38 protein-coding genes are annotated in these 41,260 nt (G+C 58.9%); 19 read left to right on the forward strand and 19 right to left on the reverse strand.

What is annotated here, in order from left to right; translation table 11 throughout:
• Window positions 1–50 precede the first annotated feature (50 nt).
• Both SMC7_RS01635 and SMC7_RS01640 read right to left on the reverse strand, forming a co-directional pair.
• Window positions 51–1,664: a DUF349 domain-containing protein gene (locus SMC7_RS01635; RefSeq protein WP_119088643.1), complete on the reverse strand. Its 1,614-nt coding sequence runs from the start codon at window positions 1,662–1,664 to the stop codon at window positions 51–53.
• Window positions 1,664–3,529, reverse strand: coding sequence for a molybdopterin-dependent oxidoreductase (locus SMC7_RS01640; RefSeq protein ID WP_119088644.1), 1,866 nt, complete (start codon window positions 3,527–3,529; stop codon window positions 1,664–1,666). The genes SMC7_RS01635 and SMC7_RS01640 overlap by 1 nt, the downstream gene beginning before the upstream one ends.
• 632 nt (window positions 3,530–4,161) lie before the next feature.
• On the opposite strand from SMC7_RS01640, the gene SMC7_RS01645 reads away from it, so the two are divergent.
• The 12 genes from SMC7_RS01645 to SMC7_RS01700 all read left to right on the forward strand — a co-directional run bounded on the left by SMC7_RS01645 (window position 4,162) and on the right by SMC7_RS01700 (window position 16,110).
• Entirely contained in the window at window positions 4,162–4,899 is a 738-nt protein-coding gene (locus SMC7_RS01645) for a transcriptional regulator (RefSeq protein WP_119088645.1), read from the forward strand.
• Window positions 4,900–4,976: 77 nt separating this feature from the next.
• Entirely contained in the window at window positions 4,977–5,369 is a 393-nt protein-coding gene (locus SMC7_RS01650; RefSeq protein ID WP_119088646.1) for a Rid family detoxifying hydrolase, read from the forward strand.
• A 169-nt stretch (window positions 5,370–5,538) separates the two neighbouring features.
• Complete coding sequence (locus SMC7_RS01655) at window positions 5,539–6,711, forward strand: ABC transporter substrate-binding protein (RefSeq protein WP_165845046.1); 1,173 nt, start codon at window positions 5,539–5,541, stop codon at window positions 6,709–6,711.
• Between the two features lie 75 nt (window positions 6,712–6,786).
• Window positions 6,787–7,659 (forward strand): branched-chain amino acid ABC transporter permease, encoded by an 873-nt coding sequence (locus SMC7_RS01660; protein WP_119088648.1) that lies wholly within the window; start codon window positions 6,787–6,789, stop codon window positions 7,657–7,659.
• 15 nt (window positions 7,660–7,674) lie between these two features.
• Window positions 7,675–8,562, forward strand: a complete 888-nt coding sequence (locus SMC7_RS01665) for a branched-chain amino acid ABC transporter permease (RefSeq protein ID WP_119088649.1) — start codon at window positions 7,675–7,677, stop codon at window positions 8,560–8,562.
• 8 nt (window positions 8,563–8,570) lie between these two features.
• Window positions 8,571–9,338: an ABC transporter ATP-binding protein gene (locus SMC7_RS01670; protein WP_207798685.1), complete on the forward strand. Its 768-nt coding sequence runs from the start codon at window positions 8,571–8,573 to the stop codon at window positions 9,336–9,338.
• A 1-nt stretch (window position 9,339) separates the two neighbouring features.
• Window positions 9,340–10,041, forward strand: a complete 702-nt coding sequence (locus SMC7_RS01675) for an ABC transporter ATP-binding protein (RefSeq protein WP_207798686.1) — start codon at window positions 9,340–9,342, stop codon at window positions 10,039–10,041.
• A gap of 95 nt (window positions 10,042–10,136) precedes the next feature.
• The gene (locus SMC7_RS01680) at window positions 10,137–11,987 is read left to right on the forward strand and encodes an aldehyde ferredoxin oxidoreductase family protein (protein ID WP_207798687.1); all 1,851 of its coding nucleotides are present in this window, start codon (window positions 10,137–10,139) and stop codon (window positions 11,985–11,987) included.
• A gap of 8 nt (window positions 11,988–11,995) precedes the next feature.
• Window positions 11,996–13,306, forward strand: coding sequence for a serine dehydratase subunit alpha family protein (locus tag SMC7_RS01685; RefSeq protein ID WP_119088651.1), 1,311 nt, complete (start codon window positions 11,996–11,998; stop codon window positions 13,304–13,306).
• A 61-nt stretch (window positions 13,307–13,367) separates the two neighbouring features.
• Window positions 13,368–14,561: an iron-containing alcohol dehydrogenase gene (locus SMC7_RS01690; RefSeq protein ID WP_119088652.1), complete on the forward strand. Its 1,194-nt coding sequence runs from the start codon at window positions 13,368–13,370 to the stop codon at window positions 14,559–14,561.
• Between the two features lie 5 nt (window positions 14,562–14,566).
• Entirely contained in the window at window positions 14,567–14,902 is a 336-nt protein-coding gene (locus SMC7_RS01695) for a UxaA family hydrolase (RefSeq protein ID WP_119088653.1), read from the forward strand.
• A gap of 5 nt (window positions 14,903–14,907) precedes the next feature.
• Entirely contained in the window at window positions 14,908–16,110 is a 1,203-nt protein-coding gene (locus SMC7_RS01700) for a UxaA family hydrolase (RefSeq protein ID WP_119088654.1), read from the forward strand.
• Window positions 16,111–16,230: 120 nt separating this feature from the next.
• On the opposite strand, the gene SMC7_RS01705 is transcribed toward SMC7_RS01700, so the two are convergent.
• The 5 genes from SMC7_RS01705 to SMC7_RS07515 form a co-directional block, all read right to left on the reverse strand.
• A complete protein-coding gene (locus SMC7_RS01705) occupies window positions 16,231–16,479 on the reverse strand; it encodes a hypothetical protein (RefSeq protein ID WP_119088655.1) in 249 nt (82 codons plus the stop codon).
• A gap of 528 nt (window positions 16,480–17,007) precedes the next feature.
• On the reverse strand, window positions 17,008–17,988 hold the full coding sequence (locus SMC7_RS01710) for a DUF4097 family beta strand repeat-containing protein (RefSeq protein WP_119088656.1): 981 nt from the start codon (window positions 17,986–17,988) through the stop codon (window positions 17,008–17,010).
• Entirely contained in the window at window positions 17,960–18,370 is a 411-nt protein-coding gene (locus SMC7_RS01715; RefSeq protein ID WP_119088657.1) for a DUF2089 domain-containing protein, read from the reverse strand. The genes SMC7_RS01710 and SMC7_RS01715 overlap by 29 nt, the downstream gene beginning before the upstream one ends.
• A gap of 7 nt (window positions 18,371–18,377) precedes the next feature.
• Window positions 18,378–18,773, reverse strand: a complete 396-nt coding sequence (locus tag SMC7_RS01720; RefSeq protein ID WP_119088658.1) for a hypothetical protein — start codon at window positions 18,771–18,773, stop codon at window positions 18,378–18,380.
• 27 nt (window positions 18,774–18,800) lie between these two features.
• Window positions 18,801–18,929: a hypothetical protein gene (locus tag SMC7_RS07515; protein ID WP_279386253.1), complete on the reverse strand. Its 129-nt coding sequence runs from the start codon at window positions 18,927–18,929 to the stop codon at window positions 18,801–18,803.
• A 623-nt stretch (window positions 18,930–19,552) separates the two neighbouring features.
• Here SMC7_RS07515 and SMC7_RS07420 point away from each other — a divergent pair.
• Both SMC7_RS07420 and SMC7_RS01730 read left to right on the forward strand, forming a co-directional pair.
• Complete coding sequence (locus SMC7_RS07420) at window positions 19,553–20,308, forward strand: biotin/lipoyl-containing protein (RefSeq protein ID WP_207798688.1); 756 nt, start codon at window positions 19,553–19,555, stop codon at window positions 20,306–20,308.
• A gap of 4 nt (window positions 20,309–20,312) precedes the next feature.
• Complete coding sequence (locus SMC7_RS01730; protein ID WP_119088659.1) at window positions 20,313–21,485, forward strand: sodium ion-translocating decarboxylase subunit beta; 1,173 nt, start codon at window positions 20,313–20,315, stop codon at window positions 21,483–21,485.
• 89 nt (window positions 21,486–21,574) lie between these two features.
• Here the strand turns inward: SMC7_RS01730 and SMC7_RS01735 are convergent, their stop codons facing one another.
• The 3 genes from SMC7_RS01735 to SMC7_RS01745 form a co-directional block, all read right to left on the reverse strand.
• The gene (locus SMC7_RS01735; RefSeq protein ID WP_126850699.1) at window positions 21,575–21,994 is read right to left on the reverse strand and encodes a flavodoxin family protein; all 420 of its coding nucleotides are present in this window, start codon (window positions 21,992–21,994) and stop codon (window positions 21,575–21,577) included.
• Window positions 21,995–22,103: 109 nt separating this feature from the next.
• On the reverse strand, window positions 22,104–22,499 hold the full coding sequence (locus tag SMC7_RS01740; protein ID WP_119088661.1) for an FMN-binding protein: 396 nt from the start codon (window positions 22,497–22,499) through the stop codon (window positions 22,104–22,106).
• 2 nt (window positions 22,500–22,501) lie between these two features.
• The gene (locus SMC7_RS01745; protein ID WP_119088662.1) at window positions 22,502–23,245 is read right to left on the reverse strand and encodes a flavodoxin family protein; all 744 of its coding nucleotides are present in this window, start codon (window positions 23,243–23,245) and stop codon (window positions 22,502–22,504) included.
• 92 nt (window positions 23,246–23,337) lie between these two features.
• On the opposite strand from SMC7_RS01745, the gene SMC7_RS01750 reads away from it, so the two are divergent.
• Window positions 23,338–24,444, forward strand: coding sequence for an aminotransferase class V-fold PLP-dependent enzyme (locus SMC7_RS01750; protein WP_119088663.1), 1,107 nt, complete (start codon window positions 23,338–23,340; stop codon window positions 24,442–24,444).
• A gap of 24 nt (window positions 24,445–24,468) precedes the next feature.
• Here SMC7_RS01750 and SMC7_RS01755 read toward each other — a convergent pair whose 3' ends face one another.
• The 3 genes from SMC7_RS01755 to SMC7_RS01760 are packed head-to-tail and all read right to left on the reverse strand — an operon-like array spanning window position 24,469 to window position 26,099.
• Complete coding sequence (locus tag SMC7_RS01755; protein WP_119088664.1) at window positions 24,469–25,323, reverse strand: 4Fe-4S binding protein; 855 nt, start codon at window positions 25,321–25,323, stop codon at window positions 24,469–24,471.
• A gap of 4 nt (window positions 25,324–25,327) precedes the next feature.
• Window positions 25,328–25,465: a CD1871A family CXXC motif-containing protein gene (locus SMC7_RS07330; RefSeq protein ID WP_165845047.1), complete on the reverse strand. Its 138-nt coding sequence runs from the start codon at window positions 25,463–25,465 to the stop codon at window positions 25,328–25,330.
• A gap of 10 nt (window positions 25,466–25,475) precedes the next feature.
• Entirely contained in the window at window positions 25,476–26,099 is a 624-nt protein-coding gene (locus SMC7_RS01760) for a TlpA family protein disulfide reductase (protein ID WP_165845048.1), read from the reverse strand.
• 254 nt (window positions 26,100–26,353) lie between these two features.
• On the opposite strand from SMC7_RS01760, the gene SMC7_RS01765 reads away from it, so the two are divergent.
• Window positions 26,354–26,794 (forward strand): hypothetical protein, encoded by a 441-nt coding sequence (locus SMC7_RS01765; protein ID WP_119088666.1) that lies wholly within the window; start codon window positions 26,354–26,356, stop codon window positions 26,792–26,794.
• An 88-nt stretch (window positions 26,795–26,882) separates the two neighbouring features.
• Window positions 26,883–27,449: a phage replication initiation protein, NGO0469 family gene (locus SMC7_RS01770; protein ID WP_119088667.1), complete on the forward strand. Its 567-nt coding sequence runs from the start codon at window positions 26,883–26,885 to the stop codon at window positions 27,447–27,449.
• Window positions 27,450–27,608: 159 nt separating this feature from the next.
• Here the strand turns inward: SMC7_RS01770 and SMC7_RS01775 are convergent, their stop codons facing one another.
• Window positions 27,609–28,178 (reverse strand): nitroreductase family protein, encoded by a 570-nt coding sequence (locus tag SMC7_RS01775; RefSeq protein ID WP_119088668.1) that lies wholly within the window; start codon window positions 28,176–28,178, stop codon window positions 27,609–27,611.
• A 299-nt stretch (window positions 28,179–28,477) separates the two neighbouring features.
• Between SMC7_RS01775 and SMC7_RS01780 the strand changes: the two genes are divergently transcribed.
• The gene (locus tag SMC7_RS01780; protein WP_119088669.1) at window positions 28,478–29,437 is read left to right on the forward strand and encodes a glycosyltransferase family 2 protein; all 960 of its coding nucleotides are present in this window, start codon (window positions 28,478–28,480) and stop codon (window positions 29,435–29,437) included.
• Window positions 29,416–29,733: a hypothetical protein gene (locus SMC7_RS01785; protein ID WP_119088670.1), complete on the forward strand. Its 318-nt coding sequence runs from the start codon at window positions 29,416–29,418 to the stop codon at window positions 29,731–29,733. The genes SMC7_RS01780 and SMC7_RS01785 overlap by 22 nt, the downstream gene beginning before the upstream one ends.
• Window positions 29,734–29,815: 82 nt before the next feature.
• Here the strand turns inward: SMC7_RS01785 and SMC7_RS01790 are convergent, their stop codons facing one another.
• The 5 genes from SMC7_RS01790 to SMC7_RS01810 all read right to left on the reverse strand — a co-directional run.
• Window positions 29,816–32,674, reverse strand: coding sequence for a PAS domain S-box protein (locus SMC7_RS01790; RefSeq protein ID WP_119088671.1), 2,859 nt, complete (start codon window positions 32,672–32,674; stop codon window positions 29,816–29,818).
• On the reverse strand, window positions 32,671–35,730 hold the full coding sequence (locus tag SMC7_RS01795; protein WP_119088672.1) for a chemotaxis protein CheB: 3,060 nt from the start codon (window positions 35,728–35,730) through the stop codon (window positions 32,671–32,673). Before SMC7_RS01795 ends, SMC7_RS01790 begins: the two co-directional genes overlap by 4 nt.
• A gap of 158 nt (window positions 35,731–35,888) precedes the next feature.
• Window positions 35,889–38,639, reverse strand: a complete 2,751-nt coding sequence (locus tag SMC7_RS01800; protein WP_119088673.1) for a PAS domain S-box protein — start codon at window positions 38,637–38,639, stop codon at window positions 35,889–35,891.
• Between the two features lie 14 nt (window positions 38,640–38,653).
• Window positions 38,654–39,097 (reverse strand): response regulator, encoded by a 444-nt coding sequence (locus tag SMC7_RS01805; protein ID WP_119088674.1) that lies wholly within the window; start codon window positions 39,095–39,097, stop codon window positions 38,654–38,656.
• Window positions 39,094–41,260 (reverse strand): PAS domain S-box protein (locus tag SMC7_RS01810; RefSeq protein ID WP_165845049.1); only part of this gene is annotated, 2,167 nt, incomplete at its 5' end. The genes SMC7_RS01805 and SMC7_RS01810, both read right to left, overlap by 4 nt.

The following is a 41,260-nucleotide window of genomic DNA, read 5'->3' on the forward strand; positions in this document are numbered from 1 at the left end:
CAATTGTGAATCCCCACAGTACCAGGTACTGTGGGGATTCACAATTGGGGTCAGGTGCGGTGGATGTCCTCCCACTCGGCGCGGGCCCGCTCGAAGACCTTGTCAACGGCTTCGCTGAACCGTGACCACAGCGCCTCGTTCTCTCTCGGAGGGACGGGTCCCGAGAACTTCCATCGCAGCTGGAGCTTCTTGGCTTTTTCCTTGGCCTCGAACGGGTCACGTTCGTCCAGCAGCGCTTCTGCCTCGGCGCACAGCTGCTCCGTGACCTCGACGTTGTCGCCGGTCCACGAGCGGTAGAGCTCGAAAAAGCAGTCACAGGCGGCCCGATATTCCTGCCACAGGGCTTCGCCCTCGGCGTGCGCGACGGGGCCGGCTCCCATGTACTGCTTCTGAAGGACCAGCACCTTGTCGCGGGCATCGCGCCATGCGACACCCTTGCCGGCCTTGTCGGTCAGCTCGTGGATGAGCCGGATGACGTCACCCCGTTTCTCCAAGCTGTTACCCCGCAGGGTTCCCAGCTTGCTGACGACAACCTGGCAGGCCACGCGGTATGCCTGCAGCAGGTCGGCTTCGCTGGCTGCGGCGACCGGACCGACATCAGCGTACGCCTGTTGCAGTTCCAGCAGGACGGCGCGTGTCGCCTTCCAGTTGTCTAGGGGTCGCCGGCCCAGCGCCTGGATACGGGTCACGATCTTCTCCTTCTGCTTCAGGGCCTCGTGTTCGGCTTCGCTCTGGCGGATGTGAAAGGCGGCGAGGGCGCGGTGGAGTTCACGTTCCATGATCTCATGCTGGTCATGGGGCAACTGCCCTGCTTCGTGCCAGTCGTGCCCCTCGATGTCCACCACTTCGCGTCGCGCTGCTTCCCATGCGAGTCCGCTCGCGGTATCCGTCAGGGTCTCGATGCGGTGCAGCAGCTTCTCCTTGCGCGCGTGGTTGGCGTCGCACCAGGCATCCCGATGTGCTTCGAAGGCATGCTCCGCGGCGGCAAAACGTGCCGACAGGGCCGTGTCTTCCTCGTGCCGCGCCGTCTTCTTCCACAGTTGGGCCAGCTGCTTCAGGCGCTCGCTCGAAGCGGCCCACATTGTGTCGTCTATCTCGTCCAGCAGCTGCTCGGCGCGCGTGCACAGGTACTCGCGATACTCGTGGATAGGGGCACCGCGCATGCGCTGTTCATCGAACCACTGTTCCTGCCTTCGTGTGAACGTCGCCACGGCGTCGTTGAACGCTTTGCGGAAGGGAGCCGTCGCTGCGTCGTCCGACCAGCCTGTCAGACGCCACTCGTGCATCAGCCGATCCAGTGTCGACCGTGCGTCCTTCCAGTCGGTGGACTGGGCCAGGGCCACAGCTGCGGACGAGAGCTGCTTCTTGCGCTCCAGGTGCTCGACCGCAAGGCGTGCGGCTTCCTTCTGCATCCGTGCAAGGTGCGTGAGTTGTTCTTCGGCTTCGTCCCGGTCTGCCAGGGCGGCGACACGGACGGAGGCAGCTATCAGCCGTGGCAACAGCTTCGCCTTGTCTCGTGCTTCGCCGTAGGCGTTCGCCAGGGCAGCGACGGCGTAGGAGATGACCTCCAGGGAAGGGTCGGCCCGTTCCTTGTGGGGAACGGCGCCCTCTGTGGCCGGCGTGGTGGTTACAGGATTCTGCAGTGGCTTGCCCTGCCGTTTCATCAAAGTGTGGGTTCGAGCAGGACCCAGCTGTCGTTGATACAGGAGTTGCCGTCCGGCGTGAGTCCCGGAGCGACGAGCAAATTGACGCCCTCCACCCCCTGTGGTAGCACGATGGTCTGCGCGGCGATGCTCTTGTCCAGGTGGATGCGCACATCCAGCGAACCCAGCGCGTTGTGCAGGGTTACCTTCTGGCCCTCGATCAGGCAGCGCTCGCGCGCAAGCTTCGTCGACACCGATGCCACGGGAGGCAGGACCCGAGCCCGCGCCTGGCCTGGGTCGATGCCGTTGATGTAGTCGCGCACGTGCACGGTGATGAGGCGCAGCATGCCCGATTCGGCGGGGACATCGGGCACGAGGGAGGGGAAGTGGAACGCGCCCTGGATGCGCGGTGCATCCTTGAGGCGCCACATGCCGGGACCCGCGGGCGTCAGCCGGGGGTCGTTCTCAACATCCACCAGCCGCGCCTTCTCTGCCGTGAACCGGTCGGGCAACCCAAGCCGGAGGGCAATGTCCCGGACAATGTCCACCTCGTCGCGGGCTCCCTCTGGTGGTTCAGCCGCCTTGTTCGTCTTCTGCAGCAGGTCATGGAAGTAGCTCATGACGTAGTCGTCACCGCGTTCCAGGAACACGGTCGTCGGCAGGACAAGCGTGCAGGCACGTGCGGTCACACTCATGTGCCAGTCCAGGCAGACCGAGAAGGGACACTGCTCCAGGAAGTTCAGCACCTTGCCAGCGTCCGGGCACTGCGACGCGGGGTTGCCCCTCACAAACATCGCAGCCTCGATAGATGGGTCGGCTTCCAGCAGAGATGCTCCTAGGTTTGGACGCGGCACGAAGCGGGTCTGAGCGCCGGGCACGGTCGCAAAGTCGTATGGCAACAACTCATCACTGCCCTGTTCGAACCAGACGCCGCCGCCGGGGATGCCATGATTGCCCATCAGGAAGCCCAGCGTGTCGATGGTGTGGATCAGGTTGGCTCCCCAGCGGGTCCGCTGAAGACCGACGCCAGTCCAGATACTGAGGGGCGGCTGGTCCGCCGTGAAGCTGACGAGTGCATGGAGGGCCTCGGCGGACAGCCCTGTGGCCTCCTGTGCATCCTCGGCGGAAACCAGCAGACATGCCTCCCTGAACGCGTCGTATCCCTGGTGCGCCGCCTGCGGTTCGCCAAGGAGGACAATGGCCTCGTGGCACAGATAGAGGGCGAGCATCAGGTCCGACCCCGGACGAACGATCCATGTGCAGTCACTGGCTGCGGTCGTGGGCGTGGCGCGGACGTCGATGGTCCCCAGGCGGGCACCCTGCCGGAGGGCGTCCTGCAGAATGGCGAGGAAGTGGACGCTGTTCTCGGCCGGGTTGCGCCCCCACAGAAGGATGGACTTGCTCTCTAGTGCTGCGAGCGGCTGATAGCGGCCGACCGTGCCATAGCTGCGAGCCAGGCCGATCTTGCCCTCAGCGCCGCACAGCGACCCTGTGGCCATCGTTCCACCCCCCAGCATCAAGGGAAGCAGGTGCTGGATCTCGTTGCCCATGAGCAGGTTGCCGGCACCCTCGTAGAAGAGGAAGGACTGGTGACCGTGATGCAGGACCGCTGACTGGATCGCCTGTGTCGTCATGTCCAGGGCCTCGTCCCAGCCGATTTGGATGAACTTCCCGTTCCGCCGTGCCAGAGGCGACGTCAGGCGGTCCTGTCCCCGTAGGTCACGGACCCAGCGCCGCCCCTTGTGGCAGATGAAGCCGCGGGTATATGGGTTGTCTTCCCGTCCCTCCAGCTTCACGAGCAGGCCGTCCTTGCAGGTTGCGACCATACCGCACGAGTCGGGACAGTCATACGCACAGACGCTCAGATAGTTGCCATCGGTCAGCATTGATTCCTCCACCGTTTAGGATACCGACAGTATATCTGAGAACAGGGCGGATAGGAGTGATGACGTTGCATCATCTCAATTCTACGTGATGAATTACAATACTTGGATAAGGATAAGGGAATCCTGCAGTTGTGGGTAACGCTCTTCTGCGTGCTTGCTAACTTATCGCAACCGTGTAGGCGGGTAGAAAGGCTCCAGAGAACTCATTGGATTATCTAAGAACATGGGGCTATGGGCAAAGCCACATAGTATTGTTAGTGCCGAATGCGCAGTCCTCACCGTGGATGGGCCGAGGCCATGGATCTTTCCCCACTCACACATTTCTGTGCACCGACTCGCCGAATATGCGTGAACAGTTCCAGAGGATCAGGAAGTAGATGGCGGCGTATCGAGTGGGAATGGAGTGGTGGACAGTAGGTATGGGTTCTTATTATTGCAGTAATATCACCAGATGGTCCAGGAATGGTCTTAGGAATATAGAAGATGTACGTGTTGTAGGAGGCCTGTTGGTCAGTCTGTGCTTACTGTCTTGGGGAGTAGTTGTTGCATTCTTTGTGCAGATGCTATTGCATTTTTGCTCTATATGTGTATAAATTGCATGAAGGACACCAAAACTGGTTGAGGAGACATGGATGGCGAGACCTTTGGACAAGAAGCATAGGACAACCAAGACCACCTCAATGCAGGCTAGTGCAAGTACGCTTGGTGATAGAGGCATTCTAGGGGCGCTGGAACCCGTCGTAGAGGGCTTAGCACACTACTTTGGAAAGCACTTTGAAGTTGTCCTTCACACGACCGAGGACTTGTCGCGTTCAGTTATCAAGATCGAGAATGGGAGCGTGACCGGAAGAACAGTTGGTGCACCTATGACGGACTATGGCATGGAGATCCTGAAGCGTGCGGCGACCAGCAATGATAGTGTTTTTGATAGCTATCTGACCATAACCAGCGATGGTCGAACGCTCAGGTCATTCTCTGTCGTCATCAGAAACGATCTGGGAAAGCCAATCGGCCTTCTGTGCTTCAACATGGATATGTCCGCACCGCTCATTGACTACCTGGAAATCACTTCTTCCAAGGATGCTCAATTACAGCCGCGTCTAGGTGAGACATTTCCCTCCAGTACCTCAGACCTTGTTCGCGCAAGCCTTAAGAGGGCTCTCAGTCGAGTGGAGGGACAGCACAACATATCCTCTACGAAGAGAAACAGGCTCATTGTGGCAGAACTGTACGGGATGGGAGTCTTTGACATTAAGGATGCCACTCATCTTGTCGCATACGAGATGGGGGTTTCTGTCTACACGGTTTACAACTACGTGCGGGAGGCTCGCTTTCTCAAAGGCCAAGAGGGTACGGCACACGTCGGTTGACATAAGACGGGTGTGGTTTGTCTCTGTTGCCTAGTGGGATCAGATCTGTTATGGAAAACGAATCGGGAGGATAGATTGTGAGAGAAGCAGTTGCAACTTTGAGTGCTCCGCAAGCAATTGGACCTTACTCACAGGGGATAAAGGTGGGGAACTTGGTCTTCATTTCGGGCCAGGTAGGCACAGACCCTGAGACGGGCGCCTTGGAAACGGGGGGTATCGAGATCCAAACTCGAAGGGCCTTGAAGAATCTTGAGGCCGTGGTCACAGGCGCTGGGCTTGAGTTGAAGGATGTCGTCAAAGTCAACGTCTACTTGACGGACATGGGAGACTTCGCAGCAATGAATGCAGTGTATCGGGAGTTCTTTGAGAGCCCCTTCCCTGCGCGCTGCTGCGTCCACGTGGGCGATCTCGCAGGTGACGCAGACGTTGAGATCGATGCTATGGCTGTTGGTAACCCCCAGCCAAAATGACCTGAGGAGAGTTGATTGCTCAGGGCAGTAGGGAAAAGCCGAGGTATTCCGAGCACAAGTTCAGTTTGTCAAGGGGGGTGATTGCTACACACAGGAAGAGCGTTTACATTTGGTCTCATCTGGGTTGAGAATGACAATCGTCAGATCTTCTACATGGGAGGAAAATAGAATGTGCAGAAAGGGAATCGTCTGTTTGTCTAGATTGACTTGTTTGCTGCTTATCGTGTGTCTTGTCGCAGTTTCTGTGTCGGGCTGCAAGAAGAGTGCGACCGTTGAGCCAATCAAAATTGGGTTCATCGGTGATTTGACTGGCGATACCGCAATATGGGGCCAGGCGGGCTCAAAAGCTGGCCAGATGACAACGGACGAGATCAACGCTGCGGGTGGAATCCTCGGCAGGCAGATCCAGTTCATTCCCATGGATGGCCGTGGGCAGGCTGTTGACTCCGTCAATGCCTTCAACAGTCTCGTTGATCAGGGAGTGCTCTGTGTGATAGGCACCAACTTCTCCAGCTGCAACAAGGCGATAGCCCCTATCGCTTGCCAGAAGAAAATTCCATTGTTGGGGACTACTTGCACGAATGACGCAGTGACCGTTGACCAGGCAACAGGCCTAGTCTATCCCTACTCATTCCGCATCGGCTATACCGACGAGTTTCAGGCTCAGGTCTTGGGGAAGTATGCTGCTACGGAGTTGAAGGCGAAGACATTTGCCTCGTTCCTCGACATGACTCAGGATTTCGCTCAAACAGAGACGACATGGTTCAATAAGGCGTTCGTGGCCAACGGGGGTAAGATGGTAGGGACCGTGAGTGGACGATCTGGTGACAATGATTTCCGCACACAACTCACGAAACTCGCCGCGATGAAGCCGGACGTCATCCTGCTTCCATGGTTCTACAAGGACGTAGCCCTTATTGCTAACCAGGCAAAGGAGCTGGGTATGAAGATTCCCTTCATGGGTCCGGACTCTTGGGATTCACCAGAACTGATGGGCTTGGCTGGTCCAGCTCTCGAGGGAAGCTACTACTGTTCTCAGCCAGCTTTTGCTCGGCCTGAAACCAAACCGTTCCATGACGCGTATGTCGCGAAGTGGGGGACCGAGCCGGAAGCTGAATCGCTGGCGGTTCACGATGGCCTGTACTGGGTCAAGGATGCATGTGAACGTGCCGGGAAAGTTGACCCTGTGGCGCTTCGGGACGCGCTTGAATCTACTGTTAACTTCCAGGGATTGATGGGACCGATAACGGTGGACATAAAGACACATAACCCAAGCAAAGAGGCCAGCCTATTCCATATCACGGGCTCGGAACGAGTCTTTGTTGGAGATTTCAAGCCCTGAGAGAAGAAGGGCTCTGAGTTGAGCGGAGGAAGCTCATTTCCTCCGCTCTTCATTCGATGCAAAGCGAGGCCGGTGATGTTCTTACAACAAGTCGTGAACGGTTTGTCTGTTGGAAGTGTCTATGCGCTTATTGCCAGTGGCTACTCCCTGATCTATAGCTTGCTCGGCTTCTCCAACTGGGCACATGGGGACATAGCAATGGTGGGAGCGTACATCGCGTTGATCGCGCAGACGTCGGGACACGTTCCGTTCTGGTTGGCAGTTGTGTTGGCGATTGCTGGCGCTGGGTGCGTTAGCATGCTGAGCGATATGGTAGCCTACCGTCGCATTAGGAACAACCATTCTCCCAAGATGTTCCTAATGATAGCTGCTATGGGGCTCTCCATTACCCTTCAGAACCTGATAATGGTTACAGTTGGTCCAAGGTTTCGCACATACGGAGATGTCATTCCAGTGCGGTCAATCCGACTTGGAGGTATCAGCCTGGGGGTTTTGGACCTGTTAACCATGGGGATCATAGTCGTGGCCTTGGTCGCGCTTGGGCTGCTCATCGGCAGAACCAAGTTCGGACTTGGAGTGCGAGCAGCTTCCTCGAACATGGTAACTGCGTCTGTCCTGGGAGTGGACGTCAACCTCTATATCAGGCTTGTGTTCCTGCTTGCTGGTGTTTTTGCCGGAATGGCTGGAGTTCTGTTGGGTCTCAAGTATAACATCTACCCCACAATGGGCAGCATTGCTCTGAAGGCTTTCATCGCCTGTGTTGTCGGCGGTCTGGGGAGTGTTCCGGGAGCCATACTCGGAGGTGTGACTATCGGAGTCATGGAAGCGCTTGTGGGCGGTTTTATCAGCAGTGGTTTGCGGGATGCTTTCACATTCGCGTTGCTGATCGCGATTCTTCTCGTCCGTCCGAGCGGCCTTCTTGGGAAGAACATCGTGGATAAGGCTTAGGACAGGGGCGGAGAAATGTTATCAAGCTATGCTCAGGGGCTGATTATACTTGTATGTATTAATGTCATTGCAGTGACTGGAGTTTCTCTACTCACTGGTTTCACGGGCCTGTTTTCTTTCGGGAATGCTGGTTTCATGGCCCTCGGGGCGTACGTATCGGCGATTGCCAGTGTCGAGCTACATGCGCCCTTCCTGGTGTCGTTGGTCGCCGGCGTACTGGTCGCCGCTATCATAGGGTTTGGATTAGGCCGGCTGACGCTGGGGCTCAGGGGAGACTACTTCCTTATTGCGACACTCGGGTTTGGTCAAGTCGTGCAAGTCTTGATCGAGTTCTTTGACAAGGTGACCGGTGGTGCACGTGGGTTTGCGAACATTCCTCCCAAGACAACGCTGTGGATTGCGGTAGTACTTGCTGTTGGTTCAGTGGCAGTGGCTGCTAACCTCATTCACTCGAAGTTTGGTCGCAACTTCACGGCTGTTCGTGAGCAAGAGGTGGCGGCCGAGGCCGTTGGTATAGACACCTTTCGCTTCAAGCAGATGGCTTTTGTGTTGAGCGCAATGTTTGCAGGGTTTGCTGGAGGGCTTTTCGCGCACTACTACATGTATATTGTTCCAAAGATGTTCGATATTAATGAGTCGGCGCTATTCACGATCACCGTTGTTGTTGGTGGCTTGGCAAGCTTGAGTGGTTCTGTTATTTCGTGCGTTGTCTTGACGCTCCTTCCTGAGCTGTTCAGGTCGCTTGCCAGCTACCGTATGCTCTTCTATGGAATGGCCGTTGTTGCCATCATCTTAATCAGACCTAGCGGACTCATGGGGTATCACGAGCTGTCTTTCGGCTGGATTCGGGAACGGATGCGCGCCAAACGCGGCAAGACTGCTAGCAAAGAGAGGAAGACATGAATAGCATCTTGTCCATAAAGGGTCTTGGTAAGAAGTTCGGTGGGGTATGTGCGGTGGATGAATTCTCACTGGAGCTCGAGCAGGGGACTATCCATGGTCTAATAGGCCCGAATGGCGCGGGGAAGACGACGATCTTCAACCTGATGACTGGGATATACCATCCTACAGCTGGGACGATGGCTCTGCGAGGCACGAATCTAGTTGGTCTTGGTTCGTACAGGATTGCACAGCTCGGTATAGGGCGCACCTTCCAGAACATACGATTGTTCACTCAGCTCTCCGTCATAGATAATGTGGTCATGGCTAGCGGAGTGGATGCCACCTATGGCATGGTGGACGCGATATTCAAGACCAGACGCTACCAGAGGGACGAGGCCAAGATCAGGAAGCGCGCGAGGGAGTTGCTTGATTTGTTGGGTCTGGGAGGTGTTTCTGATGAGAGGGCGGGGGCTCTTCCATATGGGAGCCAGCGGAAGCTGGAAATCGCCCGTGCGCTTGCGGCGAGACCGGTACTTCTTCTTCTTGATGAACCTGCAGCAGGCATGAATGAGGAGGAGTCAATGGAGCTGGTCGGGTTCATAAGGGACGTTCGGAAACGCTTTGACTTGACGGTGCTCTTGATCGAGCATCATATGAGTGTGGTCATGGAGATCTGTGATCGGATAACTGTACTCGATTTTGGCAAGACCATCTGCAATGGAATACCGAAGGAAGTGCAGGCCAATCGGTCCGTCATAGATGCCTACCTCGGAGAAACGACGGATAGGGAGAATTGACGTGCTAAGAGTTGAGAATCTGCATGCTTCATATGGTGGGATCAAGGCGTTGAGAGGCATCAGTTTGGAGGTTGGAGACCATGAGTTTGTCGCAGTGCTCGGGCCCAATGGTGCAGGGAAGTCGACTCTCTTGAAGTGCATCTCCGGACTACATCATCCCTCCGATGGAACTATCTCCTTCGATGGAAACAGGTTGTCCGGCGTTCCCCATAAGGTCGTCGAGAGTGGCATTGCACTAGTACCCGAGGGACGCCAGATATTGCCCGGTCTCACGGTGTTGGAGAATCTTCGTGTTGGTGCCTTCACGCGGAAAGACCGCCTGGGGGTCAAACAAGACCTCAACATGGTGTTTGAGCTCTTTCCTATTCTGGGGCAGCGTCAAACCCAGCTCGGCGGTCTGCTGAGCGGCGGTGAGCAGCAGATGCTTGCGGTAGCACGGGGGCTCATGTCAAGGCCTAAACTTATGCTGCTAGATGAGCCATCGCTCGGACTAGCCCCGATCATAGTTAATCAGGTTTTTGACATTCTCCAGAAGATCAACCATAGTGGCACTGCGATACTGATCGTCGAGCAAAATGTCTACAAAGCATTGTCAATGGCAGAGCGTGCCTATATATTGTCAACTGGAACCATTGAGAAGTCTGGTGCTTGCTCGGACCTGCGACACGATGACCAACTGGTACATGCCTATCTGGGAAAGTGATTGTTGATGCACGCATGAACGTTTGTTGCCAAGAAGAGAGCATCTTCGTGGTTCACGTGGCGAGACGCCACTAATCCCAAGAACTGGAGGTTGTCATGCTGAAAGGATTCATGGGACGGATCCTGCGCGTCGATCTGACGCTCAGTACGGTGATGGTCGAGGAGCCGCCGGAATCGATCTACAGGAAGTACATCGGGGGAATCGGCCTGGGTGGCTACTTTCTCAGAAAAGAGACGAGTGGGAGCACAGATCCTCTCGGACCAGAGAATCGACTGATCTTCATGACTGGCCCGTTCACTGGAACGGGTATCGTATCGAGCGGTCGCCATTCTGTTGTTGCCAAGAGTCCCTTGACGGGCATCTGGGGAGAAGCCGATGTCGGTGGGCACTGGGGACTTGCGCTCAAGGGCGCCGGCTACGATGGGATGATCGTTCAGGGGTCGTCCGCGCATCCTGTGTGCATCTACATCGATGCGGATTCCGTCAAGATAGAGGAAGCAGCGGATTGTTGGGGAAAGGACACGTATGAAACGGAGGAGATACTCAAGGCAAGATATGGAACCGATGTCCAAGTTCAGACTATCGGGCAGGCAGGAGAACGCCAGATAGGGCTTGCGGGAATATTCACTGATGGCCGTGATGCACGTGCAGCAGCACGGTGCGGACTTGGGGCGGTCATGGGCTCCAAGAAATTGAAGGCGGTTGTTGTCAAAGGAAACAAGAAGCCCGAGCTTGCCGATGCCCCAACACTGCGAGAAGAGATGGCCGAGCTAGTCAAGTTTCAGGTGGCAAACCGCGATGGCATGCATGACCACGGGACATCAGAGGGCCTCATCGGAAACGAGCTCTCGGGGGACTTGCCGATAAGAAACTGGGGTCGTGGAGCTTGGGATGGGAAGTCTGAGAGGATCTCGGGTGAGGAGCAGACAAAGCAGTATCATGCAGTCTCTTTCTTCTGCGGCAACTGCGTCGTCGGTTGTGGCAGAAAAATCCGCATCGACCAAGGTCCCTACGAGGGAGTGAGTGGCTCTGGGCCGGAATTTGAGACTGTTGGTTCTATTGGAAGCAACCTCCTCGTTGATGATCTAGGCGCCATCTGCAAGGCAAATGAGCTTTGTAACCGCTACGGGCTGGATACCATATCTGTCGGTGGAGTCATTGGCTTCGCTATGGAGTGCTATGAACATGGATTGATAACGGACAAGGACACCAATGGGCTGAAGCTTACATGGGGATCCCCTGAAGCGCTGATTGGGCTCGTCCACATGATTGCCAATCAAGAGATGATTGGCGAACTACTTGGCAAGGGAGTTAGAAAGGCCGCGGAAAAGATTGGCGGTTTGGCAAAAGAGTTCGCCATCGAGGTGAAGGGTCTCGAGTTCCCTGCGCATGAACCACGTGTCTTCAACTCCACCGCTCTTGGGTACGCGACGTCGAATCGAGGGGCATGCCATCTATCGGACATGAACGGTCGATTCTACGAAAAGGCGCTTGCAATGCCGGAGATTGGGCTATTTGAGAAACAAGATCCCTATCAGGTAGAGGACAAGGCCAAGATGGAGGCCGGGCTGCAGAACGTTGCTGGACTGTACGACAGTCTCAAGGAGTGCAAGTTCATGGTGTGGTTCGGCGTGGACACGTCGAAGTTGTTGCATTGGCTGAACCTGGTGACCGGTTGGGACATGTCCATTGCGGAGTTCCTGCTGGCCGGAGAACGCATCTGGAATCTTCGTCGGCAGTATGACGTGGACTGTGGAATCAGCAGGAAGGACGACACGTTGCCGGCGCGCATACTCACTCAGGAGCGCGGCGAGGGAGGATCTGCGCATCATCTCCCGCCTCTAAACAGGATGCTTTCAGATTACTACGTAGTGAGAGGCTGGGATGAGTTCGGACGACCCACCGAGGAGACGCTGAGACGTCTGGATCTCGTTGCGGAGGACTGAGGACTAAAATGAGCATCAGCCTCGAACAGCGCAGCGTCCTACTCGACATACTGCGGCGCGAAGTTGTTCCGACGAATGGCTGCACAGACCCGATTTCTGTAGCTTACTCGGTGGCAGTTGCGCGGAAGGCAGCAAGTGGAGAGGTCACCAGCCTTAGGGTGTCTGTCAACCCCGGATTGTTCAAGAATGCACAAGGGGTTGGCATCCCTGGAAGTAGTGCGCGGGGACTGCTGATAGCAGCGGCTTTAGGGTGTGTTGCTGGGAATCCCGATAGGAAATATCAGGTGATTGAGGGAATCAGGGACAGCGACGTTGCACGAGCAACAGCACTAGTGCAATCAGGGATTGTCGATGTGGACATAGACTGGGGCCATGACAGTCTTTTCATCGAGACCGAGTTGGTGACTGCTTCTGGGTCAGTCAGAGTCGTCACTGTTGACAAGTATCTGAATGTCGTCTCTGTCGAGCGCACAGACGGTGTTCAGGTTTCGGTCGGTTCGTCCAAGGGAGTCGAAGCGGGCGAGCCTTGCCCAATCTCAACCTTCGAACTCGATGAGCTCGTCGAGTTCGCGAATTTCCTTCCGTTGCGGGATGTCAGCATGATCGAGGATGGGATTCGCATGAATATGGATATGGCTGGCGAGGGCCTGCACTTAGACAATGGTTTCGGCCATCAGCTCGCTGCGCTCGTGCAAAAGGGGGATTTGGGCAGCGGTATGGCCACAAGGGCACAAGTACTTTGCTCTGCTGCGTCGCAGGCTCGGATGTCAGGCAGCCGTCTTCCCGTGATGAGCAGTGCAGGGAGTGGCAACCATGGGATTACCGTCTTTCTCACCTGCGTTGCTGCAGCGGAGGCTCTCGGGTCTTCGCATGAAGAGCTTGTCCGTTCGCTCATACTCGCGAACCTGGTAACAGTGTACGTTAAGGCTTTTACTGGCACTCTTTCGGCCATGTGTGGTTGTGGAGTTGCGGCAGGGGTGGGAGCGACCGTTGGAGTGGTTTACCTCCTGAAGGGGACGACGATGGAGATGCTCGGTGCCATGATGAACATGGTAGGGTCCATCTCAGGGGTAGTATGTGATGGCGCCAAAGAAGGATGTTCGTTGAAAGTAGCTCTGGCATCGGGATGGGCCGTGGAGTCGGCCCTGCTCGCCGCTTCGGGTGCCATAGTACCATCTTGTGACGGCATTGTTGCGCCGGACATGCGAAGCCTCTTGGGTAACCTTGGGCTGGTGAGTGGAGAGGGTATGAAGAACTCGAATCGAGTGGTAATAGGCATCATGCAGCGTTCCGAAGCTGGTGGCCAGCCTGGCTGCTAGCTGGTAGTGCATTTCTACTGGCGTACTAAGTACGCCAGAACCTTCGAGGAGGTAGACGGATATGAGAATGGATGGGCTTCAGAGGTTTTCGTTTGATGAGCCTACAAGAATCATCTACGGTGAGGGATCACTCAGCGAGCTGAAAAACGAGCTGGCTCGACTTGGGTCCAAGTCGGTAGTCCTGGTCTGCGATGAGGGCATCGCGAAGGCAGGGCTGGCCGACAAGGCAAAGGCAGTGGTGAGTGATTTGCCTGGCGTGACCGTGAATGTGTATGACAAGATCATAGTGAACCCCTTAGACACGACAATGGACGAAGCGTTCGACTACGCCGTGTCTGTTGATGCCGACACCATCGTAGGAATCGGAGGGGGAAGCGCGCTGGATTCTGCCAAGGGCATCGCCCTCCTGATGACCAACGGTGGCAAGATGAGGGATTATCTCATGGATGGAAAGGTGGTGTCGAAGGTCATAGCGCCATTCATCGCCATTCCAACGACAGCTGGCACCGGTAGTGAAGTCACCCGTACCGTAGTTGCAACGGATCACTTGACTCATTTCAAGGACGGCTTCAAGTACGGAGACACGATGTTTGCGCGTGTTGCCATTCTCGATCCGCTGCTTATGTCCGGGTTGCCCGCACCAGTCCTTGCAGCATGCGCCATGGATGCCCTGACCCACGCTATCGAGTCCTACACTTCGTGGAAGGGAAATCCTTTCACAGACTCCATAAACATTGGCGCAATTCGAATGATCGGGGAGAACCTCCGAACGGCCTTCTCACAGCCCGCCAATATTGATGCCAAAGGCAAGCTGCTCCTTGCTTCCTGTATGACGGGCGTGGCTTTTGACCAAGCGGGTCTAGGGCTTGCGCATTGCATGGGCCACCCAATGGGAGGGCTGTTCAATGTTGCACACGGTGTTGCGTGCGGGATGTGTCTGCCGGTAGTGATGGATTTCAATGCAGTTGCAGTTCCAGAGAAGTTCGCACGAATCGCCGTCGAACTCGGCGAGAACCTTGAAGGCCTCACGAAGATGGAAGCCGCTCACTGTGCTGCTCGAGCAGTAAGGCAGCTGCTGAGAGACCTTGACCTGCCAATGACTCTTGGTGATGTTGGCATAGATGCACAGGAGATTGGAAGACTGGCTCATGATGCTATGGGTTTCCCAGGCATGCGTGGAGCTAACCCCAGGGCTGTTGACCAGAAAGGAATCGAGCAGCTGTTTGCACAACTCGTAACCAGGGTTGAGGACTAGACGACTTGGGGCAGCGAATAGTAGTACTACATGAGAAAGACAACGTTGGCACTGCCGTGGATGACATCGATGTTGCTGACATACTCGACTATGGTATGGGCGAGCGTCGTGGTAGCGTTACGGCCGCTGATCGTATTCCGTTCGGTTTCAAGATCGCCTTGGTCGACATCGCCAACGGCGAGGACATAGTGAAATATGGTGAGGTGATCGGTTCGGCGTCTCGTTCAATAAGAGCGGGCGAGCTCGTTCATACTCAAAATGTTGAAGGGGGGCGGGGGCGGGGAGATATACCGGCATCCGAAGGCACGAGGGCTAGACGAAGGACCTCGGGCAAGGAGTAGACACCTTGAGCATACTTGGGTACACCAGGTCAGACGGCAGAGTCGGCATAAGAAACCTCGTTCTCATTCTTGCAATCGCGCGAGGGCCTCACTTTGTAGCTGCGAAGATCTGCGAGCAGGTTCGAGGAACAACGTACTTTGTTGCCGGGGACGAAGACGGCAGGGACTCGGATGATAGATTAACCATTGCCAGGGTTCACGCGGGTCTGGGAAGCAATCCCAATGTTGGGGCGGTGATGATCGTGTGCAACAGCCGCACCACAGGCTATCCGGAGCTCCGTGCTGACGTGCTTGCTTCAGAAATAAGGAAAACCGGGAAGCCTGTCGAGATACTTGACTTGGAGAAGTGCGACGGGGGACTATACGGCGCCCTAGGGCAGGGAGTCCGGGTTGCCCGACGGTTGGTAGTCCAGATATCAAGGCAGCGGCGCACGAGCTCCGATTTCGGTGCCTTGACGATTGGGATCAAGTGCGGCTTGTCAGATGCAACTTCGGGTCTGGCGGGGAACCCAGTGGTCGGATACGCTGTTGATCGTCTGCTGGATTCAGGCGGCACAGCTTTCTTCTCTGAGACCACGGAAGTGATTGGAGCAGAACATATCCTGGCAAGACGGTGTCACGACGATACAGTTAGAAGAGCCTTTTTGGATGCCGTGGCCAAAACGGAAGAAGCAGCAAAGGCTACGGGTGAAGACATTAGGACGATCAATCCCATTCCTGCCAATATCGAAGCCGGCATTACGACGCTGGAGGAGAAGTCCTTGGGGGCTGTGGCGAAGTCAGGGCACCACACCATTCAGGGCGTCCTGCGGTACGCTGAACGCCCGGCGTCTACAGGACTCTTCTTTGTGGACTCATGGATGTCGTCTTCCTCCCTTTTCCTTGGATATGCGGCTTCAGGCGCCCAGCTGATCATCTTCCAATTGGGAGGGGGAGCCCTCCACGTGGATGCTGCACTCCCCAGCACGTCCACGGGACTCGTGGCGCCCATCTTCTACGCGACGGGTAACCCTAGGACATCTAGGAACCTGAAGGACGAAATCGATTTTGACTCAAGTAGCATTATTGAACATGGTGCGCTTCTGGCCGAGGTCGGCGAACAATTGGTCGGCATCCTGTCCGATGTGGCTTCCGGTACTTTCACCAAGGCGGAGGCATTGCTATACCAGGACCCAGTTGACGTTTACTTGAAGGGGCCGCAGCTGTAGTCCAGCTCGCATGTTCCGAACGCATGTCCGTAAGCCCCGGAGGTTCGATTCGACGCACTCCGGGGCTTTTCCAAAGCAGACGAACAACTAGGCAGGCATACGTATGTAAGGTTCCTAAGTTCAGCCCCCAAACATCATCGAGTATACGTCTAGTACATCCTTGTCATGCACCATCGTGGAGTCGGCCATGTTGTCATGTACAAGCTCCCCGTTAAGGACGAACAAACCGGCTTCCATAGGGCCAATGGACAAAATCCTGGCGACACCTAGGACGGTTGTTTCGTCGGGTATGTTGAGACTCGCAGTGCCCCCACGGGATTTTGCATACTTCTTGAGGCTGGCATGCAGGCGAACTGTTATCGATGTCAACTATACCCTCCTGGATGAAGAGATACCCCACAAGGATAGTGCGCTGAACATGAGAGGAACGAAGTGTTTCGCAATCGCGACAGCGCGTAAGGCAGTCGGGTGCCCGCGCACGATCGCGGTCCATCCGTGTGGGGGCCGTGAGGTCCCGCAGCCGACGAACTCAGATCTCCCCAGGGGGTGAGTCGGGGAAAAACAACACATCGACTCCCTTCAAACGCTGCCTTGTTGTGTCGTTCAAGCCCGCGTTCGAAATCGTAGTTCATCTCCCTCTCCTTTTTCCGGTATGCCGCTATCACGTCGACGTGTCTGACAAAGGCGGTTGAACCTACAGGTAATTCATATAATTATACCAGCATTCTCCTCGATGGTGAAGAGCGCGTTGCAACATGTCAATTCACCCTGAGCAGAGAGGTTGTGGGGGACCCATACGTCATGACTGTTACACTTCGGGACGGTTCCATCCTTCCCGCAAACGCGAACCCCCGGCTGCGACGACCGGGGGTGGGTGATGCTTTTTCGGAAGGAGAACTATGTCAGTCTGACCTCGATATCGCCGCTGCCGGTGTGGACCAAGAGTTCGACGGTCGCCAAGCCCACGGGAATACGCTGCCGCTGGACCTCGACATCGACGCCTGGTCCCCTGACGGATGCCTCGCCTGACCGTGTCTCGACGTCCACCATGACGTCGTGCTGGTTAAGTTCTGCGCACACGTCTCCGCTCGTCGTCTTCAGGCGGGCGCCGCTCTGGACGGTCACACCTTCCAAGCGTACGTCCCCACTGAAGCTGAGGACGTCGGTGTCGTTCAGGACGGTGTTGAGGACGGAGACGTCACCCGAATACGACTTGACCATGCCATGGACGGTCGAGTTCCGGATGTCGACATCGCCTGATTTGCTCACGATGTCGCCATCCACGAGGCACTTGTCCAGTGTGACGTCGCCCGACGTCGACTGTGCGGCAATAAGGTGTGTGAGCGTGCCGGCGTCGATATCGCCGGACACGCAGCGCACGACGACTTCGCCCTTGAGGTTGCTGACGGTGATGTCTCCGGAGACGGTCTTGAGCTCGCACGGCATGTCGGCAGGCACTTCGAGCTCCACCGGATCGCCGTCGCTGCCAAACCCGAGACTGAACGAGAAGCCATGGAATTCGCCTGCCGTCAGCCTCGATTCGACCTCGACAACGTCACCGGCCTGACTGGTGCGAATACTGGACTGACCTCGGACGACCCGGACAGCGGGGAGCCCCTGGACGCCGCGCACGTGCAGGTCCTCAGAGATCAGGCGTACGCTCAGGCGGCGGCTCACTTCCTGCGGCGCAGACGTGGGAGTCATTGGCGGTATGGGGGCGGTTGGTAGCGCAGGTTCAACTGGCAGACGAGGCGTCTGTGGAACCTGTGGCACCTCGTTCTCGACCGTGCCGAGAGCCGCCAGCAATTCGTCGTACTGCTCCTCCGTGATGAGTCCCTTGTCTTTCAGTTCACTCAGTCGTTCCTTCGCTTGGCTCATCGTTTCCTCCCTTGATGGTTTTCAGGACCGCATCGACACTCAGGTCGCCAGCTTCCAGCTTGTCGAGCAGTTCCATGACGTTGGGTTTGCGTGCGGTCTTCTCGGCGGGTTTGTCGCCGCCGGTCAGTCCCAGTGCTGCCAGCACCTTATCCAGACGGCCACGCACGGTCGGGTAGGAGAGGTCCAGGCGGTCCTGGACTTCTTTCAGATTTCCGCGGGCCGCCAGAAAGGTCAGCAGGAACTGCTCGTCCTCGGAAGATAGGGCCGCGAACCGGTCGAGCGGGTACGCTCCTCGCACGGTAGTGCCACACGCGAGGCAGTGCAGCTCGGCAATCTCCAGCTGTGACCCACAGGACGGGCACGTTGTCGGGAGACGCTTCATGGCGCCTTCACTCGACGCTCAGGACGACGGTGTCTCCGTCGCCCGTATGAACGGTCATGAGTTCACCGACGAAGGCAGGGTCTGCGATCAGACGCCTGATCTCCTCGGTGTCGATCGGGACATCCTTGCCGTCGAGGTCGATCGCCGCCTTTCCTCTCCGGGCAAGGATGTTCAGGCCAACGCCCACGAGTGACATGGGAAACCCCAGGTCGACATGTTTACCGTTGGCTTTGTCGACGTGGATCCGGAACGTCCGACGTGTGCGGGGCTGCGTTCCCTGGATGGATGGATGGGGCTGCCCGGAATCCTGCGGCTCGAGCGTCGCGAGCAATTCATCTGCCTCGGCACGTGAGAGCTTGCCTTGCTGGACCATGCGTTCGATTTTCTCTTGTTCTTGCGACATATTATCCTCCTGGTTTCGGATGAGTGGTCAGTCCCTGATGATGTACTCGCGTTTGCCGCTGACCGTCCACATGATGCTGAACAGCAGCGCCGCCGTTGTCTTGTCCAGCCTGCCACCATACACCATGTCCATCAGTTTCGTCGTTATGTCGGTCATCTCGTGCCTCCTGGTAGAATTTGCCCCCTTGCAACTAAATAATATTAAGGTGTGAATGAATGTCAAGAGGTAAGTCATGAGATAGTGAAGAACACGTGAACACATCCAGTGGCAGATAAGAATTGGCGTCAGCACAGATGTGTGTCCACAGAGCCCGTCCACTCACAAGTCATATTATTCATTTACGATGCCTGGGCGTCGGGCGGGTCAAGGAGGGGAGAGTAACGACCGATAACAAGGGTTTGCCAATCGCGTCCGCTGTCCGCATCACAGAGAAGGCAGTACTGGACTATCTATATCTGTGCTCGGACCTTCGTTTGCATACAGACATGCTGAGCCTGCGGAGGATGCAAACGTGTTTGCTGAACTCGGTCGACGGAAGCTGAAGATGTGGGTGGCGAGATTTGGAAGTGCCGGAGCGCCGGCTCATCGTTCTGGAGGATGCAATAGCGCATGCTTGACAAAAGCACTACATGCCGCTCTTCCCGTTGATTCATTTCAGAATGTGATATAATAAACAAGAAATAATTGGGATCATTGTTGAGGTTGTCGAATGGGACATCGAGTGAAACCAGACTCCTTCCAGTCGGAAGCAGGGAATAAGAAATAGGGAGATGATGGCGATGCCGGATACTGTTGCTTCGAGCGTATGGTTGTCCGTAGTGGACATGCTGGTGGTGTTTGTGGTCTTGGCGTTTCTCATGTTCGTCTGCTACGGATTGAAATTCTTCAGCCGAGGGTCCCTGGATGAGGGGTCCGCTGATGACGACGGAGATGGCCGAGTCGACGTCGCGGCCGGGGATGAGCCTGCCTCCAAGCTTCCGACGCTTCAGAGCACCTCTGCAACCAGCGGGGGTTCCGGATGGCTATCAGTGGTGCCGGCCGTGGTTGACCCCAGTTGTATGGCGACAGATGGTGCTATCAGTGTTGGCCAGGACGAGAGAAGCCTCAGGACGGCGACGGCGCAAACGCGCGTCTTCAGAATCACGGTCAATGGGAAGGTGTTCGAGGTGGGGGTCGAGCAGGCGGCTGATACGCAGCCTGTGGTACAGTCTGTGAGTCCGGTCGCGGCAACTCCCGCGCCCGTTGCACAGCGCCCTGTGGTTGTCCCTCCGTCTCCGCCCGCCGTACCTCGTCCTGCACCTTCTGCGCGCGCGGGTGACGCGCCCAATCTCATGAAGTCCCCGTTGCCCGGCAAGATCCTCAAGGTGTTTGCCGCGCCCGGCAAGGCGTTCAAGCGGGGAGACACGCTGCTTACCATCGAAGCAATGAAGATGGAAAACGAGATTCTCGCCCCGCGTGACTGCGTGGTCGGCGAGGTCCATGTCGAGGTCAACCAGTCGGTCAAGACGGGCGAGCCTCTCCTGAGGATGGAGTAGAGCTATGAGTATTATTCTGTCTGCGATCAAAAGCTTCAGAAGCTTCTCTGGCATCTACAACTTCACAGTGGGCAACGCCATCATGCTGGTCGTGGCCTGTGTGCTCATGTATCTGGCTATTGCCAAGGATTTCGAGCCGATCTTGTTGCTGCCGATTGCGTTCGGCTGCTTTCTCGCCAACATCCCGGCGGCCAAGGGCACTTTCTTCAGCATCAACCCCGCGTATGTCCGTGACCTGACTGGTACAGTCAAGCCGACGGCCCTGCTCGATTTCTTCTATTTTCTGGTCAAGTCCGAGATCCTGCCCCCGCTCATCTTCTTGGGCATCGGTGCCATGACGGACTTTGGGCCGCTCCTCGCCAACCCCGTGTCGCTGCTGCTGGGCGCGTCTGCACAGTTTGGTGTCTTTGTTGCCATGGTCGTCGCCAAGGTGCTGCAGTTCAGCATCGGTCAGGCGGGCGCCATCGGCATCATCGGAGGAGCCGACGGGCCGACGGCTATCTACACTGCCACCAAGCTTGCCCCGGAGCTGCTGGGTCCCATCGCGGTCGCCGCCTACACGTACATGTCTCTCGTCCCGCTGATCCAGCCGCCCATCATGCGACTGTTGTCGACACATGAGATGCGCAGCACGGTCATGGAGCAGCTGCGCCCGGTTGGCAAGCTCGAGCGTATCCTGTTCCCCATCGTCACGACCTTCGTCATCGCTATCCTGCTGCCACCAGTCGGGCCGCTCGTGGGTATGCTCATGCTGGGCAACCTGCTGCGCGAGAGCGGTGTGGTCGAGCGGCTCAGCAACACGGCCGCTAACGAGCTCATCAACATCTGCACGCTCTTTCTCGCGGTCGCAGTGGGAGCGTCCATGAACGCTGAGTCCTTCCTGAACCTCCAGACGCTCTACATCATCGGGCTGGGTGTTATCGCCTTCGGGTTCAGCACCGCGGGTGGGATGCTCCTGGGTGACCTCATGTGGGTGATGTCCGGACACAAGATCAACCCGCTCATCGGTTCAGCCGGCGTCTCGGCTGTCCCCATGGCCGCGCGCGTCAGCCAGAAGGTCGGGCAGAAGGACAACCCTGCCAACTTCCTTCTCATGCATGCCATGGGTCCCAACGTGGCCGGCGTTATCGGTACTGCCGTCGCGGCGGGTATCATGATCAGCCTGCTGGGTCACTAGCAAGAGCGATTCTTCTCAATGGCGAGGCCGGCAGCGTACAGCTGCCGGCCTTCTTGCTATTCTGGAGTGCTAGAAGGCTCGGCCGGCGATCAGGGCTGTGGCTCAAATGCTTGCCGGACAGTCTCTGCCAGCAGGACGCCCTCGGTCATCAGTTCTTCGTCCGATGGGCGTACGGCTCTGGGGTCCGGGATGTACCCCAGTACTTCGCTATGCCCGACGACGGAGGCTCCACGCGCCCTCAGCCACTTCTCCAACCTGGCGATGGCCCTGGGGTTGGCTGCGGTCCCGCCGACGGCGACGATGAACATTTTCTTGCCCTTGAGGACGCCATTGCTGATGAACGTCGTGACGGCGGGAGTTGGGTTGCCCATCCAGACCGGCGTCATGACCACGACCGCTTCAAACGGTTCGACAGTGTAGTCGGGGTCCACCAGCGTGGTCCCCAGGCCAAGCAGGGCAGCAAGCAGGGCATGGAACATGCCGCCGTTCTCCATTCTGCGGCTGTCCACCAGCTTCCGCAAGGTGCCCCCGGTCGCCTGTGCCAGTCCCCGGGCGATGAGGGCAGTGGAGCCTTCCCTGCTGTAGAATACGATGAGGGTCTTCAGGCTACTACTTCCTCTAGGGATGTTGCTGCATCAGGGCATCGTCGATGGCCTTGAGTGTGACTTTCTGACTGATGGTCGCACCTGTCACGACGTCCACCAGGACCCAACCTGTCCGCACGACCTCCGCGATGAGCAGATCCATGTTACCCAGCGGCCGCTGAAGGAACTCGACGGAGGTGATGCCCTGGGACCCCATAGTTACACGAACCGTTGCGGCGACGTGCCCGACCCGCGCACTGCCCTCATAGACGCCGGGATACCGGTACGATATCATCGGCGACTGCAGAACCAGGGTGTCGGCTGTCCGTCGCAGCCAGGGACCATAGACGACCTGTGAGACGATGGAGCATGCCACGACCACGGCGACGAGAACCAGCAGTGTCCGCAGCAGCCGAGAGTGTCGACGCATGATCAACCTTCCTCATTGTGGGGCTCTCGGAGCACGTCTGCAAGACGCTCACCCTCGTTCTGCAGTTCCTCCACTGTGGCTGAAGGGCCCGCTTTGCCGGAGGAGTTGAGGCCGTGGATGTGATGGACGCCGAGGACCTGGCCGCCGCGTGCCCGGGCCATTTGCTCCAGACGGCTCGAGGTCGCAAGGTTTTCGCCGCTCTCGCCGAGTGCCACGATCAGGACTTTCTTGCCGGTCAGGTTGACCGTCCGCAGGAACGTGTTGGCCGCCGGGGCAGGGTTCCCGACCCAGATAGGGGTCATGATCACGACGGTCTCGTAGCCCGCAACATCATAGTCGGGGTTGACCAAGCGGGCGGACCTTCGGAACAGTGCAGCCATGGCGGCCGCAAACAAGTTTGTCCGGGCGTTTGTGTCGACCAGTTCCCGCAGGGTCCCCCCGACGCCAGAGGCCAGTGCCTTTGCCACGGTCTTCGTCGATCCACTTCGGCTATAGTACACGACCAGTGTATCCATGAAACCCCCTTTTGCTCGATAGTGTGGAGTCTCTATCTCGAGTACGGCGCTCTTATTATGATTATAGAGCCGCGCCGGCCACACGCAAGAACTCACCTCGCACAGCCCGAGTGTTGCCCGCATGGGGTTCGCGCGTATGATACTTGTTGGATGAATCGTGGCGGGCATGGCCGTGATGTTCCTCCTCTTCGGCGTGTTGGGGATAGTCGCGGCAGTAGCTGGTTTCTTCATTCATCAGCTGCGGGATGCCGAGGAACTGCTTCCGGACGTCGTTGCACCAGATATGACATGTGAAATAGCACACTGATACAGGGAGGACAATCATGACAGAAGGGCAGGGACGGGCATCTTCCATCGTGCAGGACGAGCTGGACATGCCCGGCAGGCGCCTCCTGCTGGCACCGGGACGGACACGTACTGCCGAAGACGTTCTGCAGGCGTGCGCTACGTCGTTCGAGAGCTGGAGCGAGGTGGAGCGTGCAGATGCCGAGTGTCGCGAGGGACTGATGCCTCTGTTCGGGACCGAGCAGGCCGGCATCGTCGTCGTTCCCGGAGCAGCATCCCTGGGCTTGGAGGTAGCGGTCGTCGCAGCGTCACCTCCGGGTGCCGTCGTTCTTGTCCTGGGGCACGGCCCGCAATGCGATCGGATCGCCTACGTGGTATCGCGACGCGGCCGTGTCGCCGACGTCCTGCAGGCACAGGAAGGCGGCAGTGTCGACCTGCAGCTTCTCCGTGCGCGCCTAATCGAGACACGGCCGTCCACCATCGTCGTGTCCCACGTGGACGCTGACAGCGGCGCCGTCGCTCCGATCGACGATTACGCCGCGGTCGCTCGTGAGGTCGCGCCGCAGACGCTGCTGGTCGTGGACGGGACGTGGGCCACCGGCAACATGCCTCAGCGCATGGACGACTGGCACGCTGACATTGTGTTCACAGACAGCGGCTCGACGCTGGGTGGGTGCTCGGGACTCGTGCTGGCAGCGGTGAGCAGCCGAGTGAGCATCCACAAGGTCCGCCGTGACGCAGCCGCGCCACTCTACATCGAACTGACCGGGTGGTCCTCACCGACGGGCGCCGAGGTGCCTCCGAGTCTCGTCTTTGCGCTCCGTTCCGCCCTGCGCCGCATCTACGCCGAGGGACTGTCGACGCGGTTTGCGCGGTGTGACGAGGTCGCCCGGGGCTTCCGTGAGGAGGCTGCAACCCACGGGTTCCATGTCATGGCGCCAGCCGGGCACGAAGCCGCGACACTGACGGCTGTGAGAACGCCTGCGGGGGTGGATGTCCAGGACCTGCACGCAGCGCTGGAGCGCCGCGGCGTCGACGTAGGCATGGGACCCACAGACCTGATCGTTGCGCATGCGGGTGACACCAGCCCTGATGACCTCCAGCACTTCTGGCACGCCGTGGAGGCACTGCACCTGCAGACGTAGCAGAGCCGGGACAGGTGAGCCGGCTCAGTTGGTGGTGGTACCCTGCTTTCGCTGAGAGGACTGCAGGCCCAGGGACAGGGCGTGTACCGGGCAGACCGCGACGCAGTCGCTGCACCGGATGCACTCAGGGTCAGTTGCATGGACCGATGGGTCCACCCCCATCTTGCAGACGTCCGCGCACACGCCACAGTGTGTACAGGTATCCTTGTTCAACGTCAGCTGCACAAAGCTGACGCGATTGAACAGCCCATAGATCGCACCCAGTGGGCAGACGAAGCGGCAGAATGGGCGGTAGACGACGACCGATGCAGCCACTGTCGCGACAAGAAGAGTCGCCTTCCACGCAAACAGCCATCCTGCGGCGCCGCGCAACGACGCATTCAGAGCCATCAGGGGCAGGGCAGCCTCCAGCGTCCCTGCAGGGCATACCAGCTTGCAGAACCACGGGTCCCCAACCCCGAACGAGTCCCGCACCAGCAGCGGCATCAGGATGACCAGGACGGCCAGGACGACATACTTCAGATAGCGCAGCCGTGTCGGACCGACGCGTACCTTGCGTGAACGGATGTGGTACAGGAGTTCCTGGGCCAGGCCGAAGGGGCACAGCCAGCCACACACCAGGCGCCCCAGCACGACACCGAAGAGTCCGATGAGCCCTGCAACGTACAACGAGATGCGGTCGCTCGCGCGGTTGAAGACTGCCTGCAGCGAACCGATGGGACACGAGCCCCAGGCACCTGGACAGGAATAGCAGTTGAGCCCCGGTACACAGACGGCCTTGCTGGACCCACGCCAGACACGGCCGCGCAGGAACCCGGCGAACCATGAGTTCTGGAGGATGGCGGTGACACCCTGGAACGCGATCCTGCGCGAGCTCATGCGCCTATCCGATGCCGATGCACTGAAGGCACACGTTGATGGCCTTGGTGACCACCGTGCGGACCTCGCCGTTCATGGCGCCAAGGACGATAGCGACGACGGAGAGGACCAGCAGAGTAACGCGCAGGAGCCTAACCCGCATACTCACCTTGCTACGACCCGGCGGGAAGGCTCGCCAGCATGCCCTGGATGATGCTTATCCACTCGGCCTTGGTGTGTGAGCCGGCCAGCACTTTGCCCACCACGGTCCCAGTGCGGTCGACGAAGAAAGTCGTCGGCACGACGCTGACGTCTACTAGTATCTCGGTCATGATGGAGTGGTCCGGGATGACATTCGTGTAGGTGACACCCGTCGAGCCTGTCAGCTGACGCGCGGTGGCCTCGTTGGACGCATCCGGCGTGTCGGCGATGACTCCAAGGATGGCGAAGTTCGTGGCAGGGAACTCACCGGGCAGCTGGGCCAGGTCGGGCATCTCACGGATGCAGGGGCCGCAGAACGTGCCCCAGACGTTGACCATGGTGAGGCGCTGGTTCGTGAAGAAGCTGTTGTCGACGATGTGGCCGTTCAGGTCGCTCGCGCTGAAGGGTCGCACGACGTACCCGGTGCCCAGCGTGCCAGATCCGGCGGTCGTCCCCGTTTCCGGCGTCGTCCCCATGCTGGTGCTGGGCGTTTTTGTTCCGGCCTCCTGCAAAGCCGTGACGACGATGACGGCAACAAGAATGATTACCAATGCCGCGATCAGGAGTGTCAATTTGCTGGTTCCGTTTCTGTGCATGCGCGTTATGCTCACCTCACTGGGACGTCGCGACCATGATACCGTGCTCTTGCCTCGTGCGCAACATTCTTTTGGGGTCATCTGGTAATTATGGCCTCGAATGGAACATTCGTATCCGCGGCGGCCTGCCCAGGAGGTGCCGTCAACAGCAAGGCAGGAGGTGGAGCCTGTCCGGGTAACCCCTCCTTGAACGGTATGCGTGGGAGCAGTACTATGAGTACTATGAGATGAGGTCCTTCCGGGGAGGTTGGCTGATGATGGCAAGGCGCTGGTTGCTGGTTGTCCTGTGTGGGGTGATCGTGCTCACCCTCGTCACGACGCTCGTGTTCCGCGAGTTCGACTTTGGGACCTCCCTTCCCAGCGGATTTCCCGACGATGTCCCGATCGTCCCCGGTACCATCACGTCCTGCAAGACGGCCCGGAGTGACGACCTGGTGCGCGTCGTCGAGGTTCGCATCCAGTCTGGCCTTCCCTTCCAGGACATCGTGCAGTTCTATCGCACCGCGTTCGCCAGTGGTGCAATGGAGCACTGGAATCTCCCCGAGTTTCCCCTCTCCGGCCCCGACGCCACCGAGACGTCCAGCAATGCCCTCTTTGGCAAGAACACGGTCGTCGTGATCATCAACGCCACGGGAGCGACCACGAGTGTGCTGGTCCAGGTCCGGGGCACGTCCATCTTCACCTTGCCGCGCTAGTAACTTGCCGCGCGCGCGGCGCCACCTATACTTGACTCCGGAAGCAGGGATTCGACCGACAAGCCGCAGGGCGGCAAAGGAGAGCACCATGGGACTGATCGCGAAGAACGAGGTTGGAGAGAAAGGCGTCATCCCCGCCGGGACGCATGTCGCACGCTGTTACGGCATCATCGATCTGGGGACGCAGTACTCCAAGAAGTTCGGAAGGTGGGCGAGCAAGATCATGGTTCAGTTTGAGCTGCCCGCGGACCTGACGGACGACGGGCGTCCTGCCATCATCTCCAAGACGTACACCCTCAGCCTCAACGACAAGGCCAGCCTGAAGAAGGACCTGGAGTCGTGGCTTGGCCGTTCTGTCACCGCCAACGAGGAACGCGACGGGTTCGCCCTTGGTTCGATGCTGGGCGCCGCCTGTCTGCTCTCGGTTCTCCACAGCGAGAACGCCGAGAAGGCATACGCATACATAGCGGGCGTGATGAGCGTCCCCGAGGGGATGGTCGTCCCGGACGCTGTCAACCCTGTGGTCCTGTACGACATCAACAACGGCGAAGACGCGGTCTATGCCAAGCTGCCCGACTGGGTCAAGAACCTCATCCAGCAGAGTAGGGAGTTCAAGGGGCACCAAGAGCCGGCCGAGGCGCAAGCCAGCGAGTAAGCCCGTCGTCTGAAGGGGGATGCCCTGCGCCCGCCGGCGTCAGACGTTTGAGAGGCACCGACGTGTCCGTCCCGTCCGCGCACGTTCGTGTTTGAGTCGACGGGGCGTCAGCGTAGAAACGGTTCTGAGAGGTCCTGTTCTGCCAGGTCGAAATCGCCGCTAGCCGATAATCAGATCCTCAAGAGACCGCTTTGGGACGTGATGGGTTTCTTCGGCATCTCTCCAGTACTTGATGTCTCCACTTGCAGGGACAGGCTCAATGACAACGTGCTCCTTTGGCTTGCCGAGTGCCAGGACGAACACGATTTCATATGTGTCGGGGATGCTGAGCGCCTGTTTGAGACTGAGTTTGTCGACCGAACCAATGATACAGCCACCAAGACCTTTTTCTACCGCTCCGAGGAGAATGTTCTGGGAACAGATGCCGGCATCCCAGTTGAAATTCACAGAAATCTCCTTGTCTGCAAGCACGACGATATATGCTGAAGGGCGCTCTCCGACAGACGGTCCGCTCCAGTCCTTGAGGTAATCAGCCCAGGCAAGGGTCGGGAATATCAGTCCATTCTTCTCTTTTGTACAAGAAAGCATGTACCGCAGAGGTTGTTTGTTCGAGGCAGAAGCGGATAGTCTTGCAAGGTCGACAAGCTCCCTCAGCGTCCGGCAGTCTATCTCAGCATTTTCGTAGAACCTGCGGTAACTCCTGTTCTTCAAGACCAGATCTTTCATCATGGTAGCCTCCTGTTCATCGTACGTTCTCTGCTTCTAAGTCAATTGGAACCTGTTTGTTCCATACGTTCTGAACAGTCTCATTGTACACTTTTTCACGAAATCCTCGCCGTGCGTGGGGCGGCGGTCATGAACGCCTTTCTGTGCTGATTGGCTCCTGCCCTGGTGAATGAGCCAGACACATTCATCACCATCTTCCTGCTTTACACCAGGCGGTGTCGGCCTAGTGTAATTGGTCGTCGTCGCAGGAACAGGCGGAAAGGAATCGAGCGCCGCCTTTTTCCTGCACTGGAGATGATGGAATGCATTCAGGACCACAGACCCTACGACGGCTTGGCTACTGGTTGCTAGCTGCTGTGCAGGACAGTGTCTTCCTCCTGTCCGCATACCAGTCGATCATGTCGCTGTTCGGGTTCTGGCAGAGGCACAAACCTCCGCTGAAGGACCCCGTCACGCGGTTTGCCGTGCTCGTCGCGGTGCACAACGAGGCGCATGTCATCAGCGACGTGCTGGATTCACTGGCGCGGCAGGAGTATCCACGTGAGCTCTTCGATGTCTACGTCGTCGCGGACAACTGCACCGACGAGACCGCCGACGTGGCTCGTGCGCACGGAGCCATTGTCTATGAACGCACGGATGCGGTCTTCATCGGCAAGGGACATGCCATTGGCTGGCTCCTCGCGTGCATCAAGTCCACGGCCAAGTCGTATGACATGATGGCGATGTTCGACGCGGACAATCTGGTCAGTGCCAACTTCCTGCGCGAGGTCGACCGCTACGCGCAGGCTGGCCATCGCGCCATCCAGGGGTATCTTGACATGAAGAACCCGGGAGACACATGGATCTCGCTGTCGTATGCCATCGGGTACTGGTACACCAACCGTTTCTGGGACCTTGCCCGCAGCAACATCGGCCTTGCTGCCATGCTGGGTGGAACGGGTTCCTGCATGGCCATGTCGCTCGTCGACGAGGTCGGCTGGAACCCCCATTCCATCACCGAGGATCTGGAATTCACTATCAAGTGCGTCCTGCAGGGTGTTCACCCGACCTGGGCGTGGGATGCGCACGTCTACGACGAGAACCCCTCACTATGCGAGCCTCATGGAATCAGCGCATGCGCTGGATGCGGGGCCATTTCCAACTGGGTTTCCGCTACAGCGGGCCTCTGTGGAAGCGCTTCTTTACCCGATTCGACATGGCAGCGCTCGACATCCTGGTCTACATTGGGCAGCCGATCTGGATGGTCTTCTCCCATCTCCTGATGATCGCCAATATCGTCATCCACTTTGGGCATACCGCCGTGCCTGCATGGGCGTCGGCCGGCATCGTCGCGCCGTGGGTCTGGGTCGCCCTGTTTGCGCTCGAGTGGTTTGCTCCTCCGATGCTGGTCGCTGCTCTGCTGCTCGAGAAGGTCAAACCAAAGTACTGGTGGGGCGTCTTCATGTTCGCGGTGTACGGGCTGACGTGGCTTCCGCTCGATTTCATCGCCCTCTTCACGCGGAACGACCAGACCTGGTTTCACACGGTCCACAAGCAGGCCGCAGTCTCCAGCAAGTAGCGGCGATACCCGGTTGGCAGCATAGAGATACCCGGGGACCCGTCCGGGAACGGTCGCACCCGTTCCACCGCAGGCGGCCCGCTCAGGGCCGCTCCATCAGCTCATGGATAGTGCTCAGCAGCTCTTGCAGTTCGTACGGTTTGCCCAGGAATCCCTGGACACTGTCCTCCTTGAGCATCTGCTTGACGGCGCCGTTGGAGGTATACCCGGAGTTCAGCAGGATGGGGACCGTGGGGTCCAGGGCCCGGATGGCGTGCACGATTTCGCCGCTGGTCATGCCTGGCATGGTCATGTCCAGCAGGATGAGCCCGATGCCCACAGGGTGCTCCCGCAGAACGTTGAGGGCCGATGCTCCGTCCGGTGCTGTCAGGACCGTATATCCGCTCCTGCTCAGGAGAGTCTGTGCGACCGCGCGCACGATTGGCTCGTCTTCGACCACCAGGATAGTGCCGCTGCCTACGTTCACAGGGAGGGGACTGGGAGTGAAGGATTGCATGGGTTCTTTCAGGCAGCGTGGCAGGTAGATGTCGAAAGTTGCCCCGACACCTTCCGTGGATACTCCCGTGATCCATCCGCCGGCCTGCTTGACGGCTCCGTAGACGATGGAGAGGCCCAGCCCCGTGCCGGATCCTACCGGCTTGGTCGTATGGAAGGGCTCGAAGAGATGTTCCAGGATTGCTGGCGGAATCCCCGGACCCGTGTCCGTGACACTGAGATGGACGAACTCCCCTGCGCGTGCGAAGGGATGGGTCTGGAGGTATCCCTCTTCCACCACCTCGTTCCTGGCACGGATGATCAGTGTCCCCTTGCCATCCATGGCATCGCGTGCGTTCACCGCAAGGTTGAGGAGGATCTGCGTCATCTGTGACTGGTCCATCAGGATGTTCCACGTTGTCCGCCCGTAGTCACGGACAATCTCCATGGTAGCCGGCAGGGACTGCTTCAACAGCGCCAGGGTCACGTCCAGCGCGTCCGTGATGCTGATGGGCACCGGCAGGACCATGGCACCGCGGCTGAAGGTCAGCAGTCCTTTCGTGAGGTCGGCTGCCTGATGGGCGGCGGTCTCGGCTGCGTTCAGGTTCTCCAGCAACGGGTCTGCTGGGGGCAGACGGCTGCGCATGAGGGTGACGTTGCCCAGGATGCCGGTCAGCAGGTTGTTGAAGTCGTGTGCCACCCCTCCTGCCAGTTCCCCGATGGCCTCCATTTTCTGGGACTGTCGGAGTTGGGCCTCCTCTCGCTTCTGCTTGGTGATGTCGTGGAAAGCGCCATGGGTGCCGAGGAATCTCTCCTGGCTGTCAAACTGCGGGACGGCGGTTAAGAGCAAGTTGCGCTTTTCTCCCCCAGGGCGGCTGATTTCAATCTCATAAACGCTCTTTTCGCCAGCCCGGCGCCGGTCCGTTTGCTCACGGATCATGGCGAGCTGCTCCGGGCTGGTGAACTCACGTAAACTGCGCCCCAGCAGGCCGCCGGGCGGCACGCCGAAGATGTCTTCGGCGGCAGCGTTTGCGAGGGCAAATTGCTCTTCGGGATCAACAAAACCTATACCCACCCCCACGTTTTGAATCAGCGTGCGATAGCGTTCTTCGCTCTCGCGCAGCGCGTCCTCTCCTCGTTTCCGCTGGGTGACATCCTGCATCGCGCCGATCATCCGCACTGGTTTGCCGTTCACGTCCCGACTGATGTAGCCCCGGTCTTCAATCTCCGCAAAGGAACCATCCTTGCGACGGAAGCGATAATGGTCAGACCAGGACTGCTGGCCCGAGTCGATAGCTGTGTGAACGCTTGTGCTGACCCGGTCGACGTCTTTAGGGTGGATCCGCTTTGTCCATGACTCGATGCTCGGCTCGATCTCCTCTGCTGGATAGTTGAAGACCTTCTGGAAGTTCTCGTTCCACCAGAGGGCATCGGTCAGGAGGTTCCAATCCCGGATTGTGTCGAACGTGGCGCGATTCGCCAATTGGAAGCGTTCGTGGCTCTCCCGAAGTTCCTCTTCCGCCTGCCTGCGCTCGGTGACGTCCTGGAAGGTTCCACGGAGTTGGACCGTCTTTCCCTGTTTCTGGACCGGAACCCCTCTCGTTCTCACCCATTTGTGCTCGCCGTTTACTGCACGGATCTCCAGTTCGAGGTCATATGGAGTTCCATGTTCCACTGCCTGCTTGATGGCGGTTTCGATTCTGGCCCGCGATTCGTCGACATAGAAGCTCACTCCCAGGCCGGCGTTGGTCGGAGCGGCGGGGTCCAGCCCGTGAATGCGGGCGACCTCATCCGTCCATGTTCCCTCGCCAGTCGCGACATCGAATTCCCAACCGCCAACGTGGGCCATCTCGCCCGTCAGGCGCAACAGGTCGTCCTCATGTGCGAGCCGCTCCTCCGCCTGCTTGCGTTCGGTGATGTCGTTGATCACAATGCGTGACACGGCCAGTCCGGCGGTATCCTGTACTGAGGAGGCCTGCAACCGCACCCAGAATGCCGAGCCGTCCTTCTTTACCATCCGCAGTTCGCAGCCATGCGGCTCGCCGGTCTCAAAGAGCTGTTTGTGGAGAAAGTAGTAGATGTCCTGGTCTTCCCTGAAGACGAACCGTGAGAAGGGCTGCCTGATGAGTTCATTGCGCGTCACGCCCAGCAGGGTCGTGGTGGTGAGGTTGGCCTCCAGGAGCAGCCCTTGCTCACCGATGGTGACGTAACCCACCGGTGCCAGGTCATAGAGGTCGAAATAGCGCGCCCGCCCAGCGTCCAGTTTCACCTGAGCTTTGCGCAATTCCTCGTTCTGCATCTCCAGCTCGATCTGATGCACCTGCAGTTCGTGGAGCATGTACAGTGTTTCTTCGGGCGACAGAGCCTCGAAGTGTTTGGGCGACTTGGCTGCATTGTCCTGGACAATCTCTTCGGCCTGCCGGCGCAGTTTGGTGGCGTGATCTGGTCGGCTATCCTTTCCGCTCAATGTGCACCTCCGTCGTCCGATTCTCTTGCCCGTTCCGTTGTCGCAATCGCATACGTTTGCCCGGCCTCATTCACCAGAGCGGTGGAGGTCATCCAGACCTCCAGGACTGTACCATCTTTGGTGACCCGTTGTGTACGGTACGGCTTCAGAATTTTAGCCCGGCCCAGCTGAAGGACCCTGGCCAACGCTTCTTCTCGCAGCTCCTCCGGGATCCGGTCCCGGATGTTCATCATCAGAGCCTCGGCTTCACTCCAGCCATACATTCTCACCGCTCCCGGGTTCCAGGCCAGGATGTGGCCATCCAGGTCCTGCACGGTGATGGCATCATGCGCATCGCGTACGACCACAGCCAGACGGAACAGCTCATTGGCTTTCCGCAGCGCTTCCCGTGCCTTCTTCATCTCGGTGATATCCACAAAGTTGATCACGGCGCCCTCGATGACGTTGTCTATCGTGCGGTAGGGCATAATGTGCATCGTGTACCAGTCGCCTGCCGTTGTCTGCACTTCCACCTCTTTGGGTATCAGCGTGTCCAGCACGGCCTGCGTGTCCGACACCAGGTGGTCGTAGCTGACCAGGTTGGAGACGATGTGGCTCACGGGCCGCCCGACGTCGCTCAGGATCACGTTGATGATTGCGGTGGCGGTGGGGGTGAAGCGCAGGATGCGCAACCCATGATCCACGAAGATGGTGGCGATCCCGGTGCCCGCCAGCAGGTTGTTCATGTCGTCATTGGCCCGCGACAGGTCTGCTACCTTGGTTTGCAATTCAGCGTCGACCGTGGCCAACTCCTCATTGACCGACTGCAGTTCCTCCTTGGAGGTCTCGAGCTCCTCGTTGGTGGACTGCAACTCCTCATTGACCGACTGCATCTCCTCATTCGAGGATTCGAGCTCTTCGTTGGAGGTCTCCAGTTCTTCATTGGCAGTCTGGAGGGACTCTTCTTTGGCCCGCAATTCCTGCTTGAATGCCGCGATGCTCGTGTCGGTATCCGATGGCCGATCACTGCTTACTGATGATTGATCACTGCTCAGCAGGGAGGGCGGTGGCGCTTCCTCCAGGATAACCAGGTACAGAGGCGCCTCAGGCCCCGCGGCATAGCTTGCCACCACCGGGCGGACGGTCAAATTGACCGGAGTGAAGTCGCCGTTGGTTTTGACACGCAGTCCCGGGCAGCGTACGATCTGTTGTTCTACTGCCACTTTGTGCAGGGCCCTGGTCAGGTCGCGCCGGAGCCCTTCGCGGGCCATCTTCAGGATGTTGTTGACGCCGGCCTCGCCTGGGGCTGGTTCCAGGTATGAACCGGTGTGGCCATGCAGGTACAGGATGTCACCTTGGCCGTTCACGAGGGCGGCAGCCGGGGCGACCTGCGTGAGGAGTGCCTGTTCCGTGAGCTCGCGCAACGGCAGTCTCACGGGCCCGGTCGTTGTTCCGGCCGGCTGTGGAACTGCCTCGTCCCTCGACGTCATGTGCGGGAAAAACTTCCCCAGGGCTGCACGCCACGCGCCGCGAAAATCTTCTTTGCGCTGATACAGCTTCGATTTGTGGTCCAGTGGGGCAAACAGATCGCCAAACTCGCCCACGGTCTCCGAGGTGCCCAGGAAGAGAAAACCGCCCGGGTTCAGCGCATAGTGGAACAGGGGCATGAGCTTCTTCTGCAAGTCGCTGCCCATATAGATGAGCAGATTGCGGCAGCTGATGAGGTCGACTTTGGAAAAGGGCGGATCTTTGATCACGTCCTGCTCGGAAAAGACCAGCATGTCGCGGAGGCTTTTGTGGATACGGTAGGCGCTGCCGTTGGGTTCGGCCGCAAAGAACCGTGCCAGCCGCTCCGGCGAGATGTCCGCGGCGATGCCGGCCGGATAGAGGCCGGCGCGGGCTGTGGCGATTGCTCGGCTGTCGATGTCGGTGGCGAACACCTGCACTCTGTAATTCTGCTTCAGCAGCTCCAGGCGCTCCTGCAGGAGGATGGCGATGGAATAGGCTTCCTCGCCGGTGGAGCATCCCGGCGACCAGATGCGGACCACAGCGCCGGGGCTCTTTCCGGAAAAGAGCTTCGGGATGACCTGTTCGTCGAGGGCCTTGAAGGCGTCCGGATTGCGGAAAAAACTGGTCACGCCGATCAACAGGTCGCGAAACAGTGCCTCGATCTCGGCCGGCGTCTGTTGCAGATACTTGACGTATCCATCTATCTCTTCGATGTGCTGGGCGGCCATGCGCCGTTCGATCCGCCGGTGGAAGGTGCTCGGCTTGTACTCGGAGAAGTCGTGGCCGGTCTGGGCGCGCAGCAGGACGAAGATCTTTTTCAGCGCGTTCTCACCGTTGGGCGCCGGAGCGGATGCGGTCGGGGGGAGATGGCCGAAGACCTGGGCCACATGGGCCATGAGCCGGACAGGCATCTCGGCTGGCGGAAGTTCGTAGTCCACCAGGCCGGTGTTGATGGCGCTGCGCGGCATGCCGTCGTACTCAGCGGAGTCAGGGGTCTGGGCCATGACCAAGCCTCCCTCGCCCTTGATGGCCCGCACGCCCAGGGTGCCGTCGCTGCCAGTGCCCGAAAGCACGATGCAGATGGCCCGCTCGTGCTGGTCCCGGGCCAGGGAGTGGAAGAAAAAATCGATGGGCAGGCGTTGGCCGCGCGGCGCGGATGGTTCCAGCAACTGGAGCGTGCCGTTCAGGAAGGCCATGTCGCGGTCCGGCGGGATGATGTAGACGCAATTAGGGTGCACGACCACTCCATCCTTGACCTCGGAGACCTCCATGCGGGTATAACGCCGGATGAGATCCGTGAGGATGCTCTCGTGGTCAGGGGCCAGATGCTGCACGAGCACAAAGGCCATGTCCGGATCGGTGTCGGCGGGCATGCCCGAGAAGAAGGCTTCGAATGCCGCCAGTCCCCCGGCAGACGCGCCGATGCCAACGATGGGGAATCCAGCAGACGGTCCTTTAGCCGTCTCGTGCGCCTCGGCTGCTTTTCCAGAGATCTTCTGCGCCTTGATTGCGTTGGCCTTGACTGGCGCTCTCGCTGTGTTCGCTTTGTTGCCAGCTCTTGCTGTCATGATAGCCCCCTTGCTTCTTCACTCTCCCAGGGACCGCGAAACCTGGTTGGCACACTACAGATTCTCGCACACACTCCAATATCCGGCAAACATAAAGCTAGCATGGGCTCCCGGCCGGTATCCGTAGAGCTCAAGACGTTCCGCCGGATGCGGCCCGCTCAGGTCCTCTGCAGTAGCTGGTTGATGGTGCTCAGCAGCTCATGCAGTTCGTAGGGCTTGGGCAGGAATCCCTGCACGGTCCCCTCGGCGAGCATGCACTTGACGGTGTCGCTGGACGTGTACCCTGAGGTCAGCAGGACCGGCACGTGCGCATTGATGTCATGGATTGCCCGAACGATGTCGTCGGTCGTCATGCCAGGCATGGTCATGTCCAGCAGGATGAGGTCGACGTCGTTTCCGTGCTCTCGGAACGTGGCCAGGGCAGATGCCCCGTCACCCGCCGTCAGGACCGTGCAGCCACTGCGCGTCAACAGGGCCTGGGTGACGGCGCTGACCACAGGTTCGTCCTCGACGACCAGAATGGTCCCACTGCAGACGTTGGCGGACAAGTGGATCGGTGCGGTCGGTGAGGATGGCTCGTCGAGACAGCGCGGCAGGAAGATGTCAAACACGGTGCCCACACCCGGAAATGCCCCTTGGATTGAACAAACATCCTCAGGGGAAGGCGAGTCCGCAGTCACCCATCCACCCGCTTGCTTGATGGCGCCGTACACGATGGACAGGCCCATACCGGTCCCGGAACCTGCGGGTTTGGTCGTGTGAAATGGTTCGAAGAGGTGGGAACGGATCTCTGGAGGGATGCCAGCGCCGGTGTCGGCGACGCTCAGGTGGACGAAGTCCCCCGTCCGCGCAAAGGGGTGCGTACGGATGTAGTCCTCACCTATCTGCACATTCCTGAGACGGATGGTGAGCGTTCCCTTGCCTTGCATCGCATCGCGTGCGTTGACGGCCAGGTTGAGGATCACCTGGGAGATCTGGGAGTGGTCTGCGAGGACGCTCCAGGCTGGCTGCTCGACATCGCGGATGATGGTCATGGAGGCTGGCAGCGACTGCTTCAGGATGGTCAGCGTTGTGTCGACGGCCTCTGCCATGTCGAGAGGCACCACTGAGACCATAGCCCTGCGGCTGAAGGCGAGCAGACCCTTGGTCAGGTCGGCAGCCTGATGGGCGGCGGTCTCGGCTGCAAGCACGTTGGCAAGCAGCGGGTCTGATGCTGGCAGGTCGCCCCGGATGATGGCGATGTTGCCCAGCATGCCGGTCAGCAGGTTGTTGAAGTCATGGGCGATGCCACCTGCCAGCTGGCCGATGGCCTCCATTTTCTGGGACTGCAGCAGCTGCGCCTGCATGGCCCCTCTCTCTGCCTCGGCCCGCTTCCGGTCGGTGATGTCGAGGACAACACCTGTCAAGGAGGAGACGTGGCCCTTGTCGCCCAGGGTCATTTCCCCAGGTTTCACCCAGGCAGTATGAACGGAGCCGTCGGGCCACACGATGCGGTACTCGAGGGGCTGCGGGTTGTGATCCTCGATAATGGTTCTGTTCGACTCCTCGATGCGGGCTCGGTCGTCAGGGTGGATGGCACGCGCGATGACGTCCTGCACGGACCCGGTGAACGCATGCGGAGCAACCCCGAAGATGCGGCACATCTCATCCGACCAGACGAACTCGTCATGGGCTATGTCCCAGCGCCAGCTGCCGACGTGCGCCACAGCCTGCGCCTGCTGCAGGTCAGCCTCCGACATGCGCAACTTCTCCTCCATCTGCTTGCGGTCGGTGATGTCCTGTCCCTGGGCAATCGTTGCCAGGACCGTCGTTTGGTCAGGAGCATACAGTGATGCCGAGTTCCACAACAGGGTTCGCACGGTGCCGTCCATGTGTTGGATGTCGATCTCCACGGTCTCCCATCGTTCTCCCGAGCTGGCCCGGTGGATGTTTCCCAGTGACTCCTCGCGCTTGTCGGGCGGGAACAGCAGGTCGACCTCCCTGCCCAGGACGTTCGATGCACTGCGGCCAGTCAGACGCTCAAAGGCATGGTTGAACAGCGAGATGTGGTACGCTGAATCCCAGACGATGATAGGGGCATTGGCACAGTCGAGCAGGTTGTTCAGGTAGTCGCTCGTCTCATGCAATTGATCTTCGACCTGCTTCCGGTCGGTGATGTCGCGGCCGGAGCCAACGATGGCGACGACCGTGCCCTGAGTGTCCAGTTCGGCGTGTGCGGTCCATTCGATCCATCGCCAGCCGCCCACGGTCATCGCGCGTTCCTCATAGTGGTAGGTGTGGGGTGGATGAAACAAGTCGGCGACAGTGTGCTCGACCGACGGGAGGTCGTCGGGATGTATCAGCGGCTGGTAGCTTGAGTTCATCAGTTCCTGCGGCGTCTTGCCAAACAGCGCGCAGTACGTGGGACTGGCGTAGAGGAGCTGTCCTTCCGGGTCAGTCCTGACGATGAGGTCGGTCTGGCTTTCGACCAGGAGGCGATAGCGTTTCTCGCTTTCTGCCAGTGCCCGCTCGGCATCGCGCTTGCGGCAACGCTCGTCTGCCTCGCGCAGCTCGCGCTGGACGGCGGGGCCAAGACGCGCCAGGCGGTCCTTCATCACGTAGTCCGTGGCGCCATCCTTCATCAACTGGACTGCCATCTCCTCGCCGATTTTGCCCGACACGATGATGAACGGCACGTCCAGCCCGGTCTCCTTCAGGATGGCCAGTCCCTCAGTGGCCGAGAAGTGCGGCAGGCTGTAGTCGGCCAGCACCAGGTCCCAGGTTCCCTGCGCCAGTGCATCCCGCAGCTCTTCGGCCGTCTGCACACGCTGCGCCTGGACGGCGTAGCCGGCATGCTCCACTTCGCGGACGACCAGCAGGGCGTCATCGGGGTTGTCTTCGATGATGACAATGCGCAGGGCAGGCTTCATCGGATGGCGGGGTGTCAGTGGTTGACAGGCGCTGCCTGGTTCAGCACCAGCCAGTACAGGCCGAGTTGCCGCACGGCTTCCAGGAACTGATTGAAGTCGACGGGCTTGCGGATGTAGCTATTGGCTCCCAGTTGGTAGCTGGTGATGATGTCCGGCTCCTCCGAGGATGAGGTCAGGATCACCACGGGCAACAGGCGTGTTCGCGGATCCGCCCGTACGGTGCGCAGGACCTCGAGCCCGGTGACCTTCGGCAGCTTCAGGTCCAGCAGGATGACCTGGGGCAGGTCGGCGACCGTACGCCCTGCGTACCTGCCAGTCGCCGCCAGATATTCCAGGGCCTCCTCACCGTCACGTGCGACGACGACCTCATTGGCGATATTGTTCTTCTTGAGCGCCCGCAGTGTCAGTTCGACATCGTCGGGGTTGTCCTCGACGAGCAGAATGATCTTGTCACTCATGGTTGTTCCCCCTTTGTTGGAATTGATGTGTACAAGTCTGGAATCGAAAAGTAGAACGTTGCTCCCCGGTCGACCTCGCCCTCGGCCCACACGCCGCCGCCGTGGCGTCGGACTGCCCGCTCGACCGTTGCCAGCCCGATGCCGGTCCCTGGAAACTCCTTCAGCGAATGCAGCCTCTGAAAGGCCACGAACAGCTTGTCCTTGTATTTAGGGTCGAACCCGGCGCCGTCATCGCGCACAAAGAATATGAGGCCGTGCTCAGCATCCCGAGTGCAGCCGAACATGACATGCGCATGCTCCTGTTTCGACGTAAACTTCCAGGCATTGCCCAGCAGGTTGACCAGCACGATGCGCAGCAGCTGAGGGTCGCCCGCGGCGGTCATCCCCGGCTCGATGCTCACCTGGACGTTCCGCTGTGGATTGTCGCGCGCCAGTTCCTCAGCTACGCTGGCTGCCAGTGCGCTCATGTCGGTCTCCTGCACATGCATCTGGCTGCGGGTCACCCGTGACAGCACCAGCATATCGTCGATGAGCTGTCCCATGTGTTGGGTGGCACGCCGGACTCGTTCCAGGTCCTCGCGTCCCTCCGGCGGGACAAGCGCGCCATAATCCTCCAGAAACGCCTGGCTGAATCCATCGATACTGCGCAGCGGCGAGCGCAGGTCATGCGAAACGGAGTAGCTGAACGTCTCCAGTTCCTTGTTGGCGGCAGTCAGCTCTGCCGTGCGCTGGCGTACGCGCAGGTCCAGGTCCGCGTTGAGCGCGCGAATCTCCTCCTCCATCTTCTTGCGGTCGGTGATGTCGGTCACATAGACGCGCAGGGAGTCACCACTGGGCGGCGCGGCCACGACCCTCAGGAAGGAAGCCTCGCCAAGGTGCAGTTCCTGGGTCTGAGGGTTCCGCTCGCACTGCGATCGCAGCAGGATCAGTTCCTCCGGTGTCCCTGGCAGGAACTGACGGGCATTCGGGTCCAGCCCCAGTCGCGCGAGCGTGGCTATCGCAGCTGCGTTGGCAAAGCGCACGGATCCGTCGCACCCTATCTCAATGATGCCATATGGGCTGAGTGCCGGGAATGACGCCAAGTGGGCAACCTCCTGCTCCAGCTTCGTGCGCTCGGTGATGTCCCAGAAGGAAATCTGCACGCCGTTGATTTTTCCGGCCCCGTCATAAATCGGCGTCTTGTAGCTTTGGATGATGGTGGATTCACCGCCGAGGACGGCGCGTTCTTCGACGAATTCCCGAGCTTGCCCGCTGTCCATCACGGCTCGATCGTCACGCCGATATTTCTCAGCCAACTCCGGCGGGTGCAGGTCAAAATCAGTCAGGCCGATGAGGTCAGTCAGCGATGGGTTCAACGCTTCTAAGAAGCGTTGATTGGCAAAGGTGAAGCGTCCCGCCAGGTCTTTGCGGCAAATGCTCAGGGGCGACACTTTGACGAGCGACTGGTAGAGCGCCTCGCTCTCCCGCAGCGCTTCCTCTGCCCGCTTGCGCTCGGTGATGTCGGCGATATTGCCGACGACGCGGACCGGGTGCCCGTCCTTCAGCTCGGGCTGCCCTATCGTCCTGACCCAGCGGTGGTTGCCCTTGGCGGTTTCAAACCGAAGTTCCAGGGCATAGCGTTCGCCAGTCGTGACCGCTCGGTTGAAGGCTTCTTCGATCTCCTTGCGGTCGTCACGCGCGTAGAACTGGATGTCGTTCGTGATGTCGTTGGGATCATAGTCCGGCGGCAGCTCGTGGATGCGGTACACCTCCTCGGTCCATGTGAGATGTCGCGTCTGGATGTCATACTCCCAGCCACCGACGTGGGAAACTTCCTGGACTTCGGTGAGCAGTGCCTCATTCCTGAGAAGCGCCTCCTCAGCCTGTTTGCGCTCGGTGATGTCGGAGAAGGACCACACGCGCCCCACGACCTCATCGCCGATTCTTTGGGGTTGGGAGTACCGCCCGAAAATGCGTCCGTCTGCAAGATCGAGTTGATCATTACTCGATGCTTCCGGTTGTCCATACAGTTCTCTGACCTTGGCCAAAAACGCCTCTGGCTGAACCATCTGTTGGAAAACATAGTTGAGTGCCAGTTCGTCAAGATGCTTGGACAGGAGCTCTTCCGGGATTTTCCACATTTCGGCGAATTTGTGATTCCATAGTGTAATGCGTCCGGCTAGG

The organism is Candidatus Cryosericum terrychapinii (assembly GCF_003570925.1).
GTDB lineage: Bacteria > Caldisericota > Caldisericia > Cryosericales > Cryosericaceae > Cryosericum > Cryosericum terrychapinii.

What these genes read in the sequence shown, in the direction of transcription:
- SMC7_RS01660 (WP_119088648.1), top strand. Translation starts at nt 6,787, where the DNA reads ATGTTCTTACAACAAGTCGTGAACGGTTTGTCTGTTGGAAGTGTCTAT.
- SMC7_RS01750 (WP_119088663.1), top strand. Translation starts at nt 23,338, where the DNA reads ATGACAGAAGGGCAGGGACGGGCATCTTCCATCGTGCAGGACGAGCTG.
- SMC7_RS01765 (WP_119088666.1), top strand. Translation starts at nt 26,354, where the DNA reads ATGATGGCAAGGCGCTGGTTGCTGGTTGTCCTGTGTGGGGTGATCGTG.
- SMC7_RS01640 (WP_119088644.1), bottom strand. Translation starts at nt 3,529, where the DNA reads ATGCTGACCGATGGCAACTATCTGAGCGTCTGTGCGTATGACTGTCCC.
- SMC7_RS01690 (WP_119088652.1), top strand. Translation starts at nt 13,368, where the DNA reads ATGAGAATGGATGGGCTTCAGAGGTTTTCGTTTGATGAGCCTACAAGA.
- SMC7_RS01730 (WP_119088659.1), top strand. Translation starts at nt 20,313, where the DNA reads ATGAGTATTATTCTGTCTGCGATCAAAAGCTTCAGAAGCTTCTCTGGC.
- SMC7_RS01795 (WP_119088672.1), bottom strand. Translation starts at nt 35,730, where the DNA reads ATGACAGCAAGAGCTGGCAACAAAGCGAACACAGCGAGAGCGCCAGTC.
- SMC7_RS01745 (WP_119088662.1), bottom strand. Translation starts at nt 23,245, where the DNA reads ATGAAGAAACCAGCTACTGCCGCGACTATCCCCAACACGCCGAAGAGG.
- SMC7_RS07420 (WP_207798688.1), top strand. Translation starts at nt 19,553, where the DNA reads ATGCCGGATACTGTTGCTTCGAGCGTATGGTTGTCCGTAGTGGACATG.
- SMC7_RS01780 (WP_119088669.1), top strand. Translation starts at nt 28,478, where the DNA reads ATGCATTCAGGACCACAGACCCTACGACGGCTTGGCTACTGGTTGCTA.
- SMC7_RS01710 (WP_119088656.1), bottom strand. Translation starts at nt 17,988, where the DNA reads ATGAGCCAAGCGAAGGAACGACTGAGTGAACTGAAAGACAAGGGACTC.
- SMC7_RS01665 (WP_119088649.1), top strand. Translation starts at nt 7,675, where the DNA reads ATGTTATCAAGCTATGCTCAGGGGCTGATTATACTTGTATGTATTAAT.
- SMC7_RS01655 (WP_165845046.1), top strand. Translation starts at nt 5,539, where the DNA reads ATGTGCAGAAAGGGAATCGTCTGTTTGTCTAGATTGACTTGTTTGCTG.
- SMC7_RS01715 (WP_119088657.1), bottom strand. Translation starts at nt 18,370, where the DNA reads ATGAAGCGTCTCCCGACAACGTGCCCGTCCTGTGGGTCACAGCTGGAG.
- SMC7_RS07330 (WP_165845047.1), bottom strand. Translation starts at nt 25,465, where the DNA reads ATGCGGGTTAGGCTCCTGCGCGTTACTCTGCTGGTCCTCTCCGTCGTC.
- SMC7_RS01755 (WP_119088664.1), bottom strand. Translation starts at nt 25,323, where the DNA reads ATGAGCTCGCGCAGGATCGCGTTCCAGGGTGTCACCGCCATCCTCCAG.
- SMC7_RS01740 (WP_119088661.1), bottom strand. Translation starts at nt 22,499, where the DNA reads ATGCGTCGACACTCTCGGCTGCTGCGGACACTGCTGGTTCTCGTCGCC.
- SMC7_RS01770 (WP_119088667.1), top strand. Translation starts at nt 26,883, where the DNA reads ATGGGACTGATCGCGAAGAACGAGGTTGGAGAGAAAGGCGTCATCCCC.
- SMC7_RS01775 (WP_119088668.1), bottom strand. Translation starts at nt 28,178, where the DNA reads ATGATGAAAGATCTGGTCTTGAAGAACAGGAGTTACCGCAGGTTCTAC.
- SMC7_RS07515 (WP_279386253.1), bottom strand. Translation starts at nt 18,929, where the DNA reads ATGACCGACATAACGACGAAACTGATGGACATGGTGTATGGTGGCAGG.
- SMC7_RS01785 (WP_119088670.1), top strand. Translation starts at nt 29,416, where the DNA reads ATGGTCTTCTCCCATCTCCTGATGATCGCCAATATCGTCATCCACTTT.
- SMC7_RS01685 (WP_119088651.1), top strand. Translation starts at nt 11,996, where the DNA reads ATGAGCATCAGCCTCGAACAGCGCAGCGTCCTACTCGACATACTGCGG.
- SMC7_RS01805 (WP_119088674.1), bottom strand. Translation starts at nt 39,097, where the DNA reads ATGAGTGACAAGATCATTCTGCTCGTCGAGGACAACCCCGACGATGTC.
- SMC7_RS01720 (WP_119088658.1), bottom strand. Translation starts at nt 18,773, where the DNA reads ATGTCGCAAGAACAAGAGAAAATCGAACGCATGGTCCAGCAAGGCAAG.
- SMC7_RS01645 (WP_119088645.1), top strand. Translation starts at nt 4,162, where the DNA reads ATGGCGAGACCTTTGGACAAGAAGCATAGGACAACCAAGACCACCTCA.
- SMC7_RS01635 (WP_119088643.1), bottom strand. Translation starts at nt 1,664, where the DNA reads ATGAAACGGCAGGGCAAGCCACTGCAGAATCCTGTAACCACCACGCCG.
- SMC7_RS01800 (WP_119088673.1), bottom strand. Translation starts at nt 38,639, where the DNA reads ATGAAGCCTGCCCTGCGCATTGTCATCATCGAAGACAACCCCGATGAC.
- SMC7_RS01760 (WP_165845048.1), bottom strand. Translation starts at nt 26,099, where the DNA reads ATGCACAGAAACGGAACCAGCAAATTGACACTCCTGATCGCGGCATTG.
- SMC7_RS01680 (WP_207798687.1), top strand. Translation starts at nt 10,137, where the DNA reads ATGCTGAAAGGATTCATGGGACGGATCCTGCGCGTCGATCTGACGCTC.